This window comes from Ornithinibacillus halophilus (assembly GCF_900129485.1).
GTDB lineage: Bacteria > Bacillota > Bacilli > Bacillales > Amphibacillaceae > Ornithinibacillus > Ornithinibacillus halophilus.
In genome coordinates this window covers 1-56,049 of record NZ_FQVW01000018.1, presented here as the reverse complement: position 1 = coordinate 56,049, position 56,049 = coordinate 1, and the positions used below count along the sequence as shown (strand labels likewise).

At 37.6% G+C, this 56,049-nt stretch carries 45 protein-coding genes and 1 riboswitch; of the genes, 37 read left to right on the top strand and 8 right to left on the bottom strand.

What is annotated here, in order from left to right:
• Window positions 1-626 precede the first annotated feature (626 nt).
• From BUB12_RS09130 to BUB12_RS09110, 5 genes are all read right to left on the bottom strand, one after another.
• Window positions 627-1,589 carry a ComEC/Rec2 family competence protein gene (locus BUB12_RS09130; protein ID WP_072890241.1) on the bottom strand — a complete coding sequence of 321 codons (963 nt, stop codon included), beginning with the start codon at window positions 1,587-1,589 and terminating at the stop codon, window positions 627-629.
• 15 nt (window positions 1,590-1,604) lie between these two features.
• Window positions 1,605-2,321 (bottom strand): glycerophosphodiester phosphodiesterase, encoded by a 717-nt coding sequence (locus BUB12_RS09125; protein WP_072890239.1) that lies wholly within the window; start codon window positions 2,319-2,321, stop codon window positions 1,605-1,607.
• Between the two features lie 451 nt (window positions 2,322-2,772).
• Window positions 2,773-4,086: an ABC transporter substrate-binding protein gene (locus BUB12_RS09120; protein ID WP_072890237.1), complete on the bottom strand. Its 1,314-nt coding sequence runs from the start codon at window positions 4,084-4,086 to the stop codon at window positions 2,773-2,775.
• A gap of 26 nt (window positions 4,087-4,112) precedes the next feature.
• On the bottom strand, window positions 4,113-4,922 hold the full coding sequence (locus BUB12_RS09115) for a carbohydrate ABC transporter permease (protein ID WP_072890235.1): 810 nt from the start codon (window positions 4,920-4,922) through the stop codon (window positions 4,113-4,115).
• Window positions 4,919-5,830 (bottom strand): carbohydrate ABC transporter permease, encoded by a 912-nt coding sequence (locus tag BUB12_RS09110; protein WP_072890233.1) that lies wholly within the window; start codon window positions 5,828-5,830, stop codon window positions 4,919-4,921. Before BUB12_RS09110 ends, BUB12_RS09115 begins: the two co-directional genes overlap by 4 nt.
• 1,203 nt (window positions 5,831-7,033) lie before the next feature.
• Between BUB12_RS09110 and BUB12_RS09100 the strand changes: the two genes are divergently transcribed.
• The gene (locus tag BUB12_RS09100) at window positions 7,034-13,717 is read left to right on the top strand and encodes a pullulanase (RefSeq protein ID WP_072890229.1); all 6,684 of its coding nucleotides are present in this window, start codon (window positions 7,034-7,036) and stop codon (window positions 13,715-13,717) included.
• A gap of 358 nt (window positions 13,718-14,075) precedes the next feature.
• Here the strand turns inward: BUB12_RS09100 and BUB12_RS09095 are convergent, their stop codons facing one another.
• Complete coding sequence (locus BUB12_RS09095; RefSeq protein WP_072890227.1) at window positions 14,076-14,918, bottom strand: MurR/RpiR family transcriptional regulator; 843 nt, start codon at window positions 14,916-14,918, stop codon at window positions 14,076-14,078.
• Window positions 14,919-15,093: 175 nt separating this feature from the next.
• Between BUB12_RS09095 and BUB12_RS09090 the strand changes: the two genes are divergently transcribed.
• From BUB12_RS09090 to BUB12_RS09055, 9 genes are all read left to right on the top strand, one after another.
• Window positions 15,094-15,969, top strand: a complete 876-nt coding sequence (locus BUB12_RS09090; protein ID WP_072890225.1) for an N-acetylneuraminate lyase — start codon at window positions 15,094-15,096, stop codon at window positions 15,967-15,969.
• A 24-nt stretch (window positions 15,970-15,993) separates the two neighbouring features.
• Window positions 15,994-16,671: an N-acetylmannosamine-6-phosphate 2-epimerase gene (locus BUB12_RS09085; RefSeq protein ID WP_072890223.1), complete on the top strand. Its 678-nt coding sequence runs from the start codon at window positions 15,994-15,996 to the stop codon at window positions 16,669-16,671.
• Window positions 16,672-17,703: a sialic acid TRAP transporter substrate-binding protein SiaP gene (locus tag BUB12_RS09080; RefSeq protein ID WP_072890221.1), complete on the top strand. Its 1,032-nt coding sequence runs from the start codon at window positions 16,672-16,674 to the stop codon at window positions 17,701-17,703.
• Between the two features lie 21 nt (window positions 17,704-17,724).
• On the top strand, window positions 17,725-18,201 hold the full coding sequence (locus BUB12_RS17845; RefSeq protein WP_200801043.1) for a TRAP transporter small permease: 477 nt from the start codon (window positions 17,725-17,727) through the stop codon (window positions 18,199-18,201).
• Window positions 18,202-19,479: a TRAP transporter large permease gene (locus tag BUB12_RS09075; RefSeq protein ID WP_200801042.1), complete on the top strand. Its 1,278-nt coding sequence runs from the start codon at window positions 18,202-18,204 to the stop codon at window positions 19,477-19,479. It begins immediately after the preceding gene.
• Between the two features lie 25 nt (window positions 19,480-19,504).
• Entirely contained in the window at window positions 19,505-20,422 is a 918-nt protein-coding gene (locus BUB12_RS09070) for an ROK family protein (RefSeq protein WP_072890219.1), read from the top strand.
• Window positions 20,423-20,610: 188 nt separating this feature from the next.
• Window positions 20,611-21,501 (top strand): hypothetical protein, encoded by an 891-nt coding sequence (locus BUB12_RS09065; RefSeq protein ID WP_143155618.1) that lies wholly within the window; start codon window positions 20,611-20,613, stop codon window positions 21,499-21,501.
• Between the two features lie 159 nt (window positions 21,502-21,660).
• Window positions 21,661-22,032 (top strand): CidA/LrgA family protein, encoded by a 372-nt coding sequence (locus BUB12_RS09060; protein WP_143155617.1) that lies wholly within the window; start codon window positions 21,661-21,663, stop codon window positions 22,030-22,032.
• Complete coding sequence (locus tag BUB12_RS09055) at window positions 22,025-22,717, top strand: LrgB family protein (protein WP_072890213.1); 693 nt, start codon at window positions 22,025-22,027, stop codon at window positions 22,715-22,717. Before BUB12_RS09060 ends, BUB12_RS09055 begins: the two co-directional genes overlap by 8 nt.
• A gap of 228 nt (window positions 22,718-22,945) precedes the next feature.
• Here BUB12_RS09055 and BUB12_RS09050 read toward each other — a convergent pair whose 3' ends face one another.
• Window positions 22,946-24,679 carry a cell wall-binding repeat-containing protein gene (locus BUB12_RS09050; RefSeq protein WP_072890211.1) on the bottom strand — a complete coding sequence of 578 codons (1,734 nt, stop codon included), beginning with the start codon at window positions 24,677-24,679 and terminating at the stop codon, window positions 22,946-22,948.
• 504 nt (window positions 24,680-25,183) lie between these two features.
• Between BUB12_RS09050 and BUB12_RS09045 the strand changes: the two genes are divergently transcribed.
• From BUB12_RS09045 to BUB12_RS08945, 19 genes are all read left to right on the top strand, one after another.
• Window positions 25,184-25,609: a hypothetical protein gene (locus tag BUB12_RS09045; RefSeq protein WP_072890209.1), complete on the top strand. Its 426-nt coding sequence runs from the start codon at window positions 25,184-25,186 to the stop codon at window positions 25,607-25,609.
• A 61-nt stretch (window positions 25,610-25,670) separates the two neighbouring features.
• Window positions 25,671-26,444 (top strand): hypothetical protein, encoded by a 774-nt coding sequence (locus BUB12_RS09040; RefSeq protein ID WP_072890208.1) that lies wholly within the window; start codon window positions 25,671-25,673, stop codon window positions 26,442-26,444.
• Window positions 26,445-26,510: 66 nt separating this feature from the next.
• Window positions 26,511-27,044: a hypothetical protein gene (locus BUB12_RS09035; protein WP_072890206.1), complete on the top strand. Its 534-nt coding sequence runs from the start codon at window positions 26,511-26,513 to the stop codon at window positions 27,042-27,044.
• Window positions 26,992-27,552, top strand: coding sequence for a signal peptidase I (gene lepB, locus BUB12_RS09030; protein ID WP_084063285.1), 561 nt, complete (start codon window positions 26,992-26,994; stop codon window positions 27,550-27,552). The genes BUB12_RS09035 and lepB overlap by 53 nt, the downstream gene beginning before the upstream one ends.
• Before the next feature lie 173 nt (window positions 27,553-27,725).
• A riboswitch (cyclic di-GMP riboswitch) is annotated at window positions 27,726-27,809 on the top strand.
• Between the two features lie 217 nt (window positions 27,810-28,026).
• Window positions 28,027-28,230 carry a hypothetical protein gene (locus tag BUB12_RS09025; protein ID WP_072890202.1) on the top strand — a complete coding sequence of 68 codons (204 nt, stop codon included), beginning with the start codon at window positions 28,027-28,029 and terminating at the stop codon, window positions 28,228-28,230.
• 259 nt (window positions 28,231-28,489) lie between these two features.
• Entirely contained in the window at window positions 28,490-29,935 is a 1,446-nt protein-coding gene (locus BUB12_RS09020; RefSeq protein WP_234982631.1) for a sensor histidine kinase, read from the top strand.
• The gene (locus BUB12_RS09015) at window positions 29,932-30,573 is read left to right on the top strand and encodes a response regulator (RefSeq protein ID WP_072890198.1); all 642 of its coding nucleotides are present in this window, start codon (window positions 29,932-29,934) and stop codon (window positions 30,571-30,573) included. Before BUB12_RS09020 ends, BUB12_RS09015 begins: the two co-directional genes overlap by 4 nt.
• A gap of 119 nt (window positions 30,574-30,692) precedes the next feature.
• Window positions 30,693-32,102 (top strand): IS110 family RNA-guided transposase, encoded by a 1,410-nt coding sequence (locus tag BUB12_RS09010; protein WP_072890196.1) that lies wholly within the window; start codon window positions 30,693-30,695, stop codon window positions 32,100-32,102.
• Between the two features lie 898 nt (window positions 32,103-33,000).
• The gene (locus BUB12_RS09000; RefSeq protein WP_084063283.1) at window positions 33,001-34,011 is read left to right on the top strand and encodes a YeiH family protein; all 1,011 of its coding nucleotides are present in this window, start codon (window positions 33,001-33,003) and stop codon (window positions 34,009-34,011) included.
• 156 nt (window positions 34,012-34,167) lie between these two features.
• Window positions 34,168-35,013 carry a DUF4097 family beta strand repeat-containing protein gene (locus BUB12_RS08995; RefSeq protein WP_072890192.1) on the top strand — a complete coding sequence of 282 codons (846 nt, stop codon included), beginning with the start codon at window positions 34,168-34,170 and terminating at the stop codon, window positions 35,011-35,013.
• A 429-nt stretch (window positions 35,014-35,442) separates the two neighbouring features.
• Window positions 35,443-35,841 (top strand): hypothetical protein, encoded by a 399-nt coding sequence (locus BUB12_RS08990; protein WP_072890190.1) that lies wholly within the window; start codon window positions 35,443-35,445, stop codon window positions 35,839-35,841.
• 74 nt (window positions 35,842-35,915) lie between these two features.
• Window positions 35,916-36,584 carry an ATP-binding cassette domain-containing protein gene (locus tag BUB12_RS08985; protein ID WP_072890188.1) on the top strand — a complete coding sequence of 223 codons (669 nt, stop codon included), beginning with the start codon at window positions 35,916-35,918 and terminating at the stop codon, window positions 36,582-36,584.
• Window positions 36,565-37,500, top strand: coding sequence for a hypothetical protein (locus BUB12_RS08980; protein ID WP_072890186.1), 936 nt, complete (start codon window positions 36,565-36,567; stop codon window positions 37,498-37,500). The genes BUB12_RS08985 and BUB12_RS08980 overlap by 20 nt, the downstream gene beginning before the upstream one ends.
• 613 nt (window positions 37,501-38,113) lie before the next feature.
• Window positions 38,114-39,553: a DnaJ domain-containing protein gene (locus BUB12_RS08970; RefSeq protein WP_084063282.1), complete on the top strand. Its 1,440-nt coding sequence runs from the start codon at window positions 38,114-38,116 to the stop codon at window positions 39,551-39,553.
• Between the two features lie 13 nt (window positions 39,554-39,566).
• On the top strand, window positions 39,567-41,036 hold the full coding sequence (locus BUB12_RS08965) for an AAA family ATPase (protein ID WP_072890180.1): 1,470 nt from the start codon (window positions 39,567-39,569) through the stop codon (window positions 41,034-41,036).
• Window positions 40,999-41,898 carry a nucleotide exchange factor GrpE gene (gene grpE / locus BUB12_RS08960; RefSeq protein WP_072890177.1) on the top strand — a complete coding sequence of 300 codons (900 nt, stop codon included), beginning with the start codon at window positions 40,999-41,001 and terminating at the stop codon, window positions 41,896-41,898. The genes BUB12_RS08965 and grpE overlap by 38 nt, the downstream gene beginning before the upstream one ends.
• Window positions 41,899-41,910: 12 nt before the next feature.
• Complete coding sequence (locus BUB12_RS08955) at window positions 41,911-43,647, top strand: Hsp70 family protein (RefSeq protein WP_072890175.1); 1,737 nt, start codon at window positions 41,911-41,913, stop codon at window positions 43,645-43,647.
• Window positions 43,648-43,658: 11 nt separating this feature from the next.
• Entirely contained in the window at window positions 43,659-44,936 is a 1,278-nt protein-coding gene (locus BUB12_RS08950; protein WP_072890173.1) for a tetratricopeptide repeat protein, read from the top strand.
• The gene (locus tag BUB12_RS08945) at window positions 44,933-46,096 is read left to right on the top strand and encodes a J domain-containing protein (RefSeq protein ID WP_072890171.1); all 1,164 of its coding nucleotides are present in this window, start codon (window positions 44,933-44,935) and stop codon (window positions 46,094-46,096) included. Before BUB12_RS08950 ends, BUB12_RS08945 begins: the two co-directional genes overlap by 4 nt.
• 340 nt (window positions 46,097-46,436) lie before the next feature.
• Here the strand turns inward: BUB12_RS08945 and BUB12_RS08940 are convergent, their stop codons facing one another.
• Window positions 46,437-46,868, bottom strand: coding sequence for a hypothetical protein (locus BUB12_RS08940; RefSeq protein WP_072890169.1), 432 nt, complete (start codon window positions 46,866-46,868; stop codon window positions 46,437-46,439).
• A gap of 117 nt (window positions 46,869-46,985) precedes the next feature.
• Between BUB12_RS08940 and BUB12_RS08935 the strand changes: the two genes are divergently transcribed.
• The 8 genes from BUB12_RS08935 (at window position 46,986) to BUB12_RS08900 (ending at window position 55,758) form a co-directional block, all read left to right on the top strand.
• A complete protein-coding gene (locus BUB12_RS08935) occupies window positions 46,986-48,215 on the top strand; it encodes a SulP family inorganic anion transporter (protein WP_072890167.1) in 1,230 nt (409 codons plus the stop codon).
• Window positions 48,216-48,531: 316 nt separating this feature from the next.
• Window positions 48,532-49,296 carry a DeoR/GlpR family DNA-binding transcription regulator gene (locus tag BUB12_RS08930; protein ID WP_072890165.1) on the top strand — a complete coding sequence of 255 codons (765 nt, stop codon included), beginning with the start codon at window positions 48,532-48,534 and terminating at the stop codon, window positions 49,294-49,296.
• 1 nt (window position 49,297) lies between these two features.
• Complete coding sequence (locus BUB12_RS08925) at window positions 49,298-50,617, top strand: four-carbon acid sugar kinase family protein (RefSeq protein WP_072890163.1); 1,320 nt, start codon at window positions 49,298-49,300, stop codon at window positions 50,615-50,617.
• Complete coding sequence (gene pdxA / locus BUB12_RS08920; RefSeq protein ID WP_072890161.1) at window positions 50,607-51,614, top strand: 4-hydroxythreonine-4-phosphate dehydrogenase PdxA; 1,008 nt, start codon at window positions 50,607-50,609, stop codon at window positions 51,612-51,614. Before BUB12_RS08925 ends, pdxA begins: the two co-directional genes overlap by 11 nt.
• Window positions 51,615-51,636: 22 nt before the next feature.
• Window positions 51,637-52,659, top strand: a complete 1,023-nt coding sequence (locus BUB12_RS08915; RefSeq protein ID WP_072890159.1) for a PdxA family dehydrogenase — start codon at window positions 51,637-51,639, stop codon at window positions 52,657-52,659.
• Between the two features lie 19 nt (window positions 52,660-52,678).
• The gene (locus BUB12_RS08910; RefSeq protein ID WP_072890157.1) at window positions 52,679-53,659 is read left to right on the top strand and encodes a Bug family tripartite tricarboxylate transporter substrate binding protein; all 981 of its coding nucleotides are present in this window, start codon (window positions 52,679-52,681) and stop codon (window positions 53,657-53,659) included.
• Window positions 53,660-53,723: 64 nt separating this feature from the next.
• The gene (locus BUB12_RS08905; RefSeq protein WP_072890155.1) at window positions 53,724-54,251 is read left to right on the top strand and encodes a tripartite tricarboxylate transporter TctB family protein; all 528 of its coding nucleotides are present in this window, start codon (window positions 53,724-53,726) and stop codon (window positions 54,249-54,251) included.
• Between the two features lie 25 nt (window positions 54,252-54,276).
• The gene (locus tag BUB12_RS08900; RefSeq protein ID WP_072890153.1) at window positions 54,277-55,758 is read left to right on the top strand and encodes a tripartite tricarboxylate transporter permease; all 1,482 of its coding nucleotides are present in this window, start codon (window positions 54,277-54,279) and stop codon (window positions 55,756-55,758) included.
• Window positions 55,759-56,049: the final 291 nt, after the last annotated feature.

The window sequence follows — 56,049 nt, the reverse complement described above, 5'->3', positions numbered from 1 at the left end:
CAAGGAATGCTACGACAGCAAAACATCGCACGCAGAAAATGCAAATGTAAATGCATTTTCAAGGAGATTAGATTAACTTAACATTCGCCATTAATGGCGAATGTTTTAGTTAATCTTATGCTCGAAAGCGAAAAGGAAACATGCCCCTTCATAGGGGTATGCCGACGTTGGACGCAAAGTCTGGTTTTAGTCGGCCTTCCTTTGTATCGGAGTCGATGTTGACTTTCACCACAAGGGTATAAGTGCGACTAAGCCTCTGGTTCCACCAATCGGCAAGTCTTCTTTATCGTACGGAGGCGAAGGAAGTCTTGTGCCTGTGCCTGCGGTTACTCGGCACAAAAGCAATGAGGTCTCTCCACGTAGTTCTTTTGCGATTACTCGGCACAAAGGACAAAGAAGTATCTCTTTGAAGTTCCTTCGCTAGTCGCAGGTGCTCGGAGCTAGACATCTCTGAAGAACAAAGCCTTGCTGGGGAGCAAGGCTCAGTATTGAAATCATAGGCACAAGAAACTGTGAGTCACTGTAAAGTATACCCTGTGAATAGACAGGTATTGTGAAGCGGTTTTCATATAACTCTACCTTTCAAAGTATAACTATATGACCTTTCGCTTAGGGTTATGCCTGTCTTAGTTCGATACTTTTTCTGCTTTTTCAAATTCACTGTAGACATCGATTACATTCCCGTCTGTGATGAGTAAAACATTTCCATCGAATTGGGAAACGAAAACTTCGCTCCCATGATCGATATAATCCTCATAGGTCGTACGACTATATAATAGATTAATAGGAATAACAGTGATTTCTGGATTGACTGCTTCAATGAACTTTTTAGATGACGATGTATGCTGACCATGGTGTGGGGCAACGAGTACATCAACGTCTAATTTTTCGCCATACTCATTGACTAGCTCACTTTCCACAGCATCATAAATGTCACCAGGGAAGAGGAAGGTCGTATCTTTATACGTGAGTTTGGCGACTAATGATAAATCATTTATGATACCAGCCGAAAAATCGTCAAAGATATCTAGGTATTTATCTATTTTTTCCTGAGAAGGATTTAAAAATTCTAGTGTCATATCTTCTTCTAACTCAAACGTATTTCCCTTTTCCACGTATTCAACATCGATTTCTTTTTCTGCAATAAGGTCTTGGTACTCTATGTATAGGTTAGAATCATAGGGTAAATCAGTTTCAAATAGCTTTCCGATTTTCTTTGTTTCAAACAGTGTCGTGTAGCCTCCGATATGATCAGAATGTGGGTGGGAGGCAACGGCATAGTCGATGGTATCAATATCCAATCGTGATAAATAATCATCAATTAGTGGCCCAACAGAAGGAATCCCTGCATCAATTAGAATTGTTTGCCCTTCAGGTGTCCTAATTAACGTAGAAAGACCCGTTTTTTCTGTTCCTTCTAATGGGTCAAGATAGAAAAAGCGGACTTCTAACTCGCCTCCAGCATCATTCATAGCAAACACTGCTTCAGCGTCTACTTCTCGTATACCTTCTTCTTCAGTATTTGAACAAGCAGTTACGAACAGGAGAATGATGATAAAACTTACAATAGACCAGTGTTTAAAAGACATACGTTACCTCCATATTCAGGGAGTAAATATTGATGGGGTATTTGAGAAGACCCCGTCGACACCAAGGTCGATTAATTCTTTGTATCTTTTTTCTTCATTAACTGTAAAAGGATAGACTTTTAAACCGAGATTATGAAATTCTTCAATAAACTGTTGGTCCGTCCACGTTTGAAGTGGGTGAACACTTGTTAAGTTCAGTCCACAGTTTTTGGCATATTCCCAGGGGTTTACCATTCGATAGTAAATTAAAAGACCGAGTTTAAGGCTTGGCTCTAGTGCCTGTACTTTTTGTAATGCATGATGGTCAAATGATGAAATGATAATATTTTGGAAACGGTTGTGGTCACGTAAGCAGTTTACTAGAATTTCTTCGATTCCTTCATAGATGACAGGAATATTTTTTATTTCTATATTTAATAAGGTGTCTTCCGGACAAATCTCTAACACTTCTTCTAATGTTGTAAGACTGGTACCTTCAAATTCTTTGGAAAAGGAGGAACCAATATCGATGTTTTTAATTTCTGCTAACGTATAATCTCGGACTAATCCGTTGATGCTTGGATTAAACCGTTTGAAATGGTGATCATGTATCACCACTAAATGATTGTCTTTTGAAAGTTGGACATCGAGTTCGATCGCTTTTGCGCCATGTTCAATGGCTTTTTTTATGGCTGGTAATGAATTTTCAGGGGCCTCTGTAAGAGAACCCCTGTGTGCAAAGTTTATAATCAAATCTAGTAACCTCGCTTATTGTTAAATTATCTTACTTTAATTGAAAGTACAGTTAATTTTAGTGGTGGCGTAAATCCGACCGCTACGGAAAATACACTTCGCTTTCCACGGGCGGCTGGTGAGCCTCCTCGAGCTTTGCTCTCCGGGGTCTCACCTATGCCTCTGCTCCCGCCGGAGTCTACGTGTATTTCTTACGCTAGTGTGTATTTTTACACAATAAGAATTATGGACCTACTGCAATATAGATTGTTGATTGGAACGGATGGCAGTCGACTCCTGTGGGAACAGCACGTGTCTGAAGACCCCACAGGAAGTGGTTTTCTTCCGAGGAGGCTGAAGCCGTGCCCACGGAAAGCGACTGCCAGCAGTGGAAATCAACTAAGCACTAACTTTGAGTTTCTTCACCTATAGAGCACTTATAATTTGATATATAAGCCTCTTAAAGAACTACTTATTTCAATGCGTCGTTAATTTTCTGTGCTGCTTCATCTAATGCTTCTTTTGGATCTTTTCCTTCATACATTTCACCTAAAGCAGTCTCAATAATTTTACGTGCTTCTGGTAATACTTCTGTTAGAGCACCTTGAGTAGCAGGGCTAACTGTTGTATTTTTCAATTGTTCTACAGCAGTTGTGTAGATTGGGAATTCTTCATGAACATCTTTTAATACATCTACATCGTAAGCAGCTGGTGTGATTGGGAAGTATCCAGTAGATGCAGCCCACTCTGCTTGAACTTCAGCATCTGTCAAGAACTTAACAAATTCCCAAGCAGCATCTTGGTCTTCTTCAGATACTTGGTTTGTAATCCAAAGTGATGCACCACCAACGATTACACCTTGTGGATCCATACCGTCTGCAGTTGGTAAGAATGCTGTGCCAACTTCAAATGAAGAATTTTCTAATACTTGCTTAGTGTTTGCTGTTGAATCTAAGTACATAGCAACTTGCTCTGCAAAGAATGGTCCACGTGGGTCATCCCAGCTACTACCGTAGTTACGGAATGTACCAGCTTCGTTCATTTCATTTAACCAGTTGAAGATATTTAATCCTTCTTCAGAGTTAATTAATGCTTCTGTAGCGTCACCACTACGTCCATTGTCATTGTCAAGGTAAAGTGCACCTTGGTTCGCCATTAACTGCTCGAAGAACCAACCAATTGTAGCCATTGTAAATCCATACGTATCATCGTCAGAAAGTGCTTCTGCTGCTTCAACCATTTCACCAAATGTGCTTGGAGGATTGTCTGGGTCTAAACCAGCAGCTTCAAACATGTCTTTGTTATAGAACATAACGGCGTTGGATGTGTTAAATGGCATTGAATAGAAGTCGCCATCCAATTGATAGTATGATAGAATATTTTCTTCTAAAATCGATACATCAAAATCATCTTTATCAATGAATTCTTGCATTGGAGTGATAAATCCACTTTCACTCATGTATTTTGTACCAATTTCAAAAACCTGTACGATTGCTGGAGCTTCATCAGATCCACCAACAGCACGTAACTTATTTAGTGAATCGTCATAGCTTCCTTGATAGATAGCTTCAACCGAAACAGAGTCCGATTGCGCATTAAAGTCGTCAACAATTTTTTCTAAAGCTTCTCCGTTAATACCACTCATTGCGTGCCAGAATGTGATTTCTGTTTTGTCGCCATCAGCACTGTTCCCATCGTTGTCTCCATTGTTGGAGTCATTACTACATGCTACTAAAGTAAACATCAATACTAGCAGTAATGTAAAACTTCCTAATAATTTTTTCATTTTTTTCATTTCCCCTTTCAAATTTACTAACCTTTTACTGCTCCTGCTGTTAATCCTTCTCTGATATACTTTAATCCTATAAATAATAGGAGTAGAGTTGGAATTAAGATAGTTACCACACCTGCCATTACTAGATTCCAAGACGAGGAACTTTCATTGGCAATTAGCATTTTTAACCCGATTTGTACGGTTCTAACCGTGTCATCATTCGTAACAAGTAGTGGCCATAGGTATTGATTCCATGTTGTTAAAAATCCGTAGATCCCTAACGCACTTAATGATGATTTGGATAGTGGTAACGCGAAACGTAAATAAAATCGAAATCTTGAACAGCCATCCACTTGTGCGGATTCCCACAATTCTTTTGGTAGTGTGAGGAAGTGCTGTCTTAATAGAAATATTCCAAACGGTAGGGCGAAGAATGGGAGTGTAAGGCCCGCATATGTGTTTACCCAACCAAGATTTAATATCGTTAAGAAGTTTGGAATAATTGTCGCTTCCCACGGAATTAGCATCGTTGCTAAGAATATGAAAAAGATTAAGTTTCTTCCTTTAAAAGGAATGAACACAAATGCATATGCAGATAAACTACAAACGATTAACTGTCCAATCATAACGATAAATGATACCCAAAAGCTGACTGTTAGGTAGTGAAGCAATGGAACTCGCTCGAATACATTTTTATAGGCATCAAAATTAATCGATGATGGCAACAATTTACCAGCATAAATTTCTTGTGGTGTCATGAAACTTGCTGAAACTGCATATAGAATCGGGAAAAAAAGGATGATTGATGACAATATCAGTAATGTGTAAAGGATAATTTTTTTAATCATTGATAATGCACCCTCTTTTCTCCGATTCTAAACTGGATGATGGTAACAATTAGGATAATGATAAATAATAGAATCGCTTGTGCACTCGCAAATCCGAAGTTTCCATAGGAGAAGGCTTCTAGATAAATAGAGTAAACGATAATATTCGTTGATCCTGCAGGTCCTCCACCAGTTAAAATATCAATCTGTCCAAATGTCTGGAAAGCGCCGATAACACCGATAATGATTACGAAGAACAATACTGGTGATAGCATTGGTATTGTAATTTTAAAGAGCTTTTGGAAATAACCTGCTCCATCGATATCTGCACTTTCGTATAGTTCTTTTGAAATATTTTGTAAGCCACCAAGTAAAATAATGAAATTGATACCGATGTGCATCCAAACGGTTGTAATCGCTACAGAGACGAGGGCCCATTTGGAACTTGTTAGCCATTCTACTCCGTCAATTCCCACAAACCCTAAGATACTGTTTAGTACTCCTAACGATGGGTGGAATAGGAATAAGAAAATGGTTGCACCAGCTGCAACAGAAACTCCTAGTGTAGATGAGAAAACGGTTCTAAAAAAGCCAATTCCCTTTAATTTTTCACTAGCAATTACTGCTAAAAATAAAGCAATAAGAATTTCGGCAGGTACGGTATACAGTACAAATAAGAAGGTACCAACCATACTTTTACGAAATTCACTAGATTGGAATAATTCAACATAATGGCCAAAGCCAACCCAACCTTCAATTGTTCCCCCACCACTCACCTCAAAAAAACTGAAGTAAAGTGTTTTAAGCATTGGATAAAATAGAAAAACTCCGAGTAATAGTAAGGCAGGGGATAAGTACAGCATTCCGATACCGAATAATTTCTTGCGACTATGATAACTTGACTTTGTTGTTTTTGCTGTTTGTGCCAAAAGTAATTTACACCCCTTCTTCTTCTTGTTCGCTAAGCTGCCTATGTACGGGAAATCACCCCCTAAAATAAATTAATCCACAAAAAACCCCTCCCTACTATATATGAGGCAACTTTTTGTGGATCTCCGATTATCTCCATACAATGTATTAACTTGTCTTAAATTTAATCATATTGTGAAAGCGTTGTCAACTTAATTTTCTCAAATTTACAAAGAATTAATATTTAGGGATGAGAGCCTACTGTGTAGGGTTTTTGGGGGGAATTGAATGGATGGGTGAGGGAGAGCTAATTTTGAGTTTAAACTGATCAATAAATGGGCTAACGGATACGGAAATCATAATAATCTGACTCAAATACCAGATAACGTCTACTATTTACTGAATTTTCTGGTATAATTATATGACATATATTTTCGGAGGGGATTGAAATGGTGATCGTGGCGTCCTTAACTATTGTAGGTTGGTTGTTGGTAATGTTAATTGTATCTATAATTTCTCTTGTAGTTATCGCTAAAGGATCCATCTCGGATTATAAGTATAGAAGAAGACGACGGAGTATTAGGATTGTAAAGTGAAATGGTGCCTGTCACTTCCCGATTTTTGTCGAACGGGGTGTGGCAGGTGTTTTTTTATTAGAGGTAGAAGGGGCGAGCGATTTCCTAGGGTGGGGAGCGAATATGGGAGGTGAGGATCGAATCCCTGGGGATGTGGAGCGAATATGGGTTGTAGAGGAGCGATTCTTCAAGGCCTGCGAGCGAAAACCAGGGTGAGAGGAGCGAATCACTGGGGTTGTGGAGCGAATATAGGTTGTAGAGGAGCGATTTCCTGGGGGAGTCGAGCGAAAACCGGGGTGCGAGGAGCGAAATCTAGGGGGGGAGTGATCGAATATGGGGAGATGAGGAGCGAATCTTCAAGGTCAGCGAGCGCCCCCTTTCCTATTTAACTCTCAATTCCAAACCCTTTTTAAACATATCGATCGTGAACCTTCCTGAAACACCCGAATTATTCGATTTATTTCGACAAGTGACAGGCACCATCCAAAGGCACCATCCAAAACTGTTGTTGTTTTGCTAGTTTCATAGTATTATATTGTTTAGGAAAGCGTTTGCATACAAACTCAACATAATCATTAATATTTTAGGTCTTTTTTTATACTGTTTTGTGCAAACGTTTTCACAAAACATTTGAGAGGAGAAAAGGGGATGCTAATCAAGCGCTATCAACGAAGTATCTCGATTTTTTTAACTGCATTAATGTTCCTTAGTTTATTCACTGGTGTGCAACCAGTGCTAGCTGACGGCACAACTGACAGCCTTCAGAGTCCTGTAGTAGATAATGAAGGAAATGTTACTTTCAATGCTGTACACGATGGTGATGCATTGTATGTTGTCGGTAGCTTAAACGAATGGGACATTTCAAATGCCATTCCAATGGAAAATGTGGATGGTGTTTTTACTAAGACGATTTCATTAGACCCTGGTACATATGAATATAAGTTTGCTAAGGGTACGTCTTGGGAGGAAGGAGATTTTCCTGACCAATTAAACCCACTTATGAATGGAGGGAATTCTGTCGTTCATGTACCTGGCGTGAAAGTGGATGAAGTTCCTGATTCAGTGGAGGTAGGAAGTGAAACAACCTTAACTGGAACTTTCTTCAGCCCTGAAGGAACAACGAACGATGAAGCTGTTCCAACATGGTCCATCGCAGAGGACATATCAGGGGTAGCTATAAATAGCGATGTACTGGCTGTTTCAAATGAAGCACAAGTTGGTGAAACATTCACCATCCAAGCAGAATTTAATGGCTACGTATCTACGAAAGAAGTATTGATTGTGGATACGATGAATGAATTTACCATTAATTATTATCGCCATGATGGCACTGCAATGGATTGGGATATGTGGATCTGGGGCAACGGTATGAATGGCGCTGGATATGAATTTCAATCAATGAATGGCGAATTTGCAAGTGGAACATATGAATTTGTCCAAAATGAACTAAGTATTATTACAAGACTTGGTGAGTGGGACAGTCAAGAGATGGAAAGAACCATCACAATGCCTGATGGGGAAAATCAAGTAGAAGTGTGGATCGTTCAAGGTGATGAGGAGGTTTACTATAGTGAACCTGCTATCGGGGATGATTTTTACCCACCAACTGTACGATTTGTTTATGAGAGAGAGAACCAGGATTATGAAGGCTGGAACATCTGGACTTGGAATACTGGTGCTCGTGAAGGACAAATCGATTTTGAGGAAGTAGCTGAAGTAGCAACGGCGAATATTGAAGTAGGTCCAACCAATAACAGCATGGGCTTTAAATTACGGAAAGGGACAGATTGGTCTGAGGTAGATGTTGATGAAGACCGTACAATCCAAATTAGCCCAACTGAAGATTTGACAAAAGTATTTGTCAAAGAAGGTGAAGTGGAGTTCCGTACCGTACCATTTGCTTCTGCACCTGTTATTGACCAAGGTAATGTCAGCTTTTTCTATCGTGATGCAGAACTTTACCGAGAAAACGCAATGAATACCATTGATTCTGTACAAGTGAAGTTAGATGGAAACGTATATGATATGACTTTTGAAGAAGAAAATGAACGCTTCATTACCAACGTGGAGGATTTAGCAGAGGGTACGTATGAATATACGTATGTTGTATCGAAGAATGGAGAAACACAGGAAATTGCCGACCCTTACAACGTAAATGATGAAGGCAAATCGTTCATTACGCTTTCTTCTGTGGATATAACTATTGATACAGAAGTTTCCCCTAACTCAATTAACTACAATCAAAATGCTGTACTATCGTTACATGTAGTGGACGGAACTGGGAATGAATTGGATGCGAATTCAATTCGTGAAATGTATGTTGATTTAACAGCGGTTGGTGGCGATAGCAAAACAGCTATTAGTCCTGAATTAAATGAAGTAACGATTGCTGTTAGTGATCAAGTAACAGCTGGTACGAAAACATTGCCTGTAACGGTTGTCGATGTTTATGGTGGTACGCATACAAATGAAGCAGAAATTCATGTTGAACCACGTGTAGTAAATGGGGAAGAAGATTTTGACTGGGATGAGGCGCGAATTTATTTCATGCTGACAGACCGCTTTGCTGATGGAAATGAAGCAAACAATAATAATATTGGCTATGACCCAACAAGTCCTGGCTCATATCAAGGTGGAGATTTTAAAGGAGTCACCCAAAATCTTGATTATTTAGATGACCTTGGAATCAATACAATTTGGATCACACCGATTGTAGAGAATGTGTACCATGACGTGGCTTACAATGATCCAAACGCAAATAACATCCCATATCATAGCTATCATGGGTATTGGGGATTAGATTTTGAAGAACTTAACCCACACCTTGGTACACTTGAGGAATTCCATGAATTAATTGATGCTGCAAGTGAACGTGGTATTAAAATAATGGTTGATGTGGTGTTGAACCATGCAGGTTATGGATTAAAAATGGATGATGGCAATGTGGTAGACCCACAAGCAGGATATCCAACAGATGAAGACCGCTTGCGATTTGAAGACATGCTCCGTCAAGATGGTGGGGATTATGGAGATGAAGTAACTGGAGAACTTTCTGGACTTCCAGATTTCAAAACAGAAGACCCTCTTGTGCGTGAGACAATTGTTGATTGGCAAGTGAATTGGCTTGAAAAAGCGACAACAGATAATGGAAATACCATTGATTATTTCCGTGTTGATACAGTGAAACATGTGGACGAAGCAACATTGATGCATTTTAAAAATGAATTAACGAAAACCATTCCAGAATTTAAGATGATTGGGGAGGCTTTTGGTGCAACTGCAACCAATGAATATGCTGACCGTTACTTAAATACAGGGACGATGGATTCGTTACTCGATTTTGAATTTAAATCAATTGCTAGAGATTTAGTGAACGGAAATATTCGTTCAGTTGATGCTAAAATTCAGGAAAGAAATGATGTAATAGACAATACAGGAACAATGGGTCAGTTCTTAGGTAGCCATGATGAAGACGGGTTCCTACATTATATTGGTGACCAAGATACTAGTAAGCTAATGGCTGCTTCAACATTGCAAATTACATCGAAAGGTCAGCCTGTCATTTATTATGGAGAAGAGCTTGGTCTTTCAGGGATAAATAATTGGCCACAATATGATAATCGTTATGTATTCCCTTGGGATGAAGTAGAGGGGAATGACGTGCATGCCCATTATCAAAAACTACTAAATATCCGTGATGACTACTCGAAAATTTTCTCTAAGGGAAGTTATGAATTAATTGCGGGTAACAATGAAAATGGATATATGATTTATAAACGAACATATAAAGGAAAGTCAGTAATTGTTGGTATTAATACGAATGAAGCAGCAGTTGATGTTAATATTGCTGTCCCATTTGTGGAAAACACAACAGCAGAGGATGTGTATAATGACGCTTCTTATTCTGTTGATGGAAATCGTACGATGACGATTACACTTCCTGGTCGAGTGAATGGAGGAACAGTGATCTTAACATCTGATCAAGATGATGCTGATGGAGAGATTGTTGTACCAGAAATTCCTGAAGATACGTTACGCGTACACTATCAACGTGATGATAACAACTATACAGACTTAGGATTATGGTTATGGGAAGACGTTGAATTCCCTTCAGAAAATTGGCCATCAGGTGGGACTCCATTTGTAGACAGCCAAATAACTGAATATGGTGCATATGTTGACATTCCATTGCAAAGTGATGCGCAAAAGGTAGGATTTTTAGTCTTAAATACAGTTACTGGTGATAAAGATGGCGGCGACAAGTTCGTTGAATTATTTTCACCAGAAATCAATGAAGTTTGGATTACACAAGGGTCCGATGATGTTTCGCTTGTAGCACCTGTGGATCTTCCGGAAAATACGATTCGGATTCATTATGAACGTGATGATCAGAATTATGATGGATGGTCTGCATGGACTTGGGGAGATGTAGCTGCACCAACGGATGGATGGCCTGATGGTGCTCATGATCCAAGTGGAATTGATAAGTTCGGTGCTTACTATGATATAGAGTTAGCAGAGGGTGCTGAGCAAATTGGATTCCTATTTGTAAATAAAAATAGTGGTGAGCAAACAGGAGATTATCAGTTTTCTATGTTAGAATACAAGCAAATTTTTATCACAGATGGGGATGACCAGGTGTACACGAATCCTTATGGTTCCGTTCCAGTTGCACTTCTTTCTGGAGAAATTTTATCTGATGAAAAAATTCAATTACGGTTTTCGAAAACCGATGGATTAACCGAAGAAGAGCTATTATCTGGAGTTACTGTGCTTGACAGTGATGGAAATGAAATGGCTATTAATGGTGCAACAGTGATAGACGATGTGGTAGTTGAATTATATGGTAGCTTTGATTTAGAAAAAGCTCCATTTAATATAACTTACGGGGAACAAACAGTTTCTGCGTCCGCTGGTTGGAGAATGATTGATGAGATGTATGGATATGATGGTGAGTTAGGTGCCGAGTTACATGCAGATGGTACGGCAACATTGAAACTATGGTCACCTAAAGCTGAAAATGTATCCGTTGTTCTTTATGACAAAGATAACCAGTTTGATGTAGTGCATGAGGAAATCCTGATGACTCTAGGAGAACGTGGAGTTTGGGAAGTAACTCTTGACGAAGCAAATACGGGATTGAATAGTTTACATGGCTATTACTACCATTACAAGATTACCCATGATGGAGAAACCAAATTAGCGCTTGATCCATATGCGAAATCAATGGCAACTTGGGCTAACCCTGAGATGGGTGGAGAGTACCCGATTGGTAAAGCTGCTATTGTGGATCCATCTACAATTGGTCCAGAATTAGATTTTGCTAATATAGATGGTTTTGAAAAGAAAGAAGATGCGATTATTTATGAAGTACATGTGCGTGATTTTACATCGGATCCTAGTATTGCAGATGAACTGAATGCACAGTTTGGTACGTTTGCATCCTTCGTTGAGAAATTAGATTATATTGAAGATTTAGGTGTAACCCATATTCAATTACTTCCTGTTATGAGTTACTTCTTTGGTAACGAGTGGGCGAGTGATGAGCGCTTACTTGAATGGGCTTCATCAAATACAAATTACAACTGGGGCTATGACCCTCATAGTTATTTCTCTTTATCTGGTATGTATTCTGAAAATCCAGATGATCCGGAACAACGAATCGCTGAATTTAAACGCTTAATTGATGAAATTCATAGTCGTGGAATGGGCGTTGTACTTGATGTGGTGTACAACCATACAGCGAGAGTGGATATTTTTGAAGATTTAGTACCAAATTACTATCATTTCATGGATGCCGATGGTACACCAAGAGAAAGCTTCGGCGGTGGCCGTTTAGGAACAACACATGAAATGTCACGAAAAGTATTAGTTGATTCTATCACTTATTGGGTGGAGGAGTTTAAAATAGATGGTTTCCGTTTTGATATGATGGGAGACCATGATGCAGAAAGTATTCAGATTGCTTATGATACGGCAAAAGCAATCAATCCGAACATTATTATGATTGGAGAAGGCTGGAGAACATTTGCAGGTGATGAAGGTGAACCGGTCATGCCTGCCGACCAAGATTGGATGCAGCATACTGATAGTGTTGGTGTATTCTCCGATGAATTCAGAAATGAGTTGAAATCTGGGTTCGGTAGTGAAGGACAACCACGCTTCTTAACTGGGGGAGCACGTAATATCCAACAAATTTTTGATAACTTAACAGCAAAACCGCATAATTTTGTTGCAGACGACCCAGGTGATGTCGTGTCGTATATTGCTGCACATGATAATTTAACATTGCATGATGTGATTGCACAATCCATTAAGAAGGATCCTGAATTTCATGAGGAAGAGATTCACAAACGTATCCGTCTTGGCAATGCGATGGTTTTAACTGCTCAAGGTACAGCATTTATCCATGCTGGTCAAGAGTTTGGTCGCACGAAACAATATCGTGAGGAAACAACGGAAGCACCATATAAGTCAACGTACTTAACAGATGAATCTGGTAATCCATTTGTGTATCCGTACTTTATTCATGATTCCTATGATTCTTCGGATATGATTAATAAAATTGATTGGCAAATGGCAACCAATGAAGAGCTATATCCAATTCAAACTCAAACAAGAGAATTTACTACTGGTTTGATTAAGCTACGTCGTTCTACAGATGCCTTTACGCTAGGTACAATGGATGAAGTGAATAATAATGTAACTTTATTGGATGTACCAGAAATAGGTGAGCATGACTTAACTATTGCGTACCGTGCTGTTTCATCTGATGGAAATGAAGAGTACTATGTATTCCTAAATGCAGATGATAAGGAGCGCACGCTTACACTAAATAATGTCGACCTTCAAGATGATGTGGTTGTGGTTGATAGTGATGAGTCAGGCGTCAATGAGGTTGTTGACCCAACAGGATTTGAATTAACTTCAGATCAAATAACATTGGATGCATTGACTACAGTTGTTGTGAAGGTATCTCATGAAGTGGAAGAACCGGGTGATGGTGATGAGCCAGACGAAGGTGAAGAAGAACCTGGAGATAGTGAAGAACCAGGAAACGAAGAGGACCCTGAAGAAGGGGAAAAACCGGGAACTGGTAACAACGACGGTAACAACAAAGGAAATAACGGAAACGATGGAAACAATGGTAATAACGGCAAGGACAACAATAGCAATAATGGTAATAGTAATGATGGTGTAGAAAAAGATGAGGAAGGTAAAAAGCTTCCAAAAACAGCAACAAATTACTACAACTGGCTATTAGTAGGATTTGGACTACTACTAGTTGGAACCATAGCAATCGTGATGCAAAGAAGAAGAAAAACAGAATAGAACTGAGGGGTGCCTGTCACTTCCCGTTTTTTGTCGAACGGGGTTAGTGGCAGGTGTTTTTTTGTTTGAGATGGAAGGAGTGAAATCTAAGGGGTGGCGAGCGAATTCCTAGGGTTGGGGAGCGAAAAATGGTGTGTGAGGAGCGAAATCTAAGGGTTGGTGATCGAATATGGGAGGGAGAGGAGCGAAATCTAAGGGGGGCGATCGAATATGGGAGGATGAGGAGCGAATTCCTTAAATAATTGGTGCCTGTCACTTCCCGTTTTTTGTCGAACGAGGAGTGACAGGCATTTTTTAATAGAAGTATTACTTGCAAAAGTTTTGACAAATTTCGACAAGTGACAGGCTCCTCAATGGATTAATACAATTTATTCGCGATCGTATGTGCGATTTGTTCTTTTGTTTGTTTGGCTTTTTCGTAGTTGGCCATTGTTATTCCCGTACATAATAGATCGATCACAAATAACTGTGATATTTTGGAGACGAGTGAACCACTGTCCAATGGATTTTCCTTGGCAGAGGTTAGTAAAACAGAATCGGCATATTGCGTAAGGGGAGATTTCATATAGTTTGTTATGGCAATAACCTTTGCCCCATTGTCTTTTCCTATTTTGACGGCATTAATAATATCTTTCGTACTCCCCGTCAAACTGATTGCGATAATCACCGTATCCTTATTGACGGAATTGGAGCGAATCACCTGGTTATGGGAATCTGTGATAACCTCAAAATTAACCCCAATACGCATTAATCGGTTCTGCATATCCAGTCCAGCTATTCCTGATGAGGAAACACCATATATAACTGCAGTTTTTGCCTCATTAATCATTTCAACCGCCTTCTGTAATTGCTCATCGTCTACTAAATGATGTGTATCTTCAATCGCTTGAATCATATTATTTCTTACCTTATCAATATACGTTCCGTGATTATTATTTTTATCTCGATTTGAAAGTTCTCTTGCTAAGGATAATTTGAATTCTTGATACCCTTTACAGCCTAACTTTCGGCAAAAACGTAACACAGTGGCTTCCCCAACTTGGCACGCAATTGCTAATTCTGTTAGTGACTGATACACGATCTGTTCAAAGTTCTCGGTGATATAGGTATACAGCTTTTGTTCCGATTTAGTATAGGTATTTTTGTTTTGTTCCATTAGTAAACTTAAATTCACATTATTGTCATCTAATTGATAGGCCATAGTTATACTCCCTCATTTCCCTCTAATAAACTACTTTTCTTTTAAAAAACTACCCAATTGGAGATTAACTCCATTTTAAAATTAATATTGACAATTTATTATCATACTGATATGATACACCTAAATCATCAAGAATGAAAGCGGATTCTTAATTACCGCTGGATGGAGGTATATTATGAATGGCATAATGACAGCATTGTTAACACCCTTTAATGAGGATGGTACCCTCAATGAAAAAGGACTACGGGAGGTGGTACGCTATAATATCGATGAAATGAAAGTTAATGGTTTATATGTAGGTGGTTCCACAGGTGAAGCTTTTCTAATGGATGAGAGCACCCGAAAAGAGGTACTTCGAATTGTGAAAAGTGAAGCAGGAAGTGACGTAACCTTAATTGCACAAATCGGATCACTAAACATCGAAGAAGCTGTTCGATTAGGGAATGAGGCTAAAGAACTTGGCTTTGATGCACTATCTGCAATCACACCATATTATTATAAATTTAGTTTTGAAGAAATTAAGTCTTACTATCAACGTATTACAGAGGAAACAAATCACCCGATGATTGTGTATTCCATCCCAGTTCTTACTGGTACAGAAATTACAATCGAAAATTACGGTGAATTGTTAGCGTTACCAAACGTTATCGGGGTTAAGTATTCAGATACAAATCTTTCTAAGTTGACTAAATTGAAAGAATTACATCCAGATAAAGTATTCTTCGGTGGAGCAGATGATATGCTTCTTCAATTTGCAGTATCTGGTGCTGATGGAGCTATCGGTAGTACGTATAGCCTTCTTGGAAAAGAAGCAAATGGCGTATTTAATGCCGTGCAAACTTCAAGCCTTCAAGAAGCACGCGACTTACAAAATCGAATGAACAAAGTTATTTCGATTTTAGAAGACGTGGGAGTCTATCAATCTATCAAACATGTTTTAAAACAAAACGGTATTGATGGTGGATATATGAAGTTTCCATTCAGAGAAATATCAGCAGAGGAAAAGAAAGAAGCAGAAAAAATTATCGATATTCTATCTTCAGGAGAATAAACCATCTTAGTAGGAGTTTTTCAGATGAGTCAAAAATTAATAGTATCATGCCAAGCGTTAGAAGATGAACCGCTTCATAGTTCATTTATTATGTCTAAAATGGCTCTAGCTGCGTACCAAGGTGGGGCTAGTGGGATTCGAGCTAATTCGGTTAAGGACATCCAAGCAATAAAGAAGGAAGTAAACTTACCGATTATTGGAATCATTAAACAAGATTATGATGACAGTGAAGTTCGAATTACACCAACGATTAAAGAGGTACAAGATTTATATGAAGAGGGTGTAGATGTCATTGCTTTTGACGCAACGGACAGAGAACGCCCGAACAAACAAACATTCGAATCCTTTTTCAAAGAGGTGAAGAATCGATTCCCAAATCAAAAATTCATGGCTGATGTGTCAACGGTAGAGGAAGCAATCCAAGCAGAGAAAAGTGGCGTAGATATTGTAGCTACAACACTAGTTGGGTATACACCCTATACAGAAGGAAATGTTCCTCTAGAGACGTTGGAAGAAGTCCTTCAATCCGTCAAAATTCCAGTAATTGCTGAGGGGAACATCGATACACCTGAAAAGGCTAAACGTGCTCTTGAATTAGGAGCTACAGCTGTGGTGGTAGGTGGCGCAATTACAAGGCCACAAATTATAACTAAAAGGTTTTCCATGAAAATGGAAGAAACGATAACCAAGGGGGAAAATTAAATGAAGAAAAAATTGCTTTTAATGATAACGCTATCAATCGTATTGATTCTAGCAGCATGTGGAGACAGTGATGATAATAATTCATCAGGTAACAATGGTGAAAATTCAGGTGACCCAATCGAATTACAATTCGGTATGCAACCAAATACACAGTCTAATGAGTATGAAGCAGCACAATTCCTTGCAGATTATGTTGAAGAAGAAAGTGATGGACAATTAACAATTACAATCTTCCCAGATGCACAATTAGGGAATGACCTTTCTATGCTTGGCCAACTTACAGATGGTTCATTAGATATTACATTATCTGAAATGGGACGTTTTGGTGAATGGCTCCCACGTGCTGAACTATTAGCCGTACCATATGTAATTGAAAATTTTGATCATATTAAACGTGTTGTTTATGAAACTGAATTTGGTGAAGAATTAAGAAACGAATTAATTGAAGAGCATGGCCTACGCGTTGTGGATAGTGCTTATAATGGTACTCGTGTAACGTCTTCAAGCTCACCAATTAACGAATTAGCAGACATGGAAGGCATGAGCCTACGTGTTCCAGAAGCACAAACATTACTTGATTATGCTGAGTACACAGGAGCTGTACCAACACCGATGGCATTCGGAGAAGTATACCTTGCATTACAAACTGGACAAGTAGATGGACAAGAAAATCCACTACCAACGATTCGTGCACAAAGTTTCCATGAAGTACAAGATTACATTGCTTTAACGAATCACGTTGTAAATGACAATACGTATGTAGTAAGTGAAAAAACATGGCAAGACCTTCCTGAAGATTTACGTAGTATCTTAGAAGAAGGTATTGATAAAGCGACAGATCACCATACAGAACTATTCGAAACAGAAGAAGCAGAATTAATTGAGTTCTTTGAAGGAGAAGGTGTAACAGTTACTGAGCCTGATGTATCAGAATTCAGAGATGCTCTTTCTGAAGCATACCCTAACTACTATGAAAGTATCGGTGATGGTGCTGAAGAATACATGGAGTTGATTCAAGAAGCACGTCAATAAAAAGCGTGAAGGTGATTAGAAATGTTAAAGAAATTTTATAACAACTTTGAAGAAATTGTAGGCACCGCGCTATTTGTATCCATGCTAGTTATTTTAGTTGTTCAAACTCTGACACGCCAAGGGATAGGAGTTCCCTTGGTGTGGACAGAGGAGTTAAGTAAACTTCTATTTATTTATGCAGGATATTTAGGAATTGTAGCTTGTATAAAAGATGACAGTCACGTATCAATTGATGTTTTTCTAAAAAAACTTCCAGCAAAAGCTCAAAAATGGGTGTATCTTTTTAATCAATTACTGATTCTTGCTGCATTGATTGTTGTATTTTATATTAGTTTTACGATTGTTGAAAGACAGGAACATTTGACTATTGTAACCTTACAAATATCCTATGTTTACATGTATGCAGCTCTGCCAATTCTTACACTGCTCATGATTTATCGCTTAATTGAGCGCCTGATTAAAGAATGGCGCAAGAGTAAAGCGGCGGAGGTGAAGTAAATGGAAATAGCGATTATTTTTATACTATGGATTGTCTTACTATTTATTGGAATTCCAGTCGGATTTACATTACTTATTGCAGCACTTGCATACTTCTTTATGGGCGATTGGAACCTCGTATATGCCTCAGGTGCGCAATTAATTGATGGAATTAATAACTTCACACTATTAGCCATTCCATTCTTCATCTTAACTGGTACTCTAATGAATGCCTCTGGTATAACAGACCGTATCTTTAATTTTGCCATGTCCTTAGTTGGGCATGTACCAGGTGGAGTAGGTCATGTTAACATTACTGCTAGCTTAATGTTCTCAGGTATGTCTGGTTCATCTTTAGCAGATGCTGGAGGACTTGGTCAACTTGAGATTCGTACGATGCGAAAAGCTGGTTACCATGATGACTTCAATGGTGGTTTGACTGCAGCTACAGCTATTTTAAGTGGGATTATTCCTCCTAGCTTGAACATGATCATTTATGCAGCTATTGCCAATGTTTCAGTAGCTTCGATGTTCATTGCAGGTTTAGTTCCTGGAATTATGATTGCAATTGCATTATTTATTACAACGTTTATTATTGCGAAGAAACGTAAATATATTGTCCTTGAGCGAGTGAGCTTTAAAGTAATCTGGGAGAATTTCCTAAAAGCTTTTTGGGCTTTATTAACACCAATTATAATTATTGTTGGGATATTCTCAGGGTTTTTCACACCAACAGAAGCAGCCGTAGTAAGTACGGTTTACGCATTATTCTTAGGATTTTTTGTCTATAAAGAACTTACACTTAAATTAGTGTATGAAAATTTCGTAGAAGCGATGAAAATGACAGGTGTCGTTGTTCTCATGCTAGCTGCTATTGAGTTTTTTGGACAATTTGTAGTCAGAGAGCGCGTAGCAATCAAAGTTGCAGATGCATTTTTAGGGGTGACAGAGAATCCAATTCTATTACTCTTATTAATTAGTCTTCTATTAATTGCTTTAGGAACATTTATTGAAGCGCTAGCATTATTGGTACTTGTTGTCCCGGTATTAATTCCGGTTGTAACAAGTGTTGGTATTGATCCAATCTTCTTCGGTGCATTTGTTATCTTGAACTTAATGATTGGGATTCTAACACCACCAATGGGAATGGCCCTCTTTGTTGTATCACGGGTTGGTAATATTCCAGTGGGGACCATGTATCGAGGTGTTCTACCATTCTTGATACCTATTGTGGTAGTTATGCTTATACTAATATTCGTCCCTGAACTATCAACTTTCCTTGTAGACATCTTGAAATAGTTTTAACATGAATGGAGGATGACAAGTGATAGCAGGTGCTTTTGACATCGGTGGAACAAGTATAAAATATGGTGTTCTAAATGAACAAGGCGATATTCTTTTTAAGTCAAAAACTCCTACAAAAGCTAAAGAAGGTGGCAAAGCTGTTGTTGGCCAAGTAATTGAGCTTACGAAAAGCTTACAGAAGGATTACCAACTAGACGGAATTGCCATCAGCACGGCTGGTCAAATCAATAGTCAGGAGGGAACTGTCATTTTTGCCACGGATTCCCTCCCTGGTTATACCGGTTTGAACATAAAAAAAGAAGTAGAGAAGGTTTTTGATTTACCTGTAGTGGTAGATAATGATGTTAACTGTGCAGCAATCGGAGAATATTGGTTAGGTGCAGCACAGGGTGTTGATCAATTTCTTTGTATGACTCTTGGTACCGGTATCGGTGGAGCAATCGTGATAAACGGCCAAGTATATAATGGTGAGGCTTATTCTGCTGGGGAGTTTGGTCATATGACGCTTTATCCTGGTGGATACCCTTGTTTATGTGGTGATGAAGGGTGTTATGAGCAATATGCGTCCAGTAAAGCACTGGAACAACGGGCTCAACATGCATTGGAGCAGAGCATCACATTACCTGAGTTGTTTGACAAGGCTAGAGCTGGGGATAAGTTGTCAGAATCGATCATTGAACAGTGGATTGATGATGTGGCATTAGGGATCAAATCGCTCGTCCATATATTCAACCCACCTCTAATCGTAATTGGTGGGGGCGTATCGGAACAGGGAGATTACTTACTAGATAAGTTGCAAAGACGTGTGGAAGCACGGATTATGTCATCTTTTCAGAAACCCTTAACCATTAAATTTGCAAAGAATGGCAATGATGCAAACTTGCAGGGCGCTGTTCGGTGCCTGTCACTTCCCGAATTTTGTCGAGAAGATGGGTAGGTGCACATCTCTTAATCCAATAAAAACTCACTATTCAATTAGTGAGTTTTTTTGATTGGTGTAGAGGCGCATCTAGAGTATAGTACGACTATAGAGTGTCGTGATGGGGTATTTCATCCTATTGATTATGCTTTTGAAATAATAATGAGGGAATCGTTTTGATTTAACTTAAAGGGGCTGTGATGGATATGGAAATTGGTAAGGGAAAGAAATATGCGGTTGTTGTCGTTGCAGGGCAATCAAATGCAGTAGGGTATGATGAAAGTCCAGTTGAGTATCGTGATGGGTATCAACTCAATAGTCGTGTGAAGCAGTTAGGATTTAATGGTGATAGCAATTTAAAAGTAATTGACTTAAATCATTGTGCAGAGGATTTTCAAGACATGACAGCTTTTAGTCATCCCTCAAGTCCAGAAAGATTAGGAACAAAAGGAATGCACTTACCCCTTGGTAATCTATTACTAGACCACATTCCAGATGAATATGACGTATTAATTATTCCTGCCGCATTTGGGGGAACGGGATTTACAACTGGTGTAACTGGAACCTATGATGAAACAAATATGAAACCCGTAAATGACTCTAATGAGGCAAGGATAAAGTGGAGTTCTACCTCTCCTTTTTATCTAGCTATGCGTGATCGTTTAAGATATGCTTTAGATCTAAATGATGTCTCGATATTTTTAGGGGTTGTTTGGGTACAAGGTGAACAAGATGCCCTCGATCCAGCCACTCATTTTACCGAATTTAAAGAGATGACCTCTACATTTTTTGACTATTTTAATGAAAACGGGTATGCTAATCGAGTTAAAAAAGGAACATTTGACAAGGATATCTGGTACAACGTTGAATCAACCTATTACTGGCATGATAAGCCAGGATGTGCAAGGATTTGGGATAATTATAAAGTGTGGAATCCAGCTACCTATGTTCCTGTGGCAAGAGATACAGAAACAAATAAGGTAAACGGAACTGGAGCAACAACATCGAACCTCGAAGCACATTTTGGCAACAACGCTTATTCTAAAGTAATTGCACCTAATGTGGTTAATAAAATGATTGAGAATAAGTTGGTGTAGCCTGGAATTATATTGAGTAACTGATTTGAGCGTGATATATAGTATGTTTGGAGCTGTAGAATTTTGAGGGGTCTGCAGCTTTTTGTAAGGTTAAAATAATAGGAGATTAAGAGGCATAATCTAGTTTTATAGTTTTTAATGTTGAAGGTGGGGCAATTTTTGAAAAAGTTCAGTCAAATAATCGTTCATATAGCGTTCCTGTTCTTCTTTTACTTCTTGGGGACATGGATAAGCGATTTATTAAATAATGTAATCCCAGGTAGTGTCATAGGAATGGTTCTTTTATTTCTTGCCCTAATGTCTAAAGTTATTAAGACAGAATGGATTGAGGAAGGCGCACAATTTTTAATTAGACATTTATCCCTGTTTTTTATACCGGTAACAGTAGGGATCATTGAATATCTGGAACTCTTCAGTGGAAAGGGGATATTGTTGGTGGGGGTAATAGGTATAAGTACAATCCTTGTATTGATTAGCAGCGGGGGGACTAGTTTTTACTTCATAAAAGGAAGGTATGAGAATAATGATTAATTTAATAGTTGCCTTGCTGACCTTTATTGGTACGATCTGTGCTTATATCATAGCGAGAATCATCAACCAGAGATATCCTTCTCCTTTTACGGTTCCTATTCTTGTATCATCTATAATCCTGATATTTTTCTTACTTACTTTTAACATCAATTTTGAAACATTTATGACTGGTGCACAGTGGATTGATAAATTACTTGGCCCAGCAGTTGTTGCACTTGCATACCCACTCTATATATATAGAAAAGTATTGCATCGATATATTCTTCCAATCGGAATTGGAGTAATAATTGGGGCAATTGTTGGCATATCTAGTGGTGTGTTACTTGCAAAATGGATTGGTATTGATAATTTCCTTATCTTATCAATGGCCTCCAAATCGGTAACAACTCCTGTTGCGATGGAATTATCAGAAGCATTGGGTGGAGTGCCTACCTTAACAGCCGTTTTCGTTATTCTTGCCGGAATTATCGGAACGGTATGTTCTCCATACATTTTTAAATGGTTTTCATTTAATCATTATGTTGTAAAGGGAATTGCAATAGGAAGTGCTTCCCATGCAATTGGTACCTCAAAGGCAATGGAAAATAGCCAGCAAGAGGGAGTAGTAAGTACGGTATCTATGGTATTAAGTGCACTATTCGTTTCAGTGATCGTGCAAGGTTTAACAAGATTGTTAATGTTATAGTGGTGGGTGCCTGTCACTTCCCGTTTTTTGTCGAATGGGAGTAGAGCGAGTTTCCAATCAGCTCTAGGAAATTTTTAACCTCGAGGAGAGCGAACTCTCCACCTGGTGGAGCAAATTTGCAGGGATTCCCAAGAATAAATACAATAGGACAACGCAGATGAATACCCCTGCGCTGTCCTATAATTTTACCTATAATAAAGATCATCAAAAGTAAGTCAATTCAATGTCTCATCGTGGTGTATAGAAGTTTTGTGTGTAATAGACGCCATAACTACCACCAAAGACAACTCCAACTCCAAGTCGTTCAAGGTCACTTAATATATTAAGACGATGCCCATAGGAATTCATCCATCCAATATGTACATCAAGTGCATTGTAGTAGCCTGCAGCAATATTTTCTGCAGCACCGATCCACTCAATACCTTCCTTTTTCATTCGTTGGACTGGAGATTCTCCATCAGGATTTATGTGGTCGAAATAGTCTCGATCAGCCATATCTTGACTATGTTTTCTAGAAGAAATTCTTGCTTTTTCATCCCACACAAATGGTTTGAGTCCAAATTGTACTCTTGTTGCATTGGCTAAGTCAAAAATCTGTTTTTCCATGTCTCTTGCTACAGAATCGGTTTTCCTAGGGTCTATATATTCTAGGTCCTCTCCTGTTAATTCAATAAGTGCAATGGAATTATCTTGGTGTTCATCATAATAGAATCTTGCAAAATAGGAGTCATCTAAATAGTAGCTACCACTCCCATATTCATCCACTAGCTTTTGCTCCACTACTTCCTTTGTTGTACCAATATTAATATCGATTGTTGAATTCCATACGTCGGCATTACTTGCTAAGCGAATAACCTGATTATTGTCAATTCCTACCATTAAGAAGTTGCTATAATCACTGTTATAAATATACCACTCTAGTTTCGCTCGACTTTCGTCAATTCGGTCTGGTTCTCCAAGAATTGAAAGTACTCTTTTTACAGAATCACCAATGGATATTCCACGTGCAGTAAAAGTGCTAGTATCTCCACTTATTTCTTTAGCTACTATATCTGATACGGCAGCTTTACCACCTATAATAAATTTTTTATTATAGTTTTCTAGTAATGTTTTCGTACTAGATGGTATATTGTTAGTTTTCACTAATAAGATCGGAGCATTGTGTTTGGCTGCTAATACAGAACCTGTTAATGCATCGACAAAATTCATTCCCGTTGCAAAATATGCTGTTTCACTACCTAAAGTCAAATTCTCAACGATTGCTTTTCCCGTCTCAAAACGATTTTTTCCACTATAACGTACAGGATTATTCAGCTGAGATGCAACATCTTCTCCAACTACAGCTGTACCACCGATGATAATTGTTTGTCTTTTTTCTTGTAATACTTTTACAGTAGCATCAGGTAAAGTGTCATTTTTAGTTAATAATATAGGTATACCATTGCGTGCAGCATATGGAGCTATTGATAATGCATCAGGAAAATTTAATCCATTTGCCACAAAGGCAGTATCAGATTTACCTAGTTCCTCTGCAATCAAAGCAGCAGTTTCAAAACGATTTGCACCGCCAATACGTTCAATGTTTTCTATTCCTATATTCTTTAAGTCTGCTTCAACTTGTAAAGGTACGGCACTTTTATTGCCTAATATAAATATCTTTTTTGCACCTAATCTTAAAATTTCTTCCTTAGTGGTTCTATCTAGTTTATTCTTGGTTAATAGAATGGGTGCGTCATACATATATGCCAGTGGTGCGCCGGCTAATGCATCCGGGAAATTGTAACCAGTAGTTAAAACTACGGTATCTGCATGTTCCCAACCTTCTTGGGAGATTTCTACAGCAGTTTCCCATCTGTTTTCTCCTGAAATTCTTAAATCTTCTAAACTAGATGCATGTACTGTATTTCCCATTGTAAAAATAGTAACCATGGTTATCAGAAAAACTACTAGAAGTCGCTTCATCATCATTCCCCCTCGTATGTATCTATATCAAAGAAATCTAGTATAAAACTTTTATAAGAATACCATATTTAGAGTTTTATAACAATTTTTGTTTGTCGAAATGGCTTGATGATTATATATTATAGAGGTTTATCTATTAATAGAAGAGACCACACTTCCATTATATATAATAGAAAAAACTCATCCCATTTATATTGTAAAGAAGGAATTCTATCTACTAGATAGGGTTCCATTTTTTGTGGTCTGGGACGAGGGAGAGGGTAAATATCCTGGCCTTAAATGTGTATGTCTATGGTGACTCGAATTTTATCTGGTACGAAAGTATACCATGACTACACTTTTGAACTACTATTTCTGAAAAAAGTGGGAAGTGTAAGTGTACTTTTGTTCGTTATAAAGTAGACGATAGAGTGACGAAATCGCTTTGTAATCCAATTATACTTGAGTTAATCAAGAAACAACATAACAAATAAAAAACAGATCTTGAAGAAAGGATCGGTGATAGTGAGAAAAGTTTTTATAGGAACCACCGTTATATTTTTCCTGCTAGGTTGTGTAACGGTATATGGATCAGCAAGCCCGAATTCAACGTTATCAGATTGGTATGGCAACACCTTTCAAAAAGAAAAAGAATTACTACAAGATGAAATATCAGATTTGTATACAGCTAGTTTTAAACAAGTGAAAGAAGAAATGAAAGAGAAAAAAGAGGATTTGACAGCGGGGGTTATGAAGGCACGAGAAAATTCGATTACTACAGCAAAAGAAGAAATAAATAAGTATAACCAATCCTACATGAATGCATTAGACGAAAAGAAAGATGAGTTACTAGATGATAATTTCCAAGAAGAAAAAAAGCAGCTGGAAGAAAAAATAATATCCGAGATTGAACAAGACACCATAGCTATACTAACCGATTTATTGAATTAGGTTTTTATGAATTAGATCATATAAAACAAAAAAATTATAAAAGGGAAAGGGAGATTTAAAAATGAAATTTAAAACAAAAGTAGTGGCAGGTGCTTTAGTAGTAGGAATGGCAGTAAGTGGAGGATTTGCTTTTGCAAGTGTGGATGCAGGAGCGAAATTACAAAGTTGGTATAATGCACAGTTTAATAATACAGTTGCAGAGGATACGAATGAAGTTATTGCTTTTGCAACAGAGAAAGCAGGGGAAGCTGAAACACATTATAACAATTCTAAACAGAGTGCTGAAATATTGATCAATCGAGAAGGCAGAAAAGTAACATCTGAGAGTAAGGGAGAAGTCAATACAGCACTAAATGCACACATGGATAGTCTAAATGATAAAAGAGCAGAAATCTCATCTAATATGGAGAAGCAATTTGATAATTTATACAACGCTGGTGCAAGCGCTCTAAATACTATTGTTGAAGAAGGCAAAGGATTGATAGACACAGACTATGGGAAATTCGCTGATGAAAAAGGTCAGAGTGCAATCGACACCCTAAATACAGAACTAGACTCACACGGTGCTTCTGCTAAAGAAAAACTAGAAGATAAAATTGAAAGTGCTAAAAATAGCCTTCAAACTCAATTAGATCGTGAGTCTAGAATTCTAATGAGTGAAGCTAAGGCACTCATGAACGAAAAGCTTCAAGAAGTTAAGCAATATATCAATGAACTTAAAGATGAACTAGTAAAAGAACAAAAAGAATTAATTGAAAATGCTGGTACTAATAAAGTCAATGAAGTTAAAGGGAATCTAGATAGCCTAGTAAACGATATTGTTGACGGAGAATAATCTAACTTAATGTAGATTGAGGTCTCAATCCTATGAGGCCTCAATCTATTAAATGGAGGTGTTCCCATGAAAAGTAGAAAAGAAACCCATAAGAAAAACCATTTTTCAACTAAATTAAAAGTATTGATTACTTCAATATTATTCATTATTACTGTCTTATCCAGTTTTGGAATGGCTTTTGCGAATGAAGACATACAATCCCTATTAACCAATTGGTTTACGGATCAACGAGAAGTGGCAATAGAAAGTATAGAATCTGCAATCATGACTGAAAAAGACCAACAAAAAGTTGCTTTGCAAAGTTATATTAAAGAAGCCATACAATCTTCAGAAAAAGAAATAAAGCAATTTACCGAAGAAGAAAAGAAAAGAAGAGTACAGGAAATCAAGAGTCATGCACAGACCCTGATGAATAATTTTGAAGTGAATAATAAAGAGGAAAAAAGTCAAATACAATCCGAATTCGATGCTATTTTGAAAAGAGCAATGGAAGATTTAAACGAAGTAGAAGTAGAGACAGCACCAGAAACGAACGAAGATAAAGACAATGTTGAAGAAACGAATGAAGAAGAGATTACAAAGGGTGACGATGATGAGTGAAATGACGCAAACGAAAGAAAAGAAAAGTGAATTAGCGAGCTGGATTCGGTTTATCGCTTTCCTTTTCATCCTATTTGTTATTTTCAAGTTCGTGATTGGATTTACAGTAGTACATGGGGATTCTATGAACCCTACTTTTAAACATGAGGATATCTTATTAACGAAGGGTGTTTTTAATAAGTACGAAAGAAATGATATTGTATTATTTCGTGATGATGCAGGTTATACCGTTGTAAAACGAATTGTTGGTGTTCCAAACGATGAAATTGAAATTATTAATGGGGTCGTATATTTGAACGGAGAAATGATAGATGAGGACTACACAACAGGAACTTCTTTTGATATACCAAAAACAATTGTAGAAGAAGGAACGTATTTTGTTATGGGGGATAACCGGGAACCAGGTGCAAGTAAAGATAGTCGTAGTGACGATGTCGGTTTAGTTCCGGAGAGTCAAATTGAATCGGAAGTGTTACTATCTTTGATCCCTTTTGGAACTAAAAAATAAAATATTAAAAGGAGGCTTACGGTTGTAAGTCTTTTTATTTTTGTATAAAAATCCACTATTTCGTTAAAAGGAACAATTTCTCTTACAAATCGACAAAACTAGAACCTCTCCTTTACCATAATTTGACACAATTTATAAAGAACACTAGTTATAATAGATTATACAAATTGAAAAAACCGATGGAAAACTAGGAAATGCGTCCTATATATGGGCACCTGGGACGTGTGGAGTAAGTGGTGCAACCGGCCTAATTAATGTGGAATTGTTTGGTATTCCATATTAATTAGTTTTTTTTTGAAAAAAAGGAGGGGAAAAGTGTCAGTTGATGTACTTACATTGATAAATGTAAGCGTTAATATTTTTTAGAATGAACATGGCTTCATATCTTAAGAAGTATACAGAAAACGTACAATTAGTAGATTATCATCCTGCTCACTTCAAAGGTTGTAGAATTAAACAGGGAGTTGACGAATATTGAAAGATCTAAGAAGTACGATGTATGACCATCATTTGCAAAAGGCAAATCTAGGTGCCATGAAGAATTTCTCTAGTAATAATAAGAAAGTGGATTCAATACATATTAAGGAATATTTTGGGCATGTGTTCACTGGGAGTGAATCTTTCAATCATGGTGGATATTATTTTGTAGAAAGTGTGAATGTATATGCAGCGTGTTAATCATCTTTTTAATCTTATAAAAACTAGTCCTACAAATGCTATGCACCTTAGTTTTTTATATCGATATTTTACTTTAATTATTACATCATTTATTTATTTTCTAGGTTTTCAGGATACACTAGTTCTATTCAAAGCACTTGTTATACTTTTTCTAGGAATAGCCACATGGGTGACTACATTAATCTTGAAAAGACATGCTGGGAATAAATCCCTTCTTAGGATAATGGTATTCGCAGACACAATATGGATAATAGTACTGTTGATTCCAACAGGCGGAATTTCAAGTCCATTCATTTGGTATGCTTTAAATCCAATATTAGTCGCAGCGAGCTTTTTAACACCACTCTTTTGTTGGGGGATTCTCATTTTACTATTAAGTAGTACTACCTATATTGCATACTCAATGTATCAATGGAACAGTTTCTTTCAATTAATCGAGGAAAGCTTTTCTGTCTTTCTAGTTTGTATTTTAATAACAATATTGGCCAGATTATTTTCAGAATATATTCAGGACCTAAATCAGAAAGCCAATCTGTTAATTAAACAGCAAGAAGATTTGAATTACAGTAATGAAAAGTTAAAAGAAACTAACCAAAAATATGAGGAGACTTTGGAACAGATTATTTCCCTTTATCATTTAATGGAAAAGTTTGTGACGGAGAAAAGTCACAGGAGCCTAACGTCTGAGGTAACCAATTCCCTAATAAAATGTACACAAAGCAATGAAGCATTTTTCTGGCTGACTGACCCGAATCATGAGAGAAGTGTTCTTTCAAATCGTACAAATAATAAAGAATTGGAAGAAGTTTTGCTAAAAGAGTGGAATCAAATCCGTGGAAAGAGACAAGCATTTGCTACTATTTTAGACAAGGATTTATATTGGTTGAAAGTTGTTAGGACTAGTAAGAACATTGGTGTTTTAGGGATTCGAGTAATAAATCACCAAGAAATGAGAGATTCCTATTTTTTACTCCAACCTTTTGAGTTTTTAGCAGAACTAAGTGAAATTATGCTAGAACAAATTCATTTAGAACAAATGAAGGACAAGATGATATTAATAGAAGAACAAAACCGCATTGCCAACGAAATTCATGACAGTGTATCCCAACGTTTATTTGCATTGGTTTTTGCATTACACAGTTTACAAAGTCGAAGTAATACTATCACGAAAGAAGAACTTACAAAAGAAAGTAAGGTCCTTACACAGTCAGCAAATACGATTATTAAGGAATTAAGGTCGACTATTTATCGATTAAGTTCAGTGAAAAAGGGTGAGAAGCCATTTATCGTACAGATCAAAAGATATCTTGAAGAATATGCTCACCTTAATGATATAAAAATTAAGCAGGATATTACTGGTAATGAGGCCTTAATCGAAAATGATGTAAAAAAAGCACTTTACCGAATTATTAGTGAGGCATGTGGGAATTCAGTTCGACACGGACGCTGTAATTTAATCAATATTGAAATGAGACTTAATAAAGAGACGGTAGAATTATTGATTCAAGATGATGGAATCGGGATTGATGTTAAGAAAGTAATTGGAAATAACGGAAACGGCCTTGGTTTAGTAAATATGCAGCGTATGGTTCAATCCTTAAGTGGTCAGTTTTCAATCAATGGATCAAAGGAAAAGGGTACTACGATTAATGTGGAAATACCTAATATTAGAGCATATAAAAAACAAGGGGTGGCGATTTCATGAAGTTAGTTATTATTGACGATCATCCATTAGTTCGAACGGGATTATCTTCTGTTCTTACTCTGGATAATGATGTTGAAATGGTTGGAGAGGCTGCAAATAAAGAAAGAGGATTGGAGCTTATAACATCGTTCAAACCAGATGTTGTCTTAGTAGACCTTCAGCTGGGAGAAGAGTGTGGCCTTGATGTAATAAAAGAGGCTAGAGATCTTGGAATCATGTCCAAATTTGTCGTCCTTACTTCCTCTACAAATGGAGAAGATTTCGTTAAAGCAAAAGAAGTAGATGTAGATGGTTATATTATTAAACAAGCAATTCCTGAGGAGTTAATACAAGCAATAAAAATTATTTTAAAGGGAAGAAAGTATTATGACCCTGCTGTACTGGAAATGATGATGACGCCTAGAAACTCCTTTGAAGAAGATGGACCAATCGAACAACTAACGGAAAAGGAGTTAGAGGTATTAATAGAAATTGGAAAAGGACGCTCCAATCGAGATATCTCAAACGCCTTATTTGTTTCGGAATATACAGTAAAAAAACACGTCAGCCAAATCCTTGCCAAACTAGAATTACAAGACCGAACCCAAGCAGCACTCTATGCAAACGCAAAAGGACTCGTGAAATATCAAGTGAGCTAATAGTGCCTAGTATAGTAAATAGTTCAATATCATAAAAAAACCACCGTTTTCATTGTAAAATGGAAGTACCTACCACAGAACTTCCAGACTACTACCCCAACCAAGAGGAGATGAAAACGATGGTGCAATCATTATTGAACCACATTCAAGGTAAAAATGGAAGTCGATGGGCAAATTTTCTTCGAAATATAGGATCAGAAAATATATTAGTGGTGGCGATTGATGCAGCGAAATATACACACAAAGCTATGATTTGTAATTTTTATGGGGACATATTAGTGAAGCCATTCGAGTTGGATGCTTCTGATACAGGATTTAAGAAGTTAAAACAAAAAATTCATCAGGAAAAAGAGAAATTTCCTTATAAAGAAGTTGTTTTTGGTATTGAAGCAACTGGACTTTACTATGAGGATCTTGTTCGACGTAGTTATAAAGAAAAATATTTTGTTCGAATACTTAATCCAGTAATCACGTCAATAGAACGAACATCACTATTAAACCGTTCTAAAACGGATAATTTGGACTTAATGGCTATTGTTAATTGTTTAATTCGAGGTAGGGGAACTTCTAGTCCGTTGGCTAGCGGATCTGTTCGTAGCCTACAAAAATTAACTCGTGCACGACGTGCATTAGTTCAGGAAAAAACTTCTGTACAAAATCATATTCGTACTTATGTTGATTATATTTTTCGGGAGTTTCAAGGAAAAAGCATATGGGTTCATGGGAAAAAGGAACGTGTAAAACCTTTTACAGATATGTTTGGAAAGACCTCGCTATATATCATGAGACATTGCCTGCATCCAAGCGATATTCTTCGTCTTGGGAAGGATGGATTACGTAAGCTATCGATTAGGGAGAATCTAAAATTACGGGACAGTGCAGTTGAATGTTTACTAGATTTTGCAGAAAACTCAATTTCACAAGCAAAAGAATGCGTTCAATCAGAACAAATTCTTCTAAACATGAAGCTGGATCAATTTAGTTTACTAGAGAAACAGATTAAGGAGTTAGAAAGAAAAATCGAGGATTTATTTATTAAGACAGAAGGAGCAATCATTCTAAGTGTACCCGGAATCGGTCTAGTTACAGGTGCTGAATTATTCGCTGAGATGGGGGATATTTCTGATTTCGAACATTCCGGTCAATTAATTAAAATGGCAGGGACAAACCCAATTATAAAGCAATCTGGAGATAGGAGACCTTCCCACTATCGAGTTTCAAAGGAAGGAAGAAAATCTTTCCGAAACATTGTCTATCAAACTGGGAAATCCTTAGCTACAAATAATCCGGAAATGAAACAGAAATATAAGGCACTCTTAGACCGTGGAAAAGCTACCAGACAAGCCTATATAGCAATAGGTAATCGAATGCTTCGCTTAGCCTTTTCAATGATTAAGTATCAAACATTGTATCGTACGGATGAAGAAAACTACGTTTTACTAGATCAATTAAATAAAAAATTGCATAGCGCAAGTGTTCAATATTTCTTTGAGAAATTTGTTTCATCCACTGATTATCAGTCAGCTTAATGTATATAGTTAGCAAAAGCCATATCGCCATAGATAAAACGAAAAAATGAAGAAGAAAAGTAATCAAATAACTTAAATAAAAAGTAATACAATCTTTAAAATAGGGGCTTCTCTAGGGCGTTAGATTACATTGTTCATGGTGCCTGAGGCTTGTATGACCTCGTGTGACAGCGTTATGGATCTTGTCCTACAAGTACGAATAATACGTGAAAAACGAAGTTTATATCGCTAGGCTGTATCCTCTGTAGGATGAAAAAGCAAGATCCTTTCACGTCGTAGAGAAGCCCCGAGATAAAGTTCTGTGGTAGTTGAGTCTTTTCAGAAAAATCAGTAATCTGAGGGCTTTAGTTTAACTCGGTCATTTTTATTAAAAATTGATACTTGACTTATTTACCATTATACGCTGTCACTTGTCGAAATGAACCGATTAATTAATTCAGGAGTTTTAGAAAGGTTCACGATCTATATGTTAAAAAAAAGGTTTGGAATTGAGAAGTGGGATAGGGAAAGGAGTTTCGCTCGCCATCTTTAGAAATTCGCTCCTCTCCCTCCCATATTTGATCACCAACCCTTAGTACTCGCTCCTCACGCCCCCTTTTTCGCTCGCTGACCTTGAAAATTCGCTCCCCATCCTCCCATATTCGATCACCAACCCTTAGATTTCGCTCCTCACACACCATTTTTCGCTCGCCGACCTTGAAAATTCCCTCCTCACACACCATTTTTCGCTCCCCAACCCTAGGAATTCGCTCGCCACCCCTTAGATTTCACTCCTTCCATCTCAACCCAAAAAACACCTGCCACCACCCCGTTCTACAAAAAACGGGAAGTGACAGGCACCACCCGAATTATGATATAGTTGATTTATATAATTAAATAGTTAGATAGAGGGATTTGGATGAATAAGGTTGGTATTCAACTTAATAACGGAAACCTTCCAGGGATATTGTTAACGGCCATCATTGCTTTTATTGCATATCATATCGGGGAATTGTATCCACTAGTTGGAGGAGCGGTAACAGCTATCATTCTAGGATTTTTAGTAAGCAACTTTCTAGGAGTACCAGTTATATATGAAAAAGGGATTAATTTCACTCTGAAAAAGCTCTTAAAATTAGCGATTATTATATTGGGCTTTTCGATGAGTTTTACAACAATCGTTGACGTGGGTTTTGACTCAATTATTATTGTACTTATTTCTGTAATACTAGGATTATTTTTAACGTACTGGATTGCACGGCTTTTTAAATTAACTGGAGACCTACCAATTCTTGTAGGAGTAGGAACTGCGATTTGCGGTGCAACAGCAATTGCCACAGTTTCATCTATTTTAAAAGCGAAGGAAGAAGATTTTGTTTATGCAGTAAATACGATTTTTGCTTTTAATGTCTTGGCAGTGATGGCCTATCCGTTCATCGGGCATTTGGCTGGTTTGTCGGATGAGGTATTGGGAATTTGGGCAGGAGCCGCTATCCATGATACGTCATCTGTTGTTGCTGCGGGGTATGCTTATAGTGATGAAGCGGGTTCAACGGCAGTTGTAGTTAAATTGCTCAGAACGCTAACCTTAATTCCAGTAGCCTTGCTGCTTGCGTTTTTTACTAGCTATCGTGAGAAGGGAAAAGGCAAGGAATCTACCGTGAAAATATGGAGCATTTTCCCGTATTTTATCTTTTTGTTCGTTGGTGCTGCGCTAATCAATACATTTCTCCCATTACCTGAAATCGTTACGGAAACTACCAGTGACATCGCGAAATTCATGATCATCATGGTGATGGCCAGTGTTGGACTGAAAGCAAACTTTGGCAAACTAAAATCCATAGGCTTCCGGCCGTTTATCGTAGGACTGTTATCATCCGTGATTATTGGAGTTGTTAGTATTACGCTAGTATTGATGTTGGCAGGGTAGTTGTGGTGCCTGTCACTTCCCGGATTTTGTCGAACGAGTTTTGTGACTCACCCTAAGCCCTAAGTCTTATTAAAATTTAACCTTAAGGGTCATTTAAAATATCTTTTCTTCGTGTATGATAGAATTAATACATTATTTGAAGGAAGGTAATTTTTTATGAAAAGATTATCGACGGGGATTGTAATTTTGATTGGGGCTATCTTTTTAGTCATTTTGATTGGCAGCATTCCAAAGGGTGGTACGGAAGGTGTCGTGCTAGACAACGAAAACTTCACTGAAGTTTCCGTTCAAGCTGACAATGGTCGAGTGAGTATTTTTCCTGCACAGACGAATTCACCAAGTGTCGAACTATCTAATAATGAAAAGGGAAAGTATAAACTTCATACCAAAGTGAAGGGGGATAAGTTGGAAGTGGAATTGAGAAAAAAATGGTTCCAATGGGTTTCAATTAACTTTGGGATTAATTCTTCTCCACATTTAACCGTGTATCTCCCAGAAAAACAGTTCGAAAACATCGAAGCTCAAACGGACAACGGAAGGATTTCTATTGAAGATATAAAGGTTGAGCAGCTGTCTGCTGATACGGATAATGGAAAGATTTTTGTACGTAATGTGCAAGGAACTGATATTAAAACACGAACAGACAATGGAAGTGTGGAATTAGAGGATATTATAGGGAACATCGACACTAAAACGGATAATGGGAGTGTGACTTTAGAGAATATTACAGGGAATATCAAATCTAAAACGGATAATGGAAAAATCACACTCATTACTGAAACATTAGATCGAGACATTGATCTAAAGACGGATAATGGCGCAATCGACATTAAAACGAAAACTGAACCAACGAATGCAACCATTAACATTAAAAAAGACAACGGAAAAGTGACTGTCTTTGGAGAGACATTCTATGATACCGTCATCGGTGAAGGCGAAAACCAAATAAACATTGAAACTGATAATGGAAGGGTGAGGATAGAGAGTGACGATAGAGAGTGACGGTTCTCACTGATCATTTAAATAGCAATCCAACCCCCATGGAAACTTTGTGTTCCATGGGGTTTTTATATTTAGAGGGACAAATTTCGGGAAGTGACAGGCACCCCCGTGAGCAAACGACAAAATTCGGGAAGTGACAGGCACCACCCTAAATATTTCCAACTTTCCTTTCGATACGCCTTTTTCTAGTCTATTTGTCCTAATAAATATAGGTAATTTGTTATTAAAACGACCTATTTCCAATCCGAAATCCGATTAACTTTCCCAATATGCGACATAAATTTTTGTGTTAACATTAAATTGTGAGAATAATTTCGTTTAATCAAATCAATGTTGACGTTTATTTTCACAAAACGAAACCTCGAGGTTCTTTTTCAATAAGTTTTGGCCAAAACTTTAATCTAACAATTAAAGAATGGAGAGATTTTAATGAGACGCAAAAATAAAGGAATTGCTTTAGTTTTATTATTAACCATGATGTTATCTGTTGTAGGACCAATCAGTGCTTCTGCAGCAAGCTATCAAGGCTGGAGTGAAAGAGGTTTAAAATACCTGGCTTACAGTAAAAATATTATCTATTGGTCTACTAATTCTTCATCTGTAACTTCATCAGATGCCGATCAAGACCACAGCGGACTTTTTGTTAGAAACAAAGGTTATTCTAAATTAAGCAGTTTATCTTCTTCAACAAGACATACGTATAATTTTAAAAATGAATTTCTTGCAGGTGCTGTTGTCGGTGGTGTAACTCTTGGTTTCTCTGATATGTTCGTCGACCAAGGAAGAGCCTATCAATCAGGTAATGCTTATTGGACTTATGATGAATAAACAATATTAATTTTGAAGAGTTAACCCATTCGTAGTGCTGTGAATGGGTTAACTTCACTAAAGGAGAAATAGGTATGCTGAAGTGTGTCAACTTTTCCAAAAGCTATGGGAAGGAAGCTATTATCCAATCTTCTAGCTTTGAGTTAAGGGAAAATAAGATTTCATTTCTAATGGGCCCGAACGGTTCTGGGAAAACAACGCTAATTAAGTGCATGATGGGAATGGAAAAATACGACGGTCAGTTTCAATTTAACGGACAAGCTATGAATCAAGTGAAAGACCAGTGTTTAGTATTGTGGGACGACTGCCCATTTTACACGAACTTAAGTGGAATAAAGAATTTATACATATTTAGTGAAAATAAGAAGACGAAGAAGCAAATCGACAAAATCGCAGTGAAATACCTAGAACACGGGATTTTAAAAAATAAAGTAAGTACATATTCATATGGTCAAAAAAAGAAATTGGCCTTGATCTTAGTAGAAATATTGGAGCCGGAACTGTTAATTATGGATGAAATTTCGAATGGGCTTGATTATGAAATGATTAGGCGACTACAAGATATTATTAAAGGTTGGTCGGAAAAAATGACCATCTTGCTAACAGGACACCAATTTAGTTTTTATAATGACATTGTGGATGATTTATTGGTGTTTAAAGATAAAGAGATTGTTGTGCTGCAAGAAGATTTCATCGAGAGTGGGAAGGAATTGGGGGATATCTATGATAAGGAAATTCTTTAAACAAGAAATTGATTATGGAATTGCATCTAAGAACTACGTTTACATGATTGGCTTCCTATGTGTCTTGTTTGGAGTCACTTTATTTCTAAATTATAGTTCTGTTCAAGAGACCCATGAAAATTATTTAGCCACGATTGATTACTACGAGAAAAATGGTTTGGATGTTGAAGCAGATTTGGAAAGTAGCTATGATGTAGAAGAATTCGACGGTGGGGGAATCATTGAAAATCCCATCGCTTTTCACCGACAAATGCTAAGCCAATATATTTTCGCAGCAAGTCCTGAATACACGCTGTCCCAGCTGTTGGAATCTTCCGTTTTATATTTTCCTATCGTATTTGGAGTCTGGGGATTGATTTTAGCGACAAATGACATTCGTTTTCGAACTATTAAACTGAAAACAGTGAGAATGAGTAAGAAGACATTTGTTCTGACAAAATATCTATCGATTGCTTTTAGTAGTTTATTGTTTATGTTGGCGGCAATTAGTATTTCTTTTGTTGTTGGTTGGATTATGTTTCAAATTCTCTCAAATAATGTACCAATTTCGGAGTATAAGGGCGAAAGTCTGCCTTCTAGCACAGGAATTTTTAATAAGATGTTATTTGGTTATATTCTAGCATTAGTATTTGCTGTAATTGGATATACATTTGGTACGGTCTTCAAAAATATGTACATTGGGATGGTTGCAATTATCGTTTATATGTTCTTACTTCCGAATCTTGGTAGCTTTGATCTGAAAAATGCCATCTACTATTTTGCAAATCAACTATTTGATTTTTATGGAGTGGTGAATGTTGAACCACCTGTAGAAACGAATTTCGTAATCTCTATCTTGGTAGTATTGGTTCTATTCATAATCGCCTACTTTATTAATCTAATCATTGTACAAAAACGCAGCTCGTTTGAAAGCTAAAAAGGAATAAGGAGCTCAATTCACCATGAATAAAAAATTGAAGGTAATATTGCTAGTTCTACTAATTATCATCCTATTAATAGTAGGATTTACTTTGGTTAATTATTTTCTGTTTTCGAACAATATCAGGGATGGTGCCTGTCACTTCCCGGTTTTTGTCGAATCTATAGGTAAGAGACAGGTCTGAAATGATATGGCCTGTCTCTTTATTTTTACGTTTATTTGAAGTTGGTGGAGCGAGTTTTGCTGATCATGGAGCGAGTTAACAATGTGTGCGAGCGAGTTCAACCTTCCAAGGAGCGACCTCATCCCATTGTGGAGCGAGTTTTGCCCAACATGGAGCGAGTTCCACCCTCCAAGGAGCGACTCTACCCCATTGTCGAGCGAATTCCTAACACCGAGGAGCAAATTCTCATCCCCCAGGAGCGAATTCCACCCTCCAAGGAGCGACTCTACCCCATCGTCGAGCGAATTCCTCGAACCGAACCCACTCCAAGACGTGCGCCACACCTAACCAACCCACCGTCCTCCTCATGCAGTGTCAAATTTCCACATTTTTCTCTAAAATTATTGTAGAATAAGTAGTATAATAGTCTTACATAGTCTAATAGTAATGGTTGGTGGGATGATGGGAACGGATTTTTATCAAGTTCTTGAGATTAATAGAGACGCTGAGCAAATTCAGATAAAGCAGGCTTATTTCAAGAAGGTTCGGCAGCATTCTCCGGAGAGAGAACCAGAGATGTTTCGTCTAGTTCGTGAGGCCTATGAAACATTGAGCAATGAAAAGATGAAAGCGGAATATGACGCATTTTCTACCTACGGGGAAGAAATTCAGTTCTTGATTGAATCAGGACAAGCCCTCATGGAAAAAGGCGAGTTCAGAAAGGCAGGTAAAGCATTTAAAAAAGTCCTTATGATTGAGCCTACTCTGGAAAGGCCTAGAAATTATTATGCCCTCAGTTTGGCCTATGACCAAGAATACGATAAGGCCTATAAACAGTTTGAGCATTTGATGAAAGAAAGCCCAGAAAACGCAACCTATCAATATAATTATGGTTCAACTTTGATTAGCGCTGGTCGCTTAGAAGAAGGAATCAAATATCTATACCGAGCACGACAGCTCGATTCAAGTGACATCAACATCTTTCAGTCAATAATTGATGCCTATGTGAAAAACAAGCAATATGCAGAGGCACAGCAGGCAATCGAAAAGGAACTGAAGCACCTAAACGAAGAGGACCACTCAACAGTTGTCTACATATTCATGCTGCTGGAAGTTCATATCGTTAGCAACAATCAGCAAGCAATCGATAGGTCGCTCGCTAAAATTGACGAATGGACATTACAACATTCAGACCGAAAAGATACAGTGACAAGAGAGTTAACATCGCTTGCCATTCGGTTGTCTAATGCAAAACGTTATGAAATGGCAGAACGCTTAATCAACAAAGCCGCCCAAATCAGCCCAACTCACGAGTTTGTTTTAGAAATTCAGCAAGAAATTTCGAACAAAGCGCCTATTTTTAAGGAAATGGCCGAACTAGAGGAAGATAGGCAAATTGCTGATGCGATAAAAAATATCTTGATTTTGTATCTTCATGGTAACGAAGTAGATGAGGATGAATTTGATCAATATAGCAAGAAGTTTTTCCAGGAACTAGAGTTTATGTGCATGTATAAACCACATGCTATTATTCAATCGATCAAAACAATGGTCATCCATTATCCACATTTGTATAAGGTTCGAAAAGAAGTCTTCCAGCATTCCTTAAAACTAGCCAAAAAATACAACCAAATAAATCAGCAATATGATCGGATGAAAGAAGATAGTCAGATTACAAATGGAATTAAACGGCTTGTTGCTCTTTACTTAGCAGAAATTTCACAGGAAGAAAGAGACACGTATTTTGACGATATTATGGATGAGATTGGCTATACCAATAGACATGAAGTGTACCAGTCGATCCGACAAATAGAGACCTCCTACCCAGCGTTATACGATCTAAATGCAGATTTTTTCGAAAAATTAAAAGGTATGAGCCTTACGTAAAGGTGAGATAAGTATGCAAAATGAAAAATTACATCTATTGCAGCACTCCTTCGATGATTTAATCGAAGATATCGAGGGTAGCTTACAAGAAGAAAATGAAGCGATGATTCATTATCATTTATTGCGTGCTTATCGCATGCGGACAAGAATACAGGAATTTCAACGGACAGAGGCACAAAGCCGTGAATATCAGGTGTTGAAAGCAGAAGTCGATAAAAAGCTTGCCGAGTGGCATATTTGGTTGGCAAAACTGTTTGAGCAAAACCATGATATTGAACGTGCCGAGCTTCATCGATTAACAGCCTTACAATATCACCATGAACTTCCAGAAAATTATTTTCAATATGCCCATGTGACCCTCCGAAAAAATCTATTAAAAGTTGATCGTGAAATAACTGAAAATATGGATTATGTCAATAAGTCCAATGTCCATGAGGTGCTTGCAGCAGTAAGGCGTGCAAAATTCGCTGTGCGGGTGGCAGAGTCGGAGGGAACGAAGACAGACCAGACGAACTATGTCCTCGGATGGATTGACGAAATGGAGAAGGCGATTGAGAACGACAAAGTACTCTCCCAGTTTACCCAGGAGAATCCTGAGGAAAGTGAAAGTCTAGAACAAGTCCTTGCCGAAATGAATCAGCTTATTGGTTTACATGAAGTAAAAAATAGTGTGAAGGAAATTTCCGATTGGGTCGTGTTTAATCGACTGCGTCAGGATCAAGGATTTAAGTCTGATGACTTAAGCTTGCATATGGTTTTTGCAGGGAATCCGGGAACGGGAAAAACGACAGTTGCTCGCTTAATCGCACGAATTTTTAAAGCACTCGGTGTGTTGAAGAAAGGCCATCTAGTCGAAGTTGACCGTGGGGATTTGGTCGCTGAGTATGTTGGGCAGACGGCTGTAAAGACGGGGAAAAAAATTCAAGAAGCGATGGATGGGGTGTTATTCATCGATGAAGCGTATAGTCTAACTCGTTCTTCCCAAAATGACTTTGGAATTGAGGCCATTGATACGATTGTAAAGGCGATGGAAGATAATCGTCAGCGACTCGTCATTATTTTTGCTGGATATCCAAAAGAAATGGATGCTTTTTTAAAGTCCAATCCGGGGCTTCGTTCCAGAATCAAAAATCATATTCATTTCCATGATTACACCGTTGATGAGCTAATGGATATAAGCACACTTTTGCTCCAAGAAATGCAATATAAAATGGAGAAAGATGCTCAAGATATTTTACGAAATATACTTCAGAAAAGTGTTCTTAAAAATCCACATACCCATGGGAACGGGCGTCTTGTTCGTAATATTTTAGAAGATGCCGTCTTAAACAAAGCAAGTAGTACGGTGTCAGATGTGAACAACGGTATGACAGGGATTGATTTATCACTTCTTGATGCTGATATTATGCGAGTAATAGAACGAGAAATGACGGAGGGGGTATCTAGTGAACAAAGACGATCAAGAGCAATTGAAAGTCATTGATTTGGTAAAGAAAAAAGAAGATTTTGAAGTCGAAGCAAATCAAAAGCAAAAGGATTGTAGTTCGGAAATGGAAGAAGTGCAGCAAGACCTCCAATCGTTTTATCGATTAACACTACAATATAATACCATTTCAATCTATCTTATTTTCTGCGATTATTTCATAGAGGTTCGTAACGTATTTCAACCATCCGTGGAATGGGTAGGAGCGATAAAAAAATCAGAAATGCAATTAATTGACCAATATACTAGTGCACTGAAACAGTTAGGAAGGGAAGAGGTAACATTGACGATCGAAGGCCAAACAGATATAAAAGAAGAACTAATGCGCCTTGTAAAGATGCCTACTCCGGAAATTCCGGAGAAAGGTGAAGAACAAGCAGCATCCACGAATTTAGAAGAAATCATTGGGGCCATCAAAGACGATGTGAAAAAAGGGAATAGGGCAACGTTTAAAATGATTCAGGAACTACAAGCGCAGCTAGATTCCTTAATGGATGAAGATGAAAAGGAAGAAGGAAATACCTTAGATGATGTTTATATTCAAACCTTATTAAATACGTTTGATCAACTGGACCAAATTCTACAAAGTGTCGAAAAGGTTGATATTGACGAAACATGGAAGGAATCTGTCCAAATAGCAGTGAACAATGCCCTTCGATTATTATCAGAAATGGGAATTGAAGAGGTTCCAGCCCTGCATCACATGTTTGATGGGAAAGTTATGGAAAGTATTGGTGCAGTTCCAGCTGATAGCGAGACAGAAATTGAACAATACCACGTGCATACGGTAGCGCAACGAGGATTCCGTTATGTCGATAACCAAGAACTAATACGAAAAGCAAGAGTAATTACGATTTCATAGGGGGAATTTTTAATGGCAATTTTAGGAATTGACTTAGGAACAACAAACTCAGCAATGGCATATTTAAAGGATGAAGAACCAGTTATCTTAGAGAATAAAGATGGACATCGTACTACACCGTCTGTTTTTCAGATTCAACCAAATACTGGAGAAATCATTATTGGACAAATAGCAAAAAATGGGATTGCTACGTATGCGAATACGACGGTAATGGAAGTTAAGCGTTTAATGGGTACAGATGAAAAAGTAAAAGTCGCTGGTAAAGAATACCATCCAGAAGAAATTGCTGCCCGTATTTTGAAATACTTGAAAGAGCATGCAGAGGATACATTAAATACGGTAATTAAAGAAGCGGTTATTACCGTTCCTGCTTATTTCTCTGATCAGCAACGTAAAGCAACACAAAGAGCAGGGGAACTAGCTGGCTTTAAAGTGGAACGAATTATTAATGAGCCTACTGCAGCTGCGATTGCTTATGGTTATGAAAATATGGATAAAGATCAAAACCTTCTAGTGTATGACCTTGGTGGTGGTACGTTTGACGTATCAGTTGTCGAGATTTTTGAAGGAGTCGTAGAAGTAAAAGCGAGTGCAGGGAATAACAAGCTTGGTGGAATGGACTTTGACAATGCGATATTGGACTGGATCCTTGAACAGGCGAAGAAACAACATGGTGTTGATTTACTAACGCTAGGATCTGAAGAAGAAATCCTTCAACGTAAATGGAGAATTAAAGAAGAAGCAGAAAATGCGAAAAAGACTTTATCTTCCCAAGTATCGGCACAAATTAATTTGCCATATATCGCCATTCATAATAATTTGCCGATTACCTTGCAGTTAGAAATTACCCGTGGAGAGTTTGAGGGACTGATTAAAGATCTAGCAGATTCGACATTGGTAGAAGTTGATAAAGCACTAGAGGATGCGAAGTTAACGCACAGTGATATCCATGAAGTTCTTTTAATTGGTGGTTCTACTCGAATTCCTTATGTTCAAGAAATCGTTGAGAAAGCCTTCAACAAAGTTCCACGAAAAGATATTAATCCGGATGAAACAGTTGCTTTAGGTGCAGCCGTTCAAGCAGGAATTAAGAGTGGAGACATCGGAGCGAGCAATGGATTAATGGTAACAGACGTTGCTCCATACACATTGGGAATTGAAATTGTAAAAGACGTTGGTGGCCGTGACGTTTCTGGTTATTTTGACCCAATTATCCCAAGAAATACAACGATTCCCACAAAGAAAACGAAACGATATTTTACAACGACCGATAACCAGGTAGGAGTAGATATTTCAATTTATCAAGGGGAACAACCAAAAGTAGAGCAAAATGTTCACATTACTTCCTTAAAACTTGACGGTGTCCCACCAAAACCAAGAGGACAAGAAAGCATTGATATTTCCTTCCAATATGATATTAACGGAAACCTTCAGGTAGAAGCTATTGTTAACAGTACTGGTAATAAGTTGTCTCAGATTGTAACTACCCAGGGTGGCGGTATTTCTGAAAGTGAAGTGGCAGCTGCAAAAGAACGTCTAGAACAAGACTGGCAGGATTCTGAGCTATATCAAGATGTGAAAGCTGTTATTTATCGTGCGGAAAAAGTGATGAATGATGCGTCAGGTAGTGATAAAGCACGTATTGAGGATTTATTAGCGAAATTAAAACAAGCCCTTGCTGAAAATAACCGTTCGAATGTTGAAAAATACGAAGATGAATTGACCGATCTTCTTATCGAGCTAGTTTAGTAGGTAGCGTTATGAACGAATATCAACAAATCTATCAAAAAACATTGCAGTTTATTGAACAAGAAGATTATGAATCTGCTAAATCTTCCCTTAGGAATATTCTCTCTCGTTACCCGAATCATCAGGAAGGAAACTGGATGATGGGGTTACTGGAAGCAGCGACAGGGAACCCATTTGTAGCGTTGGAACGGTGGAATGGGCTAAGCGAGGAAAAAGTACCACAGGTTATTCAGAAAAGAGCGAGTGTTAGAGAGAAACTAGAAACATATCAACAGTTTTATCGTTCGTATAATGAGGCCATTGATTTCATCCAACAGGAGGATTTCTCAAAAGCTAAAGACAGGCTTGAAAAAGTGGTGGGAAGGCAGTCTGAGGACTTCCCTCTCCCGGTGTCCTTTTATCAGGCGTATTTATTAGTGTTACTTTATTTGGATGAGCATGAAATGTTTGATGAGATAATCGCTAATTTACCGGTTTATGTTTCTCGCTCTAAGGAAGTGAAACCCCTTCTTAAGAGACGCTCAGAATCTGTGCAGCAAGTGGTTTCTATTAAAAAGAATCGTTTTGGTGGAGTGAAACTAGCAGCAGGTCTTGTGTTGGCAGTAGCTGTTGGAGCCTTTGGTGGACAGTTTATAGGGGAAGATTCACAGCCATCAGTCAGTCAAGTTGATTCGAATAACGATGAAGTTGCTGAAGAGACGAACGACAATGACCCTGATGTGGCGACAAGTGCTTATTTGGAAGAAGTGGAACAGAAGCTTGCAGAAGCAACAGCCGTAAATGACAGTCAGTCAGAAGACTTAGATCGCCTTCAACAAGAAAAAGAGGAACTGGAACAAAGTTTAACTTTTCATGAGAAACTATTTGAAGTAGCGAACATTCCACTCGATCATGTCATCAATCAAGCAAGCATTCAATCATATAACGATGGTAGACTTGCTTTTGTTAACGGAAATTATCAAGCTGCTGCTTCTTATTTTGAAGATAGTTATTTCTTAAACCAAGAGAATTACGTAGCCGATGATTCATTGTATTATTTAATTGTATCCAATCAAATGCTAGGGGACATGCGTAATAATGAAGAACTATTTGCTAGTTTTCTAGAGAATTATCCAAATTCTCCATATTATGATGATGTTTTGCTGAAGCAAGCAGAATTTTTGGTTGATCAAGGGGAAGTACAACAAGCATTGCCGATTCTTGATGAGTTGCTGCAATCATTTGACGGTGAATGGACAGCAAAACGCGCAAGTAGCATGAAGCAAGCTCTCATGGAGGAACAATCATGACAGGAAATTATTATGAAATACTAGGGGTACCAGAAGATGCAACCCTGCCCGAAATAAAAAAAGCATATGCCAGAAAAATTCGGCAATACTCGAATGAGACCCATCCTGAAGAATTTCAATTAATCAGAGAGGCATTTGAAGTTTTGCGGGACCCTGAAAAAAGGGATGCCTATGATCGAAACGGGCAAGTAGATGGGAATTATGAAACCTTCATGCAAGAGGTATGGGGCACAATTAACCAAGAACAGTTTCATTCGGCCCTGGACCAAATACACGGAATGGAACATGCTTATTCTGAGGATGCAGATTTCCAATTTGCAAAGGCAATTTGTTATTTTGGTTTACAAGATTACCAACAATCCAAGCGCGTTTTATATCAACTCGTGTTAAAAGAACCGAATCACGAGACGTATCGTGCATATTTAGGATTAAGCTATCTCAATATAGGCGATCATTATAATGCGAAGAAGCAGTACAAAGAATTAATTCGCATGAATCCAAATGAGTCGAATTACTATTTGAATTTGTCACAGGTCTATTTGAATTTAAATCAGTTCGATGAAGCGATGCGTTTACTTGAAAATCGCCTTGATTCGAATTCGGATACGTTGGACGATTACAACATCATGACTCAGTTGGCATTTATCTATAGTGAATTGGGCAATGACTTTAAAAAGAAAAAGATCATTGGGCGCATTCGACTTCTCCCTCGAAATGAGGAAGAACGAGAAGCGTTAATGGATATTATAATGAGGGACTGTGAAGGTGCTCATCCGAATAGTCCAATCGCAAGGGATTTAATTCTAACCGTAGATAAACTGAATACGGATAATTATCCGGAAATCAATCGATGGGTGAGAACATATTTAAAACGATACCCAGAACAAACAAACCAAAACTATGCAAGACAAGAAACAGCAGCAACGACGGCAAATACATCACGAAACTATCAACAAAACGATTATAGTGATGAAAAAGATATTGGTGGAAGCGGATTTGCAGCAGTTATTATTGGAATTATACTTTCTATTATTGCTACACCAATCGTTGGCATCATCGCAGGATTTGTCTACTACTTCTATGGAAAACGCATCCTGCAAGCCATCGGATGCCTAATCGTCATTGTTATTGTTGGATTGATTATACTCTCGGGATTATAGTCGGGACCGGGGGTGCCTGTCACTTCCCGATTTATGTCGATTTTTAGAGGCAAGTCTGTAATATGACTTGTCTCTTTTCTGTTTCTTTTATTGATTCCTTTGGGATGTAATAAATTGGAAGTCTTGAAGGAGCGATTTTCTTTGGATGGGGAGCGAATACCCTTTAGTATGGAGCGAATAAGCTTGGTTGGGGAGCGACTTCCACCCGTGTGGAGCGAATTCATCCTTGGAAGGAGCAAGTTTCTACTGTTTACGAGCGAATTCCACTAGGGTGGAGCGATTTCCCCCACACCCTACTAAAAAAACAGGCAAGGTGAACTGTCACTTACTATTTCTATTATTATTCCATTCCTTTAATATGTAGGCTTTTTATTCCATTTTTTTCAAATTCAATTTCATACTTTTCTTCTATCTCAAAAAGCTTATTTATATACTCATCTTGTGTCTTTGGTTTTTCTTTTAAATTATTAAGTTCTCTTTTGGCAAGGCGATAAGTAAGCTGATTCCAAAATACTTCATTATCATTTTCTTGAATAAATGGTTCTACTGTTTTTTCAAATTCAAGCGTATGAAAATAATCTCCCATACTCTGATCGTATGCAATCACATCATCAAAACCAAAATCTTTTGCAAAGGAGTTGAAATACTGAACAATTTCTTCATATTCCTTAAAACGGTCACCATCAGTTCTCCATGAATTTGCCGTCCATTCTCCCAAATAAAGCAACTCAGTCAACAGTTTGTATTGCTTTTTAGTAATATTTATTTTCATATAGTTGTTCCTCCTAAAGGTTCTTTCCTTTGAGAGTATCAGATGGGACAAGTCATATCAATCTCCCTGATACAATATAGTAAGAGTATACTCTATTGTTCTGGAGGTCCTAACTTCATGCACAACATATTAAACAAGCTACCCTATCAATTCTCGAATTTATCTGGAGACATTTCAGCTGGTGTTATCGTTACATTTCTATTAATCCCTCAAAGCATGGCGTATGCAATTATTGCAGGTGTGCCAATCACAATGGGCTTATTAGCTGCGACTTTTCCTATGCTTATTTACGCCATTTTAGGTAGCTCAAACTATTTATCGGTGGGGCCAGTTTCGATTGTCTCTTTATTAGCATTTACTGGGATAGCAAGTATGACCGACTCAGGTTCACAACACTTTTTAGAGTTAATGATTTTTCTAACGTTAATGGTAGGGACCCTACAGTTATTAATGAGTTTCCTTAAATTTGGACGAGTAGTACAGTATATCTCTACTGCAATGATCGGGGGATTTATCTCAGCCCTAGCTATCATCATTATCTTAAATCAAATGAGTGCCATTTTAGGGGTAGAGCTTCCAAGATATGAAGGATTTTTCTCTTACATAAAAACCATCTTCATGAGCATTCCAAACGTAAATTTATTAACATTTTCCATTGGGATGATTTGTTTCATCATTTTAGTATTCATGAAAAAATTGTTCCGGGTAAATCTTGGTCCGCTATTTATTATTATTGTTTCGATCGTAACTGTAGATGTATTGAATCTCGACCAAAGAGGGGTAGAGGTTGTAGGAGCAATCCCAAGCGAGTTAGCTCAAATCTCGTTTTTTGTTCCTTCTGTAGAATTAATCCTTAGTTTGTTGCCGATTGCTTTTGTAATAAGTATTATATCGTTTGTTGAATCGTATTCTGTCGCACGAACATTAGCAGAAAAAGAAAACCAACGGATTAAGGTAGACCGTGAGCTATATAGTTTAGGTTTTTCTAATATGATGAGTTCTTTAGTAGGAGGCATCCCTGTCGCGGGTGCCATATCACGAAGCGCCGTAAACTATGAATCTGGTGCAAAAACGAGAGTATCACTAGTCATTACGGCATGTTTAATGCTACTAGCAATCTTGTATATCACTCCATTGTTTTACTATCTATCTAAAACCGTACTTGCAGCCATCATCATCTTTGCAGTAATGAACCTAATCCATTCTAATCAACTTGTATACTATATGAAAAATTCACTAAGAGAAGCAATTATCTTCATCTCCACCTTTCTCGCAACCCTGTTGGTAGATATAATTGTCGGAATGGGTGTTGGGTTTGTGGGGTCTATTTTGCTTTCTAGAAGGTGAAGTGTTTGTCGATTCATGCGAAAACTACCCTTTCGAGAGGCACTTCCTTCCTCCTCTATTTTCATCGTTGTTACCTTTTATCTCCAATTATTATAATTATGTTAAATTCACACACAAAAATTTAGTTGAAATTTCTTTTCTGTATAAACAGCACTATGACAACGTTTACAAACCAAAAATTGAGTATATTAATGTAAATATGACAAAATCCAACAATTTTTGTGAAAATTTATTGACAACTTCAAACTTATCGAACATAATGTAACACATAGGATGTTTGAAATTAACAAACGAATATAAAGTGAGTTGAATCTAAATGTTACCCCTTGAAAGAAAGAAATGGTTAGAAGAACAAGTAACATTAAATAAGAAGGTTGATATTGAAGAAATATCCAAGATGCTTAATGTTTCTGCCATGACAATTCGAAGGGATCTAACAGAACTCGAAAAAAAAGGAAAAGTGATTCGAACCCATGGTGGGGCAATCTCAGTTGAATCTTTAACAGAGGAAGTTCCTTTTTACTCAAAAAAGAGTAAAAACAGCACAGAAAAGAAAGCGGTTGCATTACGGGCTTTTTCGCTTATTAAGGAAAACTCAACCATTATCCTTGACTCGGGGACGACAACTTTAGAACTAGCTAAGCTACTCAAAAATCGAGAGGATCTAACAATCGTTACGAATGATATCTCGATTGCAAATGAATTACTAGATAGTTCAAACAAAGTGATCATAACCGGAGGAGAATTACAACAAGGGGTTGGAGCACTTTATGGGTCAGCTACACAGCAAATGCTACAAATCATTCACGCTGACATTTTCTTTTTAGGAGCACATGCAATAGATCTAGACAGGGGAGTTACTGCCCCTACCTTTGAAAAATCGTTAATCAAGCAATTAATGATTAAAGCATCAGAAGTAACATGGATTTTGGCCGATCATAGCAAATTTAATGTAAAGGCTTTCTCGAATGTTTGTGACCTAACCACAGTAGAAGGAATTATTACAGATACAAAGGTAGAACCTTCTGTTGTAAAAGAGTATAGTACTAAAACCCAAATTCTATTTGGAGGTCAGGATTAAAATGAAAGTTGGAGTTATAGCAGATGACTTAACTGGAGCAAATGGAACTGGGGTTAAGTTAACAAAATTAGGTCTTAAGACAAAGACAACATTTTATCAAAAGGAATTTACAACTTTCGAACCTGATTCAGCGATTTGTTTAGATACAGATAGCCGATACCTTACTCCACTGGATGCACAACATCGAGTTTTACAATCCGTACATAGTTTAACGGGTTGGCAAGCAGATCTAATCTGTAAGAGAATTGATAGTACTTTTCGTGGGAATATTGGTCCTGAATTAGAGGTTCTATTAAACAATATTGAAGGATCAACAGTCGTTATTGTTCCAACATTTCCGTCATCTGGGAGAACCGTTGTCGGTGGATATTTACTAGTAAATGGTAAGCCCTTACATGAAACAGATGTTGCAAATGACCCGATTTCTCCGATAGTCGATTCCTATTTACCAGCTATTCTAGAGAAACAAACGGAGGAAGATGTGGCTGTTATTGAATTAAATAAAGTTAGTTCGGGAAGTGCCAGTGTAACAGAGGAATTAGAAAACTGTATTAATAGAGGAACAAAGCTCGTCATATGTGATGCGATAACAGAGCAACATATTGAAACAATTGCAAGAGCAATGACAGACATAACTAGTTCAATGATGATTCCTGCAGACCCAGGTCCGTTGACAACTGCATTCACTAGTCAATTAATGAAGAAGTCATCTTCAGAACAAAAATCTAAAGTTCTTGTATCTGTTGGAAGTGTTACTTCTATTTCAAAATCACAGATTGATTATCTAGCTTCAAAAATGCACATAAAGCCTGTGTATGCACGACCAGACAGCTTGGCATCGTTTGGGAAGTCCTGGGAAGAAGAAATTGAACGAGTCGTACTTGAAACAAAAGAACTTATAGATAATCAAGAAACGATTATAGTCACAACTAATCATAGTAGTTTCCCAGTACTAGATTTTAAGCAGTTATCGAAAATAGAAGGTGTGTCAGAAGACTTATTAGCTAAACGAATAACAGCTGGTTTGGCTGAAATCAGTAAACGTATTCTCCAAAATGGTAACGGTTGCATTAAAGGTTGTTTCTTTAGTGGGGGAGATGTAACGGCCTCATTTTGCGAAGCAGTTGAAGCAGATGGTTTCGAACTAGTTAGTGAAGTTATGCCATTAGTTGCACACGGCGTTGTATCTGGTGGTGAATTTCAAGGATTATCAATTGTAACAAAGGGTGGAATGATAGGTGATAAAACAGCTATTTATGAAAGCGTCACCTATTTAAAAGAAACATTACATGACAAAGGGAGGATTCTTCATGGAGCATAACATTATAGCAATCCCTATGGGCGACCCTGCTGGGATAGGACCAGAAATAACGGTAAAAGCATTAGCGAAAAAGGAGATTTACGATGTTGCATCTCCAGTCGTTATTGGAAACAAAGGTGTTTTAGAAAATGCCCTGAAAATAACGAATTTTGAATTAAACATTCATGAAATCACTGAAGTAACTGAGGCAAAATTTGAGCATGGAACGATTGATGTTATTTCCTTAGATAATATCAACGTAGAAACTTTGAAAATTGGTGAAGTTGATGCTGATTGTGGGAGAGCAGCCTTTGAATATATCAAACTATCGGTTGAAATGGCGTTAGAAGGAAAAGTTTCCGCATTAGCAACTACACCAATAAATAAAGAATCGTTAAAAGCAGGGAATGTACCTTTTATTGGTCATACGGAAATGTTAGAGGAGCTTACGAATTCGAAAGATCCATTGACTATGTTTGAAGTGAGAAACATGAGAATTTTCTTCCTAACTAGACATCTTTCTTTAAAAGATGCAATTGGCCAGATGACGAAAGAGAGAGTACAAGACTATCTATCTCGTTGCGATGAAGCATTACAACGTTTGGGAGTAGAAGACCGAACAATTGCAGTTGCAGGCTTAAATCCACATGCGGGTGAAAGTGGACTGTTTGGAAATGAAGAGATGGACGAGCTTACACCTGGTATAGAGGCAGCTGTTAAAGATGGAATAAAAGCGGTTGGACCTGTACCGGCAGATTCTGTTTTCCATCACGCATTAAATGGGAAGTATGCTGCGGTTCTATCACTCTATCACGACCAAGGTCACATCGCTGCAAAAATGACAGATTTTGAAAGAACGATTTCCATCACAAATGGTCTTCCGTTTTTAAGAACTTCTGTTGATCATGGTACAGCGTTTGATATAGCTGGCACAGGGATTGCAAGCAGTGTGAGCATGGAAGAATGTATAAAACTAGCAGCTAAATATAGTAAAACTTTTTATCTAGTAGAAAAATAAAAAACTTCAGGAGGTTACTACGATGAGTAATGAAAAACCGATTATTGCAGTTACGTTAGGGGATGCAACAGGAATTGGCCCTGAACTAATTGTAAAGTCATTCCAAGATGATGCTATTCGTAATCTAGCTACATGGGTAATTGTAGGGGATAAAAGAATTCTTTCTCAAGGAGAAACAATTGCAGGATTAACTTTAGATGTAGAAGAAGTGAATACAATTGATCAAGTTGAGAACAACGTTGGTACACTATACTTTATTGATTTAGCAAACTTAGATCCTAGCGAATACGAGTTGGGCGTATTATCATCTGAATCCGGTAAGGTTACTGGCGAAACATTAAAATACGTTTTAGATTTAGCCAAAAAGAAACAAGTGGAAGGTGTTATCTATGGGCCGTTAAATAAAGAGGCATTGCATAGAGGTGGACATCACTTCCAAGATGAATTACATTTCTTTGCTGATTTACTAGATTGTAAAGAAGGTTTTAGCGAGATTAATGTGATGGAAGACTTATGGGTAACTAGAGCAACTTCTCATATTGCTTTGAAAAATGTGAGTGACTACATTACCAAAGAGAGAATTACTCAGCGAATTCGCTTTGCAGATGAAACATTGAGAAATGCTGGGATAGAAAATCCTAAGATTGTTGTTTCTGCATTAAATCCACATGCAGGTGAAGGTGGAATGCTTGGTAATGAAGAAATCGACTTTATTATTCCAGCAATAAAAGAGATGCAAGAGGAAGGAATTAATGTTGATGGACCATATCCAGCAGATACATTATTCCTACGCTTGGAAAAAGATCCATTCGATTGCCTTCTAGCAATGTACCATGACCAAGCCCAAACTGGTATGAAATTACTTGGTTTTAATAGAGGGGTAACAATGAGTGGTGGTCTACCAATTACTCTAACAACTCCTGCGCATGGCACAGCGTTTGATATAGCTGGTAAAGGAATCGCTGATCCAGGTGCGACAAAAGAAGCGATTAAAATGGTAGTAAAAATGAACTCAAATAATAAAGAATCAAAAATTACTAATTAAAATTTTAGGGGGAATTAACATGTTAAAGAAAAATTTATTACTAATTGGTTTCAGTGCTTTATTATTGCTAGTGATTAGTGCTTGTTCTAATGATGCTGGTGGTTCTGAGGATTCAGCGGATAATTATCCAGAGCGTGACATTGAGGTTTATGTTGGGCATGGTCCTGGTGGTGGTACCGATACATTCGTACGTACAGTAACAAACTTAATGAAAGATTCTATCGATGGTGCAAACTTTAACATTATTAACCAAGAAGGTGGATCTGGTGTTATTGCAATGCAAAACGCAATGAAAGAAGATGCTGATGGCTATACATTAGTTGGGGACTCTGCATACGCAGTAACAACTGCAGCTGGCACAAACAAATTCGGTTTAGACAAAGTTAAGCCAATTGCTCGTATCCAAAGTGACACTTATGCTTTACAAGTTAAGAATGGTACATTTGATTCAATTGATGAATTAGTAGAATATGCAAAAGAAAATCCAGGTGAAGTACGTATTGCAGCAGTAGGAACAATGGGAATTGATGAAATTACAGCACGTCGTTTCATTAAAGAAGCTGGGGTAGACATGAACTACATTCCTGCTGAAGGTGCAGGTAACATGCACTCTGACCTATTAGGTGGGCATATTGATGTTATCCTTGAAGAAGTTGGACCAACTGTTTCTTATATTGAAGAGGGCGAATTCAAACCATTAGTATTTTTCGCTGAAGAACGTCTTGAAGATTTCCCAGATGTACCAACAACAGTAGAAAAAGGCTGGGAGTTAATTGATGGTGTGGAACGTTACTTAATGATTCATGCAGATGCTCCACAAGAAATTGTAGACCTTTTAGAAGATGCAGCTAAAAAAGCAATGGAAACAGATGAGTATAAAGAATATGCAGCGAACTCTTACCTAGATCTACGTGATGGTTGGATGGGTTCAGAAGACTTCACGAAGAAATTAGAAGAAGACATCGCTAAATATGAAGAAATTTTAGCTGAAATTGAATAAATCATTCAATCAATAAAATAGAGGAGGATATGATGTCCTCCTCTTTTATAGGAGGAAATACAGAATGAAATCAAATTTAGTATTAGGATTTATTACAATTCTGTTTTCTGTGTTTTTCTTAATTAAGTCATTACAAATTCCAGAAGCTAGATCTTCCACAGTTGTTGGCCCGGCTGAATGGCCCATCATCATTTTAACGTTTATGTTAATTATGGGGATTGCTCAGGTAATTAAAACTATTCTTGACCATAAAAAAGGTGCCTTTGATGTGGCTGAGAGCTCCAATGAAGAAGACGAGGAATTACCAAGTGTACAAGGAAAAATTAAAGAGGGAACAGGTGGAAGCCACTGGTATATCTTAATTGCAATTGCATTATATACAATACTTCTTCCAATCGTTGGTTTCTTAGTGGTTACGCCATTCCTGTTTTTATTTATGGCGTGGTTGTTAGGAATGAAGAAACGCATTCACCTTCTGCTAACAACAGTAGGTAGCTATGTATTATTCATTGCATTGTTTATCTATGTGCTTGGTATTCCATTTCCACGAGGTATTGGTATTTTCCGTGATTTAAGTTTCTGGATTTACTAAGAAAAATATAGAAAGGAGTAAGGTCATGATTGATGGATTATTATTGGGTTTTGAAAATTTATTCCAACCAATCCCATTACTAATATTATTTGCTGCAACAATGATTGGTTTCTTAGGTGGCGCATTACCAGGTATTAGTGGTACGATGCTAGTTATTATTCTTCTTCCAATATCTTACGGATTAGATGCTATACCTGCATTTATCCTGCTAACGACAATCTATGCCTCTTCTGTATTTTCAGGTTTAATTAGTGCTATTCTATTCCGTACTCCTGGAACGCCAGAAGCAGTGGCAACTGTTCTTGATGGGTATCCAATGGCAGCAAAAGGTAAACCTGGACAAGCCTTAGGTATTGGGATTTTAAGTTCTGTCACCGGGGGTATTTTTGGGACGTTATGTTTAATATTCTTAACTCCTGTACTTGCAGCCTTTGCTTTGAACTTTTCATCACCTGAATATTTCTCACTAGCCGTTCTGGGGTTAACTGTTGTTGTATCTTTAAGTGGTGGCGACTTAATCAAAGGCTTTATCGGAGTTGCTTTAGGATTATTTATTGCTACCGTTGGAATGGATCCTTTGACAGGAACAGAGAGATTTACTTTTGATTCATTAGAATTACTTAGCGGAATTGATCTTATCCCTGTATTAATTGGTCTGTTTGCTGTATCGGAAGTACTTCGTAAAAGTAAAGAAGATCATACTATTAAACAACAGATGCAAAAATTCAAAACGAAAATATTTGATAGTAAGATTGTTAATCAAATTAAAGGAACGATTTTCCGTTCTTCTATATTAGGGATTTCAATTGGTATTCTACCAGGTGTTGGGGCAACTACAGCTGCAATGGTAAGTTATAGTGAAGCAACTCGTTGGTCCAAAAATAAAAAAGACTTTGGTACAGGTGTTCCTGAAGGGATTGCTGCTCCTGAATCAGCGAATAATGCTGCTGCGATGGGGGCGATGGTTCCATTGCTTTCTCTAGGGATTCCAGGAAGTGCAACAACAGCCGTTATTTTAGGTGCGTTTGTTATGCATGGACTACAACCTGGACCAATGCTTATCAATAATTCACCTGGTTTAGTTTATACAATTTTCATATCATTATTGTTAGTAAATATATTGATTCTAGTATTCTCAAAACCTTTTATAGGTATATTCTCTAAAATAATGAAAGTACCATATTATACGTTAGGTCCGGCAATTATCATCTTTTGTATTATTGGTACATTTGCAGTAAGAAATTCCATTTTTGATATTTGGATTATGCTTTTATTTGGATTAATTGGTTTCTATCTAGATAAAATGAAGTTTCCTTTAGCAGCTGTTATCCTTGGTTTAGTACTTGGACCAATTGCTGAAGAAGAATTTAGACGTGGTTTACAAATGGCAAATGGGGATTTAAGTATATTCTTTACTCGTCCTATTAGTGCAATCTTGTTAGGTTTAGCATTAATTGCACTTATCGTACCATTAGTGAATAATTTTAGAAAGAAAAAGAAGGCATAACGTCACAAAATGAAAGATTAACAAACTTATTTGCTGTTGGGGATGGAATGCTTCAACAGTTGATAAGTTTTGTTTTTCTTAAATAAGAATGTATAAAATTTCGTAGATGTCTAGCTCCGAGCGCCTGAGACTAGCGAAGGAACTACATAGAATTACTCCTCTGGCCTTTGTGCCGAGTAATCGCAAAAAAACTACGTGGCGAAACTTCATTGCTTTTGTGCCGAGTAACCGCAGGCACAGGCACAAGACTTCCTTCGCCTCCGTACGATAAAGAAGACTTGCCGATTGGTG

Bases quoted from the DNA above. Each gene is read 5' to 3' on its own strand.
- BUB12_RS09130 (WP_072890241.1), bottom strand. From the start codon at position 1,589: ATGTCTTTTAAACACTGGTCTATTGTAAGTTTTATCATCATTCTCCTG.
- BUB12_RS09120 (WP_072890237.1), bottom strand. From the start codon at position 4,086: ATGAAAAAATTATTAGGAAGTTTTACATTACTGCTAGTATTGATGTTT.
- BUB12_RS09115 (WP_072890235.1), bottom strand. From the start codon at position 4,922: ATGATTAAAAAAATTATCCTTTACACATTACTGATATTGTCATCAATC.
- BUB12_RS09100 (WP_072890229.1), top strand. From the start codon at position 7,034: ATGCTAATCAAGCGCTATCAACGAAGTATCTCGATTTTTTTAACTGCA.
- BUB12_RS09095 (WP_072890227.1), bottom strand. From the start codon at position 14,918: ATGGCCTATCAATTAGATGACAATAATGTGAATTTAAGTTTACTAATG.
- BUB12_RS09090 (WP_072890225.1), top strand. From the start codon at position 15,094: ATGAATGGCATAATGACAGCATTGTTAACACCCTTTAATGAGGATGGT.
- BUB12_RS09085 (WP_072890223.1), top strand. From the start codon at position 15,994: ATGAGTCAAAAATTAATAGTATCATGCCAAGCGTTAGAAGATGAACCG.
- BUB12_RS09080 (WP_072890221.1), top strand. From the start codon at position 16,672: ATGAAGAAAAAATTGCTTTTAATGATAACGCTATCAATCGTATTGATT.
- BUB12_RS17845 (WP_200801043.1), top strand. From the start codon at position 17,725: ATGTTAAAGAAATTTTATAACAACTTTGAAGAAATTGTAGGCACCGCG.
- BUB12_RS09075 (WP_200801042.1), top strand. From the start codon at position 18,202: ATGGAAATAGCGATTATTTTTATACTATGGATTGTCTTACTATTTATT.
- BUB12_RS09065 (WP_143155618.1), top strand. From the start codon at position 20,611: ATGGAAATTGGTAAGGGAAAGAAATATGCGGTTGTTGTCGTTGCAGGG.
- BUB12_RS09055 (WP_072890213.1), top strand. From the start codon at position 22,025: ATGATTAATTTAATAGTTGCCTTGCTGACCTTTATTGGTACGATCTGT.
- BUB12_RS09050 (WP_072890211.1), bottom strand. From the start codon at position 24,679: ATGAAGCGACTTCTAGTAGTTTTTCTGATAACCATGGTTACTATTTTT.
- BUB12_RS09040 (WP_072890208.1), top strand. From the start codon at position 25,671: ATGAAATTTAAAACAAAAGTAGTGGCAGGTGCTTTAGTAGTAGGAATG.
- BUB12_RS09035 (WP_072890206.1), top strand. From the start codon at position 26,511: ATGAAAAGTAGAAAAGAAACCCATAAGAAAAACCATTTTTCAACTAAA.
- lepB (WP_084063285.1), top strand. From the start codon at position 26,992: ATGTTGAAGAAACGAATGAAGAAGAGATTACAAAGGGTGACGATGATG.
- BUB12_RS09015 (WP_072890198.1), top strand. From the start codon at position 29,932: ATGAAGTTAGTTATTATTGACGATCATCCATTAGTTCGAACGGGATTA.
- BUB12_RS09010 (WP_072890196.1), top strand. From the start codon at position 30,693: ATGGTGCAATCATTATTGAACCACATTCAAGGTAAAAATGGAAGTCGA.
- BUB12_RS09000 (WP_084063283.1), top strand. From the start codon at position 33,001: ATGAATAAGGTTGGTATTCAACTTAATAACGGAAACCTTCCAGGGATA.
- BUB12_RS08995 (WP_072890192.1), top strand. From the start codon at position 34,168: ATGAAAAGATTATCGACGGGGATTGTAATTTTGATTGGGGCTATCTTT.
- BUB12_RS08990 (WP_072890190.1), top strand. From the start codon at position 35,443: ATGAGACGCAAAAATAAAGGAATTGCTTTAGTTTTATTATTAACCATG.
- BUB12_RS08985 (WP_072890188.1), top strand. From the start codon at position 35,916: ATGCTGAAGTGTGTCAACTTTTCCAAAAGCTATGGGAAGGAAGCTATT.
- BUB12_RS08980 (WP_072890186.1), top strand. From the start codon at position 36,565: ATGATAAGGAAATTCTTTAAACAAGAAATTGATTATGGAATTGCATCT.
- BUB12_RS08970 (WP_084063282.1), top strand. From the start codon at position 38,114: ATGGTTGGTGGGATGATGGGAACGGATTTTTATCAAGTTCTTGAGATT.
- BUB12_RS08965 (WP_072890180.1), top strand. From the start codon at position 39,567: ATGCAAAATGAAAAATTACATCTATTGCAGCACTCCTTCGATGATTTA.
- BUB12_RS08955 (WP_072890175.1), top strand. From the start codon at position 41,911: ATGGCAATTTTAGGAATTGACTTAGGAACAACAAACTCAGCAATGGCA.
- BUB12_RS08950 (WP_072890173.1), top strand. From the start codon at position 43,659: ATGAACGAATATCAACAAATCTATCAAAAAACATTGCAGTTTATTGAA.
- BUB12_RS08945 (WP_072890171.1), top strand. From the start codon at position 44,933: ATGACAGGAAATTATTATGAAATACTAGGGGTACCAGAAGATGCAACC.
- BUB12_RS08940 (WP_072890169.1), bottom strand. From the start codon at position 46,868: ATGAAAATAAATATTACTAAAAAGCAATACAAACTGTTGACTGAGTTG.
- BUB12_RS08935 (WP_072890167.1), top strand. From the start codon at position 46,986: ATGCACAACATATTAAACAAGCTACCCTATCAATTCTCGAATTTATCT.
- BUB12_RS08930 (WP_072890165.1), top strand. From the start codon at position 48,532: ATGTTACCCCTTGAAAGAAAGAAATGGTTAGAAGAACAAGTAACATTA.
- BUB12_RS08925 (WP_072890163.1), top strand. From the start codon at position 49,298: ATGAAAGTTGGAGTTATAGCAGATGACTTAACTGGAGCAAATGGAACT.
- pdxA (WP_072890161.1), top strand. From the start codon at position 50,607: ATGGAGCATAACATTATAGCAATCCCTATGGGCGACCCTGCTGGGATA.
- BUB12_RS08915 (WP_072890159.1), top strand. From the start codon at position 51,637: ATGAGTAATGAAAAACCGATTATTGCAGTTACGTTAGGGGATGCAACA.
- BUB12_RS08910 (WP_072890157.1), top strand. From the start codon at position 52,679: ATGTTAAAGAAAAATTTATTACTAATTGGTTTCAGTGCTTTATTATTG.
- BUB12_RS08905 (WP_072890155.1), top strand. From the start codon at position 53,724: ATGAAATCAAATTTAGTATTAGGATTTATTACAATTCTGTTTTCTGTG.
- BUB12_RS08900 (WP_072890153.1), top strand. From the start codon at position 54,277: ATGATTGATGGATTATTATTGGGTTTTGAAAATTTATTCCAACCAATC.